We start from the raw sequence: 56,231 nt of genomic DNA on the forward strand, positions 1-56,231 counted from the left end.
AAAACATTAAAAGGAATATATAACTCTTTATTTATTCCATAAATACATATGAGATCAATCTCACCACTGTTGCCTGGCCAACACTCATTCAACAAAGTGCCCTACTTCCCACCCCTCCCGTAGCAGCTGTCGAGCCTTGGCGAGGCTGCGTATGCGGTGTGTCTGATGTACCGCATACGCAGCCTCGCCAAGGCTCGACAGCTGCTACGCATGGGCTATTTGTCACCTGCGCATCCAATGGCACAGAGACTGCATATTCCTTAAATGCATGATGGAGCATGCCGACTTATTCTTCTGAATATAAGACTGCCTTCTCTCCCCCGCCTTGTCCGGAGCCGTTCCATGAAGCCTTTCGCCAACCTATTCCTGGGCGCCTGCGCCCTTGCCTTCAGCCTGCAATCCCAGGCCGCTGAAACCGCACCCGCCGAAGTCCATCTGGACTACGCCTATTACTCCCCCGTCAGCCTGGTGCTCAAGCATTTCGGCTGGTTGGAACAGGCCTTACCCCAGACCAAGGTTGGCTGGGTGTTGAGCCAAGGCAGCAACCGCTCCCTGGAGTACCTCAACAGCGGCGGCGTCGATTTTGCGTCCTCGGCCAGTCTTTCTGCGGTGTTAAGCCGGGCCAATGGCAGCCCGATCAAATCGATTTACGTGTACAGCCGCGCAGAGTGGACTGCCCTCGTAGTACGCAAGGACTCGCCGTACCAAAGCGTCACCGACCTCAAGGGCAAAAAAATCGCCGCCACCAAGGGCACCGATCCGTACCTGTTTACCCTGCGCAGCCTGCAAAAGGCCGGGCTGACCAAGGACGATGTGGAGTTGGTGCACTTGCAGCACCCGGACGGTCGCACCGCGCTGGAGAAAGGCGATGTCGATGCCTGGGCCGGACTCGACCCACATATGGCGGCCAGCGAGATCCAGGCTGGTTCTCGCCTGCTGTATCGCAACAAGGATTTCAACAGTTACGGCGTAGTCAGTGTGACCGAGCGCTATGCCAAGGAACATCCGCAGACTATCGCCACGGTGCTGGGCGCCTATGAAAAAGCCCGGGACTGGTCGGTAAAACACCCCGATGAGTTGGCGAAACTGCTGGCCGACGAGTCCGGCCTGCCCCTGGAAGTGGCCAAGCTGCAACTGTCGCGCACTGACTTGAGCAGCCCATTGCTGACGGCCCAGGATATTGTTTCGTCGAAGGCGGCCGCACCGATCCTGGTGTCCGAGGAATTGGTCCGTCGCGGGGTAAATGTTGATCAGGTTATCGACCAGTTGATCGACAACCCATTCGGCCAGGCTCTGGCTCATCCATAAGGGAGCCAGCCATGACTAGCAAACTCAAATCCCTGTCCATCGACTTGCCCCTGGCCACACCATCGCCGACCAACCGCAGTGCCTGGCCGCGCCGACTCAAGGGCCTGGCATTACCAGTGCTGATCATCGTGCTGCTGGAGGTGATCGTGCGCATCGGCTGGCTGCCGTCCTACCAGATGCCTGCGCCCAGCGAGATCGCCGTCACCCTCACGGAACTCGCCGAAGGCGCCTTGTGGAAGCACATCAGCGCCAGCCTGTTACGGGTCGGGCTCGGGTTCGCCATCGGTGCCAGCCTGGCCCTGGTGTTTGCGGCCTGGGTTGGTTTGAGCCGTGAAGCCGAGGCCTACCTGGAACCCACCTTCGCAGGCCTGCGCTCGATCCCGAGCCTGGCCTGGGTGCCCTTGTTGTTGCTGTGGCTGGGGATCGATGAAACCTCGAAAATCGTCCTGATCGCCATCGGCGCATTCTTTCCGGTGTACCTCAATGGCGTGGCGGCAATTCGCGACATCGACCGCAAACTGGTGGAGGTCGGGCAGATGTATGGCTTCAATCGCCGCCGCCTGGTGCGACGGATTCTCTTGCCCGCTGCCCTGCCCGGCCTGTTTACCGGATTGCGCAGCGGCCTGAGCCTGGCCTGGATGTTCCTGGTGGCGGCCGAACTGATTGCCGCCACCAAAGGCTTGGGTTATCTGCTCAGCGACGGTCGGGAAACCTCACGACCAGACATCGTGCTGGCCGCGATCATCGTCCTCGCCCTACTGGGCAAGATCAGCGACGGCCTGCTGGCGGCCCTGGAAAAACGCTGCCTGGCCTGGCGTGACACCTTCAACGGCCAAGGCGCCGGAGACTGACCATGAGCGAACCACTACTGGATATTCGCGTGGAGCGTAAAAGCTTCGCCGGCACCACCGTATTGACCAATATCCACCTGACCTTGCAACCAAGGGAAACCGTGAGCCTGCTGGGCCCCAGTGGCTGTGGCAAAAGCACCTTGCTGCGGATCATCGCCGGTCTGGAAAAAGACTTTCAGGGCGAGCTACTTCGCGCTGGCGGTGAGGTGGCGTTCGTCTTTCAAGAACCGCGTTTGATGCCATGGCTGACCGTCGAACAGAACATCGGCTTCAGTGACGATCAGCACTATGACAAAGCCTGGGTTACGCAACTGATCGACGAAGTCGGCCTCAGCGGTTTCGCCCAAGCCTTGCCCAAGGCCCTGTCCGGCGGCATGGCCCAGCGCGTCGCCATCGCCCGCGGCCTTTACTCACGCCCCCACGTCCTGCTGCTGGACGAACCCTTCAGCGCAGTGGATGCCTTTACCCGCATGAAGCTGCAAGACCTGTTGCTGCAACTGGCCGATCACCACGCCATTGCCCTCTTGCTGGTGACACACGATGTGGACGAAGCGCTGTACCTGAGTGATCGGGTATTGGTGATGGATAACCGGCCCAGCAGCATTCGCCAGGAACTGACGGTGGAGTTGGCACATCCACGGGATAGACGCGACCCGCTGCTGGCCCGGCTCAAGGTGCTGAGCTTGACCGAGTTGCAGCGGGCACATGTGATTTAGCGGGCTGACAAAACACCTGTGGCGAGGGGGCTTGCCCCCGCTGGGTTGCGAAGCAGCCCTAAAACCTGCCATCTCGGTCTATCTGAAAAAACTCAGCGATCTTACTGGGGCCGCTTTGCAGCCCAACGGGGCAAGCCCCCTCGCCACAACACGCCCTTCGCCAAAACATTAAACGGTCAGAACCCCACCGTCGCTGACACCAGCCATGTGCGCGGCGTCGACAAGGTCAACCCCGGGGCGCTGTCGGATGAAGTGGCCGCCGAAGCCCAATACGTAGTGTTCAACACGTTCTCCACGGTGGCGCGCAGGGTGATCTGCTTATCGTCCAGTTTGAAGGCGTAGCGTGCGCCGAGGTCATAGCGGTTCCAGCTGTCGATCTTCTGTTCGTTGGCCGGGTCCAGGTACTGTGAACCGGTGTGAATGGCGCGTGCGGTGAGCGTCAGGCCGTGCAGGCGTTCGATGTCCCACTCGGCACCGAGGTTGATGTTGGAGATGGGCGAACCGGTGCCGCGCTTGCCGTCGGTCAGGCCCTGAGCCGTCTTGGTTTGCTCGCTGTCCAGCAACATCACGCCACCGAGCAAACGCACGTGCTCAACCGGCTCGCCGAATACACTCAACTCCACGCCCTGGTTACGCAATTCACCGTTGGGCTTGAAGTTGTTCTGTTCATCGATGCCATACGCCGGCTGCTTGATGCGGAACACACTGGCGGTCATGCCGAAGCTGCCCATGTCGTACTTGGCACCGACTTCCACCTGCTTGCTTTTGGTCGGTGGGAAGATCGCGTTTTCATTATTGACCCCGCTTGAGGGTGCCGTCTCGCCCTGGCTCAAACCTTCCATGTAGTTGCTGTAGAGCGAGAACTGATCGGTGATCTTCACCACCAGTCCCAACGCAGGCGACAGTGCTTGCTCGTCGTATTCCGGCTGGTCCTTCACCCCGTTGCTCCACGACGTCACCTCGACCTTTTGCAAACGCGCGCCCAAGGTCAACAGCACGCGATCGTCGAGAAAACTCAGGGTGTCGGCCAGCGCCAGGCTGGTGAAGCGGTCTTCGGTGTGGGTGCTGGTATCGAAGCGCACCGCCTTGCCGGGTTTAGGCAGTACAACCGGGTTGTAAAGGTTGCTTTTGCCTGGTGTATAGCGCTCGCCAGCGTTGTCGAAATCCATGTTGAAGCGGTTCAGGCTGACGTTGATCGTATGCCCTACCGGCCCGGTATTGAACCAGCTGCGAGCACCGACTGTGACGGTTTTGACCTCTTCATCACGGCGAAAACTGCGCGGTACAACCGTGAAATCACCGTTACTTTGGGTGCTCTGCACCCCATGGCGCAGGAAGTCATAGTTGCCTTTGCGCGCCCCCGCCGAGGCATAGACCATCAACGAGTCGTTGACATCAAATTCGCCGCGCACCGCGCCAAAGGTGTCCTTGGTATGGGCATAGGTCCAGGCCTGGGCGAAGTTGCGGCGGATGTCCTCGGCCTTGGGCATCACGCTACCCTTGGCGATCTCGACCCGTTCCTGAGGGGCATCGGCGGTGCGTTCCTGACGACCGAGGTCAAGGGACAGACGCACTCGCTCCTTGCGCAAATCCAGGCCGATTACCGCCATTTCCCGATCGACGCTCTGGTGGTCCCACTCGGTATCACCGGACTGTTTCACGCCGTTGAAACGCACGCCAAATTCCTGCTCGTCACCAAACCGCCGGCCAATGTCGACTGCGCCGCCAAACTGCCCGGCCGAGGCATAGCTGCCGGTAAATTCGGTGATCGGTACGTCGGTGGCGCGCTTGGGTTCGATATTGATAGTGCCGCCGACGCTGCCCCGTGGCGCAATGCCGCCGAGCAAGGAACCCGGGCCTTTGAGGATGTCGACGCGCTCAACCATTTCCATGTCGATGGCATAGGTCGGCAGCACGCCGTACAGGCCGCCGTAGGACACATCACTGTTGAACAGACTGAAACCACGCACGGAAAACTGCTCGAAACGCCCGCCTGCCGGGTTGGTGATACGCACCGAAGGATCGCTGGCGACCATCTCGCCGAGGGTCCGCGCCTGCAGGTTTTTCACGGCCTTGGCGGTATAGGACGTCTGGTTGAAGGGCGTGTCCAGGAAGTCGGCCTCGCCCAACATGCCCTGGGCGCCTTTGCGGGTGACTTGATCGCCGGCGTAGGTTTCAGCCACCGGCGTGTTGCCAACACCGAGAATCGACGTCGCGGGCAATTGGTAGGTACCGCTTTCCGGCGCCGGGATCAGGGTGTAGGCACGATCCCCCACCGCCTGTAATTGCAGGCCGGAACCCTGGAGCAACCGGGAAAACCCCTCTTCCACGGCAAACTCGCCCCAGATCCCGGCGCTGTTATGGCCGCTGACCAGGGCTGGGTCCACCGACAGATTGACGCCGGCCAACCCGGCAAACCGGGTCAAGGCAGTGCCCAGGTTGCCGGCCGGCACCTCATAGCTGCGTCGGGCCGCGTCCTCGGCCCAGCTCACAGCAACAAATAACGGGCTGGCACTCAGGCTCAGCAGCAGACTCAAGCGCCACAACGGGCGCAATGGCGATGGCGGGACGACGGGCATTGAAGAGGCTCTCTGTTTTCGTTCACTTGCCTTGGATGACAGGCGAGGTGAAAAAAAGGGACAGCCCTCAGGCACGTTTTTTACTCGGCATCAACGTCACCCAATAGCGCGTACGCGATTGCACTTGCAACGGCAGGGTCGAAGCCAGCAAGGCAAGAATGCGATCCGTGTCTTCCAGGCGAAAACTGCCGGTCACCCGCAACGGCTCAAGGGCCGGATCCCAGCGCAATACACCCGGGCGATAACGCTCAAGCTCACGCAGGAAGTCCCCCAATGGCTGGTCCTGCGCCGTCAGGACACCGTCCTGCCAGCCCAGTGTCTGCGTGTCGAACCGCGTCATCACCCCTAGGCCCGTGGTCAGCAGGTGCACTTGTTGCCCGGCTTGCACGATCGAGTCCTGCCCACGTAAATCGCGCACCTGCACCGTACCTTTGTAGACCGACACCCGGCACCCGGAGGACAGTTGGCGCACACAGACATCCGCTTCACCAACACTGACTTGCCCATAACGCGTCTGCACCCTCAACGCCGCGTCACCCGGCACCTTCAACGCCAGCTCACCTTCCACCAGCGTCAGCCGTCGTTGCGCCCAATCAACATCCACTGCACTGGCCGTATTGAGCTGCAGGCGACTGCCCTCTGCCAGTTGCACACGTTTACGCTCACCCGTGGCGGTGTGCAGGTCGGCGCGCCAAACATCGATCGGCAATTGCCGACTGAGCAACCACGCCGCCGGCACCACGGCCACCACACCCAGGGCGCGCTTGAGCACGGCACGTCGTCCCGGTTGCGGGCGGTCCAGGCTGGCCATGGCTAAGGCCTGGGGCAATTCGGCAAAGCGTTGGCGCAGTAATTGCGCCTTTTGCCACGCCTGTTCGTGACTGGAATGGCCGTCCCGCCATCGCTGCAAACCGGCATGATCGCGCTCGGTGGCACTGCCCGATTCAAGCAACGCTAACCACTGCGCGGCTGCGCGAGCGACCTCACGCACTTGCGTAGAAGGCTCTGTCACAGCTCCACCAGCAAGCAATGCTCATACGCGTGGGCCATGTAGCGTTTTACCGTACGCTCGGACACCTTGAGCCGCTCGGCAATCTCCCGATAAGCCAGGCCTTCCAGTTGGCTCCAGAGAAACGCCCGCCTGACCATCGGCGCCAGTCCATCGAGCAACTCATCCAGGGCCTGCAGGGTTTCCAACAGCAACCAACGCTGCTCGGGGGACGGCACACAGTCCTCAGGCAAGCGTGCCAAGGCATTCAGATAAGCCTGCTCCAGGCTGCGCCGTTGATGAAAATTGACCAGCAGACGCTTGCCAACCGTCACCAGGTAGGCTCGTGGTTCCTGTAATTGCGCGATCGGCTGGGCGCTGGCGAGTACCCGCAGAAAAGTATCCTGACTCAGGTCGGCCGCATCCCAGGCATTGCCCAACCGCCGCCGCAGCCAGCTTTCGAGCCAGCTGCGATGATCACGGTACAAGGTATGGAGACTGGACTCAGGGAGGTGCGTCGGCATTACAGCATCATTCATGGCAAACAGACCTGCGCGGCGCGAGTTAATCTCAAATGAGATTCATTCTATTTAATATCCCGCCGGCACACCATGTTCTTTTCAATGCCCTGCCCGTCAGTCGCCCTGTACTTCACCATCAAACACTTGCCCACGCCCCACCGCACTGCCCGGTTTGAGCACCGCGCCCGGCGCCAATACCCCATTGGCACCGACCCGGCACTGATCCCCCAATAGCGCGCCAAACTTGTCGCACCCGGTGCGCTGCAGAAGACCGTCGATGCGCACCAGCACCTCCTTGTCCACCCGTTCGTTGCGGTAGTTGGCGACGATACTGCCGGCCTCCAGATTGACCCCAACACCCAGCACCGAATCCCCGACAAAGTTGAAATGCGCCAGTTTGCTGCCCTTGAACACAAACGAGGTTTTCAACTCGGCACCGGGCCCGAAGATGCAACCTTCATCCACCCAGCAACCGCCCCGCAGATACGCACCGGCGGCAATAAAACAGTGAGCACCAATGATCAGCGGGCCCTTGAGTACGGCGCCGGTCTCCACTGTGGCTGAGCGATGGACGGCGATATCGTCCTGGATGTCGTAGTCGGCAGCGGGCAGCCCGGCCAACAGTTGCCGGACAATGGCGGGCGCCTGGGTTATCAGGTCCCACGGAGCCAGGTCGGCCCAGGGCGCCAGCGCCGAATCGGCAATATGCGGGATGTAATCAGTGAGTCGAATCAAGGTCGAGCCCTCTACGGATCAGAGAAGCCCGGAACGCTAGCATGTGGATTATTGAAAGGGTACCTGCCGCGCTTGATCAATACCTAATAAGCATCAAACCATACTCGTTCGATATTAGACGAGAGCAAAACCTAGGGAGGAAACTAGCGCCAACTATAAAAATACTTAAAGAGTATCAAGATGCCCACCCACTCCTCCTGGATCGTCCTGTCCATTACCGGCCTGTACATGCTCAGCCTGGCGCTGATCAGTTATGGCGTACGCCGCCATTCGCGCAGCGCCACCAACTACACCACCGGCGGCGGACATTTCCCGGCGTTTCTGATTGGCTTTCTGATGCTCTCCGAATTCATCGGTACCGCCGTGAGCATCGGCACCGCCCAGACCGGTTTCAAGGTAGGTATCTCGGCCGCCTGGAACCTGTTCGCCCTGGCCCTGGGTTTTGTGCTCTTCGCCTGGTTGCTGGCGCGCAAATACAAAGAGTTGGGAGACAACACCATCTCTGGCGTGCTCGCACGTAACTACGGCCAACGCACCCGCTTCGCGACCTCGATCATCACCATCTTTGCCCTGGAGATCGTCGCGGTATCTATCTATGCCAGTGGCGGCGCGGTATTGGCCAGCGTGATGCAAGTAGACCGGACCCTGGCGATTGTCATTGTCGGCGTGGTCTCGGTGCTGTACGTGAGCATTGGCGGCATGCGCTCGGTGATCTACACCAACTTCGTCCATGCCGCCTTGAAGTACCTGGGCGTGGGACTGGCCCTGTGGTTCGGCCTCAAACAAGTGGGTGGCATCGGCCAGTTGCAAGCGCAGTTGCCTGACAGAATGTTCGACTGGACCGCCATCGGTTGGGGCCAGATCATCGCCTGGATGATTGCCGGCATCGGCTCGATCTTCTCTACCCAGTACGTGATCCAGGCGGTGAACACCGTCAGTCATGCAGGCAAGGCTCAGCGAGCCTGTTTTTATGTGGCGATCCTGATGGTGCCGTTCGGCATCGGTGCCGCGTTGATCGGCATGTGCAGCGCCGTGCTGTTTCCCAACGTCGACTCGCTGCAAGCCTTCCCTACGCTGATCGCCAGCATGGACCAACTGACCGCTGGGCTTGTGGTCGCAGGGCTGGCCGGCTCGCTCTTCGGCACCATCTCGGCGGTGAGCATGGGCTCCGCCACGTTGCTGTTGCGGGACTTCTACGAGCCCTGGTTCAACCCGGAAAAAAGCGATGCCAAATCCCTGCGCTTCGTGCGCCTGGCAACCATTGCTGTCGGTCTGTTACCGATTGCCTTGGCGCTGACCTCGGACAAGGTGCTGATGATCGCCTTCCTCGGCAAGGCCCTACGCGCCTCCCTCGCCGTATTGGTATTGATGGTGTTTTATGCGCCGAAATTCGGCACCGCAACGGGCGCGTTCCTCAGCATCGTCGCCTCCCTGGTGGCGACGGTGGGCTGGTTCCTCGCCGGTAATCCGTGGGGCATTGATAACGCCTACATCGCACTGTTCACGCCGCTGATCATCATGGGCATCAGCCATGTGACACGACGCAAGACGCCGGCCGAGCCACTGGTGCAAGCCACGAGCTGATGTACGATAGCGCTCTACCAATAAGGAAATTGCCCAATGCTGCCGATTCGCACCCCATTGATTCTGCACCCTGGCCTCTCCACCCCAGGCCGGCGGATCTGGCTCAAACTGGAAAACCTGCAACCCTGTGGTTCGTTCAAGCTGCGCGGGATGAACACTCTGTGTGCCTATGCGGCGAGCCAGGGCAAGACCACGGTGGTCTGCCCTTCCGGTGGCAATGCCGGACTGGCGACGGCCTTTGCGGCACGTGGCCTGGGCTTGCAGGCGCGGATCGTGGTGCCGACCACCACACCTGAAGCGACCCGGGCCCGTATTCAACGCGCCGGTGCCGAAGTGATCGTGCACGGTGACCTTTGGGATGAGTCCAATCAGCTTGCCTTGAAATTGGCTGAAACTCCGGATGCCCTGTATGTACCGGCCTTCGATCATCCGCTGCTGTGGGAAGGCCATAGCCGCATGATCGACGAGGTTCTGGAGGACTGCCCTCACGTCGGCGCCATCGTCACCTCCGTGGGCGGTGGTGGACTGCTCGCGGGTGTGCTGACGGGGCTTGAACGTCATGGGCGTTATGACTGCAAGGTGATCGCGTGTGAAACGGCAGGCGCGGCGTCGTTTGCTGCCGCTGTGGAGGCTGGGCGGCCGGTGCGGTTGGCGAAGATTGATACGGTTGCCAAGTCCCTGGCAGCGACCCAGGTTGCGGCATGGCCGGTAGAGCATATCGTCAAATTTGCCCATCAGTGCGTGGTGCTCAGTGATGCCGAGGCGATGATGGGCGTTGCGCGTTACGCCGATGATTTGCGCCAATTGGTGGAGCCGGCATGTGGAGTGTCGTTGGCGGTGGCGTATCTGGATCACCCGGCGATTGCCGGGGTTGAGGATGTGGTGGTGATTGTGTGTGGTGGGGTGAGTATCAGTGCAGAAACGGTCGCGCAGTGGCAACAAAACGACTGACACACTTGGCCCCTGTGGCGAGGGGGCTTGTCCCCTCGCCACAGGTTTAGCGCTCGCCAGCATCCTGCAAAATAAGATCCGCGCCCTTCTCCGCCACCATCAGCACCGCTGCATGGGTATTCCCTGAGGTCACATTCGGGAAAATCGACGCATCGACAATCCGCAGCCCCTGCATCCCATGCACCTTCAAGCGTTTGTCCACCACCGACACCTGCGGGTCCGAGCCCATGGCGCAAGACCCGCACAGGTGGTAGATCGAACCGCTGTTCTCACGGAAGTACTGCAGCATCTGCTCGTCGCTTTCCACCGCCGCCCCCGGCAAGACTTCATCCACGGTAATGCCCTTGAGTGCCGGGGCCTGCATGATCTTGCGCATCAGCCGGCTGCCCTGGACAACCTCATCGATGTCCTTTTGAGTGGTCAGGTAATTGGGGTCGATCAACGCTGCATCCCGTGGATTTTTCGAGGCGATGCGAATGCTCCCACGGCTGGTAGGCCGGCATGGGTTGAAGCACAGCAGGAAGCCTGAATACGGCTCGGGCTTGAGGCTGGCCTTGTTGCTTTTCGGAATCTGGTACGACAACGGGTTGAAGTACAACTGCAGGTTGGGATGCGCCTGTTCTTCGTTCCCGCGAAAGAACCCGCCCGCCTGGTTGACGCTCATGGCCAACGCCCCCTTGCGGGTCAGCAGGTACTTGAGGCCCAGCTTCAACTGGCCGAACAACGAACTGAGTTCGTCGTTCAGGGTCGGGATATTGGCCTTGTAGTAGTAACTGGCACACAGGTGATCCTGCAGGTTCTGCCCCACCGCCGGCAGGTGTTTGACCAGCGGGATATCGTGTTCAGCCAGCAGTTGCTGATCGGCAACACCTGACAGTTGCAGGATCTTCGGCGTATCCACGGCGCCGGCACACAGGATCACTTCCTTGCGCGCGCTGAAGGTACGCACCACACCGTGCTGAGTAACCGCAATGCCGGTGGCGCGTTGCTGGTCGTCGAACAGCACCCGGTCCACCAGCGCGTAGTGCTCCAGGGTCAGGTTCGGCCGACTCAAGGCTGGATGCAGATGGGCAAAACTGCTGGAGCAACGCTCGCCGTTACGGGTGTTGACGTCATAGATGCCGGCACCTTCAAAGTTCGGCCCGTTGAAGTCGTCGCTATGGGCATAACCCAATTGCTCGCAGCCTTTGAGAAACACATCGCAAATGGCGTGGGTCTGGCCCTTCATGGGCGTGATGCTGATGGGGCCACTGCCGCCGTGGTACTGGGTGTCACCCAGCGGGTGACTCTCCAGTTTGCGAAAGTACGGCAGCACATCGTCAAAGCCCCAGCCGTCGTTGCCATTGGCGGCCCAGTCGTTGAAGTCATGGGCCTGGCCGCGCACGTAGATCATCGCGTTGATCGAGCCTGAGCCACCCTGCACCTTGCCGCGCGGGGCATAGATGGCGCGGTCGGCCAGTTGTTTTTGCGGCTGGCTGTAATACATCCAGTTGAAGGTCGGGTTGTAATACATCTTGGCGAAGCCGACCGGGATCTTGAACCACCAGGAGCTGTCCTTGCCGCCGGCCTCCAGCAGCAACACCGAATATTGCCCACTCGCGGACAAGCGGTTGGCGAGGATGCAACCTGCGGCGCCAGCGCCGGCGATGATGTAGTCGTAAGTCATGCACAGTTACCGCGTAAGTCGTTTTTACAGAACCCGCCCGTTGGAGAGCGGGACAGCTCATCAGCCCTTGGCGGGCGACGTGTCTTTGACGTCTGCCGGAGTCGGCGCCATTTGCAGGTGCAGGCGTTCGCCGGTGTAAGGGGAATGCCGGCGCACCACGTCCATGTTCAACTCAACGCCCAGCCCCGGCTCGGTGGACGGGATGATGTAGCCGTCCTCCCATTGCAACGGCTTGGTCAGCACTTGGGCATGGAAGCCGCCCCAGGTCATGATGCTTTCCTGGATCAGGAAGTTCGGCGTGCAAGTGGCCAACTGGAAACTCGCTGCGGCACCAATTGGGCCGTTGTACAGATGCGGCGCGATTTGCGCGTAGTAGGCCTCGGCCATGCTGGCGATTTTTTTCGCCTCCAGCAGGCCGCCGCAGCGGGCGACGTTCATCTGCAAAATCGACGCACCGCCCGCTTGCAGCAACTTGAAGAATTCGTACTTGGTGGTCAGGCGTTCGCCCGTGGCAATCGGAATGCTGGTCTTGGCCGCGACCTGGGCCATGGCCTCTTCCTGGCCCGGTGGCACCGGTTCTTCGAACCACAGCGGGTCGTATTTCTCCAGGCGCTTGGCCAGGCGAATCGCCGACGATGGCACCATCTGCCCGTGGGTGCCGAACAGCAGGTCGCACTTATCCCCTACCGCTTCGCGGATCTTGCGGCAGAAGGTTTCGCAACGCTCCAGCACTTCGAGGGAAATCTGGTGGCCGGAGTACGCGGTGTAGGGGCCGGCCGGGTCGAACTTCACGGCAGTGAAGCCTTTGTTCATGTTCTCGATGGCACATTCGGCGGCCAAGTCCGGGTCGTCGTAGTCGTACTCGCCCTTGCTGTTGACCGGGTACAGGTAGGTGTAGGAACGCAGGCGCTCGTTGACCTTGCCGCCGAGCAGCTCATACACCGGCTTGTTGGCGGCCTTGCCGATGATGTCCCAGCAGGCCATTTCCAGGCCGCTGACCACGCCCATCATCGTCAGGTCCGGACGCTGGGTGAACCCACTGGAATAGGCCTGGCGGAAGAAACGCTCAATATGGTGCGGGTCATGATTAAGCAGGTAGCGCTCAAACACGTCCTCGATGATCGGCAACATCGCCTTGGGGCCAAAGGTGGCAGCGTAGATCTCGCCGACGCCTTCAATGCCGCAATCGGTCTTGAGCTTGACGAACAGCCAGTACATGCCGCCGATGTGCGGTGGCGGTACGGCGACAATATGGGTTTCAAGGGCGACGATTTTCATCTCAGGCACCTGTCTGGTTGATTTTTTTACGATTGATTCGGGCGCGCAATGTAAGGGCCGCCAGGGTCCCGAGCACGCCGACAAAAGCGATGTAGCCGAAATACAGGTTGTAGCCGACCTGACCTGGGTACTTGTCCGTGAGGTAACCGTTGATCAGCGGGATAAACGTATCCGGCAGGTAACCCACCACTGAGACGATGCCGATAGCCAGGCCGGTGATGCGCAGTGGGATGTTGCAGCTGTCAAGGATCGCCCAGTACAGGCCGCGAATGGCGTAAGTCATCAGGCCGATAAAGATCACCGTACCGATCAACAGACCCAGGCTGCCTGCGGCCGGGAACACAATCAGACCCGCCATCGCCAGGGTCACCAGAATCAGCGCGACGATCAGTACCGAGATATTGGAAAACTTGTCCCCCAGCCATCCGCCGCCAATCCCACCGATGGGACGCATCCACAGCTTGATGGTGGTGATGGTGCCGGCCATCACGGCGGTCATGCCGCTGCCTTGCAGGTAATCGGAGAAGCTGTAGGTGGCCCAGAACATGTGATAACCGCAGAACACGATGGCGGTCACCAGCCACAGCTCGGGGATTTTTACCAGGGTGGCCAGGTCAGTCAGCAGGTTGAACTTGCCCTTCTCCACCGCTGCGGTTTGCGCCATGGACTTGGGGTCCTTGAGCAGCACCAGCACACAACCGATGGCGATACAGACGAACGAGTACAGGTACACCACGTGCTTGAAGCCTTCAGCTGCCGTCTGGCTACGCGTCTCGGTGGCGTAAGCGAACAACCCCAGCGCGACGGTTGCCAGCAAGGCTTCCACCAAGCCACGACCGCCGTCGAGGATGCCGAAAAAGCGCCCTTGCTCACTATGGTGGGCAATCATTTTCACCCGCTTGAGCACCGAGGCCCAGAAGGTCAGGCCGGTGGTCAGGCCCCAACATCCGAAGATAATCATCAGGCCGGTCATCGACGGAACGGTGGAATACCACAGGCCCAACGCGCCGGTAGCCACCAGGGAGAAAAAGATCAGGAAACGGGGTGGCAGCCGGTCCGCCAGCCAGCCGCTGGGCAGGTAACTCAACAGAAAGATCGTGCCCAGCATCGAGTACAGGTAACCCAATTCACTGTGGTTGATCTGGAACACGTCGAGCATGGTGGTCTGGTAGACCTGGCGCAGGTAGAGGATCGGGTAGATCGCCCCGGCGGCCAGCACCAGCAACATCAACTGAAAGTAGCGACTGGCTTTGTCGCTGTTGGCCGCAGGCGCGGCGTCGAAACCCTGAACAGCAGGCGCAGGCTTGGACATAGTGTTGACCTCGGGCAGCCCGCTGAACGGGTGCCCTGATAATTGTTTTTATGGGGTGCAGCGTGAGGCTTTTTTCAGGCGGTGGATCAGTACTTCATGACCACCAGTCGGGTCTGGGTGAACTCGAGCATGCCGTGCTTGCCGTCGTCGCCGCCCAGGCCCGAACGCTTCCAGCCGGCGTGATAACCCTGGTACGGGTCCGCCGGGGTGCGGTTGACGTACAACTCGCCGGCCTCAATGGCATTGGCGACTTTCATCGCCGTGCGGTAGTTCTCGGTGTAGAGCACCGACGACAGGCCGAACTGGTGGTCGTTGGCCAGGGCCAGGGCTTCGTCGATGTCGCGGTACTTGAGCACCGGCAGCACCGGGCCGAAGATTTCTTCCTGGATGATTTCCATGTCCTGGCGGCAACCGCTGAGCAGGGTTGGCGGATAGAAATGGCCTTTGCCCTCGGGCAGTACGCCGCCGGTTTCCAATACAGCACCGTCAGCGATGGCGCGCTGGACCATGGCATGGATGTTCTGTCGGGAGCTGGCGTTGACCAGTGGTCCCATCAGACCTGCGTCTATCGCGCGGTCACCGATGCTCACGGCGCTGATCTTGGCCTTGAGCAGGGCCAGGAACCGGTCATGCACGCTTTCCTGCACATACACCCGCTCAACGGATGTGCACACCTGACCACAGTGGGTCGTCTTAGAGGCGATGATATCGCTGGCGGCCTTTTCCAGGTCGGCGTCGGCTTCGATGATCGCCGGGGTCTTGCCGCCTAACTCCAGGGATGGTTTGGCGATATTGACCTTGCAATAATCAAGCACGATCCGCCCAGCATTGACGCTGCCGGTCAGGGTGATCAGGCCCACTGCCTTGTGGGTGCAGACGCTGGCGGCGGTGTCGTGGTCCATGGTCAGGATATTGATCACCCCGGCCGGGATCCCGGCTTTCACCACTGCCCGGGCGATGGCAAAGGCCGACAGCGGCGTGTTGTTGCTGGGACGCACCACCACCGTGTTGCCGGCAATCAGTGCCGGGGCGATCTTGCGCAGCAGGGTGTAGACCGGGTAGTTGAACGGGATCAGGCAGGCCACCACACCAATCGGTTCGCGCTGCAGGAACAGGTTCTCGTCCGGGGTATCGCTGGGGATGATTTCGCCTTCGATGCGCCGCGCCCATTCGGCGTGATAGCGGGTGATCTGCGCCGCATAACGGGCTTCGTTGCTGGCCTCATCAAGGCTTTTGCCAGATTCGCTGGCCAGGGCCGCGCCGATGGTTTCGGCGTCGGTTTCAAGGGCTACGGCCAAGGCTCGCAGGTGCTCGGCACGCTGGATGCTGGTGAGTTTGCCCCAGGTTTTCTGAGCGACGGCGGCAGCGTCAACGGCGGCGGTTGCCTCGTGCGCAGTGGCGGCCGAAACCTGGCCGATCAGCGCTTCAGTGGCCGGGTTGTAGACCGCGATCAACGCGCTGCTGGCAGGTTCGACAAAGTGACCGTTGAAAAAATTGCGCTCGATTTGCATGTGTTTCGCCCATCGTTGTTTTTATCCGAGTGGCCAGCAGTCTTGTCATCGGGCCACGGTTGAACAAACGATTTATTGAGCGGGCAAACATTCGAAAAACGCAGGTTAGTCCTTCAAGCGGCGGTAGACGGCTCCAACTGCCGCTGCGCCAACCAGATTTCTTCTTGCAACCACTGGCTGAACACCTGCAACTGCGGCATCTCGGTGTGTTCCGGGCGCGTCACCAGCCAGTAGGACTGGTGTCCTTCCACATGCACATTGAGCACCTGGGTCAATTGCCCGCTGGCCAGTTCCGAGGCGACCATGTGCCAGTCGGCAATGGTGATGCCCAACCCGTCGATGGCCGCCCGGATGGCCAGGTCCAGCAGGTCGAACTCATAACCGCCCTGGGTATCGACGCCAGTAATACGGGCGGCATCCAGCCAATGTTTCCAGGTCAAATAGCGCTGGTCTTCCTTGGCCAATACATGCAGCAGGGTCATGCGATTCAGATCAATGCCCTGCTCGTCGCCCCACTCCCGGGCATACAGGGTGGGCGCACACACGGCGATATGGCGCTCCTGGGTCAGTAGCGAGCTGTCCAGTCCATCCCATTCGCCATCGCCAAAACGAATCGCGCAATCGAGGGTACTGGTCTGCGCCAGGCTGTCTTGCAAGCGTGTAGTGATGCTCAGCTCCAACTCCGGGTGCTGCTCGCGCAAACGCCCCAGGCGCGGCATCAGCCAACGGCTGGTGAAGGTTGGCGGCGCGTTGATGTGCAGGCGGTTGGAATGGGTTTTCTGCTGGATGCTGCGCACCGTCAATTCGATCTTGTCGAACGACTGATGTAACGCCCGCAACAGCACACGGCCAGCGCTGGTCAGCTCAAGGTGATGATGACGCCGCTCCAACAGGTGCTCGCCCAGTTGCTCTTCCAACTGACGAACCTGGCGGCTGACCGCACTCTGCGTCACGTTCAGCAACTCAGCAGCACGGGTGAAGCTACCGGTACTGCCCGCCACTTCGAAAGCTTTGAGGGCGTTGAGACCGGGCATTTTGCGTTTCATGAAAAACACTCGAAAGCGGCTGACAAGGTATCAAGCATCCCATGAACGCCTGGGATTGTCCTACAAGCATTGTGCAGTAACATGCATTTGATGAAGGTTCAGGCGCAGTTTTTATCGTTTGTCGATCCTGCGCCAGATGACAAGACTGCCGGCATCTCTAATAAAAATAAACGAGAGTTGCCCCATGCCCTTCCCTGCTTCCCTGCGCCTGAAAACTTCCTGCGCCGCTCTGCTGTGCACCTTGGCGGCACCGGCCATGGCCATCCAGGTGACCGACAACCTCGATCTGGGCGGTGCCATTCGTGCCCGTTGGGACGTTGACCCGGACCGCGATATTCAGAAGTTCGGCCTCGACACCGTATTCCTCAACGCCAAGTACACCTCCGACACCTGGATCGGCGCCGCCCAGTACCGCTTCTATGGGCGCTCCTATCCCTATCAGTACACCAAGAACTACGGTGATATCCGCTTCGCCCAGCAAGCGTGGGTCGGCTACAAGTTCAACCCAAACCAGCAAGTCCAGATGGGCCTGAACCAGGTACCGTTCGGTTTGCAACCGCTCTTCGGCAGTACCTTCTACGAAACCCTGGGCAACGTCATTGGCCTGGAAGACGTGCAACAAATCGGCGCCAAGTACATCCAGCAAATCGGTGATTGGAATATCCAGGGCGGCTATTACCTGCGCCCGGCGTGGCAAGGCCAAGGCACCAGCCATGGCGTGACCTATTCCAGCGTGGTGTCCGAGGCCGACAGCTCGGTGGTCGACGGTAGCCATAACCAGGAGCGCAACACCGTGGTGCTGCGGGTGGCCAAGGCCTTGGAGCTGGGGACGTGGAAGTCCGAAGTGGGCATTTCGGGCCTGACGTCTACCCTGGAGAACAAGGACACCGACGAAAATGGCCGCCGTAACGCAATCGCCGTGCACTACGCCGGCAAGAACGGCCCGTGGGGTGTGCAATTGCAGGCGGCACGCCAGCAGATGTCACCGCGTAACCCTGGCACCTCGCAAGTGGTGACACTGGGCGGCTATGACGGCACCTACAACGTGGCCAGTCGCGGCAATCTGTACGTGGCGGACTTGAGCTACGACGTCGCTGGCAAGTACCTGTTCGATCAGATCAGTGGCGTGAAGCTGTACACCAACTACAGCGCCTTCGACAAATCTGCCGATGACTTCAAGACATCGCAGCGGCTGATCCTCGGGACATCGTTTTCCTTCAGCAAACTGTGGATTGCCACGGAATGGCTGATTGGCAAGAACGATCCATATATTGGTGGCAGCAGTTACGCCCAGAGCTTGGGGGCTGGGGGGAGTGATCAGTGGGAGAATCAGTTGTATATGAACGTTGGGTATTACTTCTAAACGTCGTATTTTTCAACTGACCCCATTGCAACTTCGAAAACCTGGCGTTCTGTAGCCGCTGTCGAGGCACGAGGCTGCGATGGGTGGCGCAGCCGCCCCTGGGGCGATCCTGCGGACCGCATCGCAGCCTCGTGCCTCGACAGCGGCTACATGGAGACGGGCCAGACACTACAAAAATAACAAGTATGGAGCCCCCCTTTCATGCGCCAACTGCCCTCCCTCAACATGCTCCGCGTCTTCGAAGAAGTCGCCCACCACCGCAGTTTCAGCCAAGCCGCCTTCGGCCTGAACGTCACCCAAGGTGCCGTCAGCCGCCAGATCAAACAACTGGAAGACTACCTCGGAGTCGCCCTGTTCATACGCACTTCCAGGGGCCTGGAACTGACCGAATCCGGCGCCGCTCTGTCGCCCCACCTGGGGCAAGCCTTTGACCATATCGAGCGCGCCTTGCAATCGGTTCGCGTGCCTAACCTGCGCCAACGCCTGCGCATCCTCGCGCCGCCGACCTGGGCCACACGCTGGCTGTCGGCGCACTTGCGTGAGTTCTGCCTGCGCTACCCGGACATCCGCCTCAGCGTGACTCAACAAAACAGCCACGACAGCCTGGCGGAGATCGACTGCCAGATTCGATTCGGCCTGACCGCCGCCAGTCACTGCGCGAGCCAACTGCTGGTGATGGAGCGGCACATCGCCGTGGCCAGCCCGGAGTTGTTCAGCGGTGATCAACCGCCCAACCTGCGGCAGTTTCCCTTGCTGCATATCCTGCACGATGGCAAGCGTTTGAAGGTCTGGGAGAACTGGCTGGCCGCTACCGGCCGCGAGGATATCGATGCGGACCAGGGCCTGGAATTCAGCACCCTGGATCAGGTGATCCACACCGCGTTGGCCGGCGGTGGCCTGGCGGTGATCGACCGGCAGATGATCGAGCGCGAACTGGCCAATGGCAGCCTGTTGCCGATCACCCCGGTGGAGGTGATCGGCCCTTACGGCTACTGGCTGGATGTCGCAGGTGACAAGCAGGGGTTATCCAAGGTGCGGTTGTTTACGCAATGGTTGAATCGGGTGAGCAATCCCTGAGGCAGTAGCATTAGCCTTGCACGCCTGGCTCAACGTCAGTGCCTTGGTCTCCGGCGCCCAGGCCCAGGAAATGATCGCCCCCAACACCAGGATCGCCGCCAGAATGCCCATGGTCGGGCTCAAGCCAATCCCGGCCACACTCACCGGCAACAGAAAGGTGCTGACCGCCGAACCCAGCCGGCTGACCGCCGTCGCCAGGCCGATACCACTGGCCCGTACTTCGGTAGGGAAGCTCTCCGCCGGGAACACCCCCACCAGGTTGCTGACCGCTGACAACACCAGGGTGAACACCCCGAACACCAACACCATCAGCCACGCCATGCTGCCCGGCAAAACTGCCAGCAGAAACAGCGCCGCCGCGAGGACGATGAACGAGTTGATCAGGAACCCGCGCCGCGAGAACTTCACGGTGCACCAGATGCCGATCAATGCGCCGACGATCAGCAGCAGGTTAAGCATCAGCTCGGTGCCAAAGCCTTCCGCCAGGCCCATCTTCTGCAGAATCGAGGGCAAGAAGGTGTAGATAGCGAAGTACGGCATGACGATGCACACAAAGAACAGGCAGTTGAACGCCGTGCGCTTGCGGTATTCACGGCTGAACAACACGCCATAGCCTGAACGGGTTTGCGCCGACGGTTCTTCGTCGAGCACTACGTTTTCCCCCAGGTGCTTTTTGACGATGGCCCGTGCCTCGGCGATGCGCCCACGATTGACCAGCCAGCGTGGCGATTCTGGAGTACCGATGCGCGCAATCAAGATCAGGCCTGCGGGAATCGCCGACGACGCCAGCATCCAGCGCCAGGCGTCATCACCCAGGTGGAGCATGGCGGTGCCGACAAAGGTGGCGGCGACATAACCGAAGGTCCAGATCACGCTGAATGAGCCGAGCAACACACCGCGATGCTTCTTCGGCGAAAACTCGGCGAGCATCGCGTGGCCGACACTGAAGTCGCCTCCCAGGCCAATGCCGATCAGTACACGACAAAGGAACAGCCCCATGGCCGTTTCCGCATAAAACTGCATCACCGACGCTGCTGTGATCAGCACAAAGCTGACCAGGAAAATTTTCTGCCGACCGAGGATGTCGGAGATCCAGCCAAAAAACAGGCTGCCCAAAAACAGTCCGATCAGCGCTGAAGCACCGATCAGGCCTTGCCAGAACGCGTCCAGTTGCATCTGCGGGCTGAGCAAGGTGAAGGCAATCCCGATCAACCCCAGGATATAGCCGTCAGTGAAGTGCGCGCCGAAGGTCAAGCCGGCGATTTTCAGGTGGAAGCGACCGATCGGCAGGTCGTCGATTTTGATCGTTTGAGCGGTCATGGTGTTCTCCATATTGTTGTTCTTGACGGAGTAACAGCGGGCGCGCTACCCCTGTGGGAGCGGCGGTGCGACGATTCGACTTGCCCGCGATAGCGGTGTGTCAGTCGCCGAATGTGCCAACTGGCACGCCCTCATCGCAGGCAAGCCAGCTCCCACATTGGATATGCTGCGTTTGGAAGACCGTATTTACAGGCCGCCCATCAGCAGGTATTTGATCTCCAGATAATCGTCCAGGCCGTACCTGGAACCTTCACGGCCCAACCCCGACTCCTTGATCCCGCCAAACGGTGCGACTTCGGTGGAGATGATCCCTTCGTTGATCCCCACCATTCCCGCTTCCAGGCCTTCGGCCATGCGCCAGACGCGGCCGATGTCGCGGCTGTAGAAGTAGGCCGACAAACCGAATGGCGTGTCATTGGCCCGCTGCAGCACTTCGGCTTCATCACTGAAGCGGAAACAGGCGGCTACCGGGCCGAAAGTTTCTTCCTGGGCGATCAGCATCTCGCCGCTGGCTTCAGTCAGGATGGTCGGTTCAAAGAAGGTCCCGCCCAAGGCATGGCGACGACCACCGCACAACAGTTTGGCGCCCTTCTCCAAGGCATCGCCGACATGGGCTTCGACCTTGGCCAGGGCTGCGGCGTTGATCAGCGGGCCTTGTTCGGTTTCGCCTTCCAGGGCTCTGCCGACGCGCATGGCTGCCACCGCTGCCGCGAGCTTTTCGGTAAAGGCGTCATACACGCTGTCCTGGATAAAGAAGCGGTTGACGCACACGCAGGTCTGCCCGGTGTTGCGAAACTTCGACGCCATGGCGCCTTTGACGGCTGCGTCCAGGTCGGCGTCGTCGAACACAATGAACGGTGCGTTGCCGCCCAGCTCCAGGGAGACTTTTTTCAGCGTGTCGGCGGCCTGACGCATCAGCAGTTTCCCAGTGCGAGTCGAGCCGGTGAAAGACAGCTTGCGCACCACGCTGGAGGCCTGCAATGCACCGCCGATGGCCACGGCGTCACCCGAGACGATGTTGAAGACACCAGCGGGAATCCCCGCCTGCTCGGCCAGCACCGCCAGGGCGAACGCCGACAACGGTGTCTCTTCCGAAGGTTTGAGAATCATCGTGCAACCCGCCGCCAGCGCCGGGCCGACCTTGCGGGTGACCATGGCCAGCGGGAAGTTCCACGGCGTGATGGCGGCGACCACGCCGATGGCTTCCTTGGTGACGATAATGCGTGCATCCGCTTTGTGGCTGGGAATCACATCACCGTAGGCACGCTTGGCTTCCTCGCCGAACCATTCCAGGAAGCTGGCGGCATACACCACCTCACCCATGGCTTCGGCCAACGGCTTGCCCTGTTCCAGGCTGAGCAGGTTGGCCAGCTCTTTCTGGTTGCTCAGCATCAACTCGCTCCAGCGTTTCAGACGCTGGCTGCGCTCCTTGGCCGTGAGTTTGCGCCAGGCCGGCAAGGCACGGTTGGCGGCCTCGATGGCCAGGTTGGTTTCTTCGGCACCGGCACGCTGCACCTCGGCAATCAGCTCAGCGTTGGCAGGATTGAGTACCGGGTACGTCGGGCCACCGGACGACCATTGACCATCGATAAAGTTGCCCTTGCGGATCAGCGGGTTCATGCCACGGCCTCAATCAGGTTAAAGCGGTCCAGGCCCGGACGGGCGCTGCGCAAAATGCGCTTGCCGGCGGTGTAATCGTTGATCACATCGCATGGCGTGTAATTGCGTTCCAGCTCATGCAGCTCTTCGCTATCCAGCCGGGTGTCGAGGGCCGCGAGAGCGCTGTCGAATTGCTCGGTGGTGTCGGCACCCACCAACATGCAATCGACACCGGCGTGATTGGCCACCCAGGCCTGGGCGACCTGCGCGTTGGACACGCCACGGGCACGGGCAACACGCTGCACCGAATGGGCGATATCGAACGACGCCTGGTCGCTGTACATCTGCTGGGTGAAGAAGTCGGTCTGGTTGCGGTTCGACTGCACATCACCGGTGAGCAAGCCTCGGGCCAGCGGGCTGAACACCGAGACGCCCAGGCCTTGGTCGCGGCAGAACGGGATCATCTCGCGCTCTTCTTCGCGGTAGGCGCAGTTCAGTTGCAGCTGCATGTTGATCGGCTTGACCCAGCCATTGCGCTCGCAAACCATGAGGACCTTCGCCAGTTGCCCGGCGAGCATGGTCGACACGCCGATATAGCGGGCCTTGCCGCAACGCACGATGTCGTTGAGGGCGCCCATGGTTTCTTCCACCGGGGTGTTCACGTCGAAGTAATGCAGCATGAACACATCGACGTAATCCATGCCCAGTCGTGACAACGAGGCGTCGATACTGTCCATGATGTGCTTGCGCGAATGACCGCTGGCGTTGATGCCGCTGCGGGTGCCGTAGCCGACCTTGGTGGTGACCACGATGTCTTCGCGGCGGGCCAGCCGCTTGAGAATACGCCCCACCACTTCCTCGCCGACGCCAGCAGAGTAGAAGTCCGCCAGGTCGATGAAGTTGACGCCATTGTCCAAAGCGTGGGCCACGATCGGCTCACTTTGCTTCTCATCGAAGATCCACGGTTTCCAGTCCGGGGTACCCATGTTCATGGTGCCCAGGCACAGGCGCGAGACTTGCAGGCCGGAGTTGCCCAAACGAATGTATTGCATGGGGTCATCCTCAGGCTTTTGGCGTGTAGAAAGGGTTGCTGATGTGCGCGACTGCATCGGCCAATTGGGCGGTGGCAGGCAGGCCGGTCAGAGCCGCGCGGATGGCCGTGCGGCAGGCGTTGTAGTTGTTGTGGTAGACCGCATCCAGGTCATCGCAGGCCGGGTTGACCCAGTTGGCCGTCACGATCGCCCATTCGTCTTCAGCCTCGGGCGGCAAAGTGCCGTCGAGTAAGGCTTCCAGCACCGCCTTGGCGATTCCGGCCTGGGACGCGCCCCAGGTGGCATTGCCATGCAGGTCACTGCCGATGGCGGCCTTGTTGACATACAGGGTCATGGGCTTGACCGGGATATTCGGCTGGGCGATCACCATAAAGGGGCAATGGCCCTGGCTTGGCGACGCCAGGCTGTTGGCAAACGCCTGGCCCGCCGGGCCGTTGCGCGGGCCGATCAGGATGTTGATGTGGGCAGCATTGACGCCGGGGCCTTCGAAGCCTTCGCCGATGTACAGGTCGAGTTCTTTCATATCGCAAACGCTCTTTTGTTATGAGGGAGCTGGTTGGCGATTTTTTAGCACTGGCCCAGGCCACGGCCGTAACCATTAAAAGTCATAGGGCTGTGAGTTTTCCTCATGGCCCTGCGACCATCGGTCCGGTCTTGTGCGTTGACCATCGTTGTTACACACCATATAGTGTGCCAACAAACACAAACCACCACTACATAGTGTGCAAGATCGCTAAAAATCGACCACACTATGCGCAGTATTTCAATGCCTTGAAGCCTGCAAACCGCACATTTTTGAGTGCGCGCGGAGAGTAAAACCGCCGCCGTCAGAACGAACCAGGAAGGAGTATTTCAATGCTGAGTTGGGATGAAGTCGACAAAGAAGACACCGGTGCAGCGGTGATCAAAGGCGCCAACGCCGGCCACGCCAGCGAAGCCAACATGGATCGCCTCGACGGTGCCGGTGCTGCCGCTGCCATCGAAGCGCGTAACGTGACCGCCAACGACTCGGCCGCGATCATTCGCGCCAAGGCCGCCCTGGACAAACTCGACGTCGCCGAAGGCCTCGCCGAGCTGGAAGGCTCCGCCGCCCGCGTCGCTGTCGACGAAAAGCGCATGATCAACTGCCGCGCCGACCTCAACCAACTCGTGCCATTCAAGTACGACTGGGCCTGGCAGAAATACCTCGACGGCTGCGCCAACCACTGGATGCCGCAAGAGGTCAACATGACCGCCGACATCGCCCTGTGGAAAAACCCAGAAGGCCTGACCGACGACGAACGTCGCATCGTCATGCGCAACCTCGGCTTCTTCTCCACCGCCGACTCGTTGGTCGCCAACAACCTGGTGCTGGCCGTTTACCGCCTGATCACCAACCCGGAGTGCCGCCAGTACATCCTGCGCCAGGCCTTCGAAGAAGCGATCCACACCCACGCCTACCAGTACTGCATCGAATCGCTGGCCATGGATGAAGGCGAGATCTTCAACATGTACCACGAGATCCCATCGGTCGCCAAAAAGGCAGCCTGGGGTCTGAAATACACCCGTTCGATCTCCGATCCGAAGTTCGAAACCGGCACTGTTGAGACCGATAAAGAGCTGCTGCGCAACCTGGTCGCTTACTACTGCGTCCTGGAAGGCATCTTCTTCTACTGCGGCTTCACCCAGATCCTCTCCATGGGCCGCCGCAACAAAATGACCGGTGTGGCCGAGCAGTTCCAATACATCCTGCGGGATGAGTCGATGCACCTGAACTTCGGTATCGACGTGATCAACCAGATCAAAATCGAAAACCCGCATTTGTGGGATGCCGAGATGAAGGAAGAAGCGACCCAGATGATCCTGCAAGGGACTCAGCTGGAGATTGAATATGCTCGCGATACCATGCCGCGTGGGGTGTTGGGGATGAATGCGGCAATGATGGAGGATTACCTCAAGTTCATCGCTAACCGTCGTCTGTCGCAGATTGGGTTGAAGGAAGAGTATCCAGGGACGACGAATCCGTTCCCTTGGATGAGCGAGATCATGGACTTGAAGAAAGAGAAGAACTTCTTTGAGACTCGGGTTATTGAGTATCAAACCGGCGGTGCGCTTAGCTGGGATTGATCTCATACGGCCCCATCAGGGGCCGTTTTGTTTTATGTACTGATGCTTTTCTATGCCAAATCAAACCATCAAGACGCCTTGCGTCGGCCTGTGCTCCACCGTTTACGGGGATCTGGTCTGCCGTGGGTGCAAGCGCTATCACCATGAAGTGATCCAGTGGAATGGCTACAGCGGTGAAGAGAAACACGCCGTGTGGCTGCGCCTCGAGCAATTGCTGGTACAGGTGATGACCAGCAAGCTGGAAGTGCTGGATCCCCAACGCCTGCGCCAGCAACTGGAAGATCGCAAGATTCGCTTTATGCCTCACCAGTCGCCGTACTGCTGGGCATATCAGCTGATCGCCCGGGGCGCGCGGGTGATGTCCAGGTTGGATGCTTATGGTTTGGCCTTGCTGCCGGAGTTTCGTGAACGGGAATTGACGGATCTGCGGCACGCGATTGACCGGGAGTTTTTCCTGCTGTCGGAGGCGCATTACGAGCGCTATATCGCGCCGGGGTTTCTCAGGGAGAATTTTGGCGCGCCTTTAATAGCCACGCTTTAAAGAGCGCCATAAACCAAATGTGGGAGCGGCGGTGCGACGATTCGACTTGCTCGCGAATGCGGCTGTAGCCGCTGTCGAGGCACGAGGCTGCGATGCGTGTCCGCAGGACCGCCCTTAGGGCCGCTTCGCAGCCCATCGCAGCCTCATTCTTCGGCAGCGGCTACAACTGCCTTCGCGGGCTTGCTCGCTCCCACATTTGGATCTTCGCCAGTCAGCAGCTCCAGGCTGCTCCCCGCTCTGTGTCCAACCCATACCGCTCAATCGCTTGCTGGCAAATCTGCCGATCCAGAACCCCCTGCTCCACCAACGCCGTCAGCGCCGCCAGCACAATGTGATAACGATCCACCTCAAAAAAGTCCCGCAACGCCGCCCGGGTATCGCTACGACCAAACCCATCGGTACCCAGTACCGTGTAGCTTGAATCCAGGTACGACCCAATCATCTGTGGCACCGCCCGCACGTAATCGGACACCGCAATTACCGGCGTGCCCATGGGCAAACACTCAGCCAGATGACTCTGGCGCTTCGGCTGTTGCGGATGCAGGCGGTTCCAACGCTCCACTTCCCGTGCCTCCCGGGCCAGCTCACTGAAACTGGTGACGCTGAACACTTCGCTCATCACCTGCCAATCGTCGGCCAACAACCGCGCAGCAGCCTGGGCTTCGCGTACCAAGGTGCCGGAACCGAGCAAACGCACCGTGGCCTTGTCCTGCCCGCTGAGGCGGTACATGCCCTTGATGATCGCCGCCTCGACACCTTCCGGCAGGCTCGGCTGCGGGTAGTTTTCGTTCATTAATGTCACGTAGTAGAACTCGTCGACGTCGTGCTCCAGCATCTGGCGCATGCCGTGGTCGAGGATCACCGCGAATTCACCCGCAAACGCCGGATCATAGGCGCGACAGTTGGGCACGGTGGCGGCGGTCAGATGACTGCTGCCATCCTGGTGCTGCAAACCTTCACCGCCCAAGGTGGTACGCCCGGCCGTAGCCCCCAGCAGGAAGCCCCGGGCGCGCTGGTCGGCGGCGGCCCAGATCAGGTCGCCCACCCGCTGGAAACCGAACATCGAGTAGTAGATATAGAACGGCAACATGCGCAGGCCATGCACCGAATAGCTGGTGGCCGCCGCAACCCAGGAGCTGATGGCGCTGGCTTCGCTGATGCCTTCTTCGAGGATTTGCCCGTCGGTGGCCTCGCGGTAACTGAGGATCGAGCCGATGTCTTCCGGCTCGTAGCGCTGGCCGACACTGGAATAGATACCAATCTGCTTGAACAGGTTGGCCATGCCGAAAGTGCGTGCCTCGTCAGCAACGATGGGCACGATGCGGGGCCCAAGGTCCTTGTCCTTGAGCAGGTTGCTGAGCATGCGCACAAAGGCCATGGTGGTGGACATTTCCTTGCCATCCGCCTGAGTGGCAAAGCCGCCGTACCCCGACACCGGCGGCACGCTCACCGGCATCGCCTGTTGGCCGCGACTCGGCACATAACCGCCCAGGTCCGCGCGGCGCTGATGCAGGTACCGCATCTCCAGGCTGTCTTCAGCCGGTTTGTAGAAGCTCAGGGATTCGGTCTGCTCATCCGACAGCGGCAACTGGAAGCGATTGCGGAAGGCGAGCAGTGAGTCACGGTCGAGCTTCTTCTGCTGGTGGGTGGTCATCTTGCCCTGCCCCGCTTCGCCCATGCCGAAGCCTTTCTTGGTCTGGGCCAGAATCACCGTCGGCTTGCCCTTGACCTGGCGGGCGGCGTGATAAGCGGCATGGATTTTCAGCATGTCATGGCCGCCGCGCTTGAGGCGGTCGATCTGCTCGTCACTCATGCCCTCGACCAGTTTGGCCAGGGCTTCACTTTGGCCAAAGAAGTGTTCGCGGTTGTAGGCACCGTCCTTGGCGGCGAAGGTCTGGAATTGGCCGTCTACCGTCTGGGACAGGGTGCGCACCAGGCTGCCTTCCGTGTCCTTGGCCAGCAAGGCGTCCCAGTCCGACCCCCAGACCACTTTGATCACGTTCCAGCCGGCGCCGGCAAACAAGGCTTCCAGTTCGTCGATGATCCGACCGTTGCCGCGCACCGGGCCGTCGAGCCGCTGCAGGTTGCAGTTGACCACCCAGGTCAGGTTATCCAGGCCTTCGCGGGCAGCCAGGGTCAGCGCCGACATGCTTTCCGGTTCATCCATCTCGCCGTCGCCGAACACGCCCCATACGTGACGGTCGGTGGTGTCCTGCAAGCCACGGTGCTGCAGGTAGCGCATAAAGCGCGCCTGGAAAATCGAGCTGATGGGGCCAATGCCCATGGAGCCGGTGGGAAACTGCCAGAAGTCGGGCATCAACCACGGATGCGGATAGCTGGACAACCCGCGCGCGCCCGCCTTGAGAGCGCCGAGCTCCTGGCGATAGTGGGCCAGGTCGGTTTCGCTCAAGCGCCCTTCAAGAAAAGCCCGGGCGTAGATGCCTGGCGCGGAATGCGGTTGGTAGAACACCAGATCGCCGCCGAAACGGTCATTGCGGGCGCGGAAGAAGTGATTGAAGCCCACCTCGAACAAGTCGGCGGCGCTGGCGTAGCTGGCGATATGGCCGCCCAGTTCGCCATAGGCCTGGTTGGCCCGCACTACCATGGCCAGGGCATTCCAGCGTACGACGGAGGCCAGACGCTCTTCGGTGGCCAAGTCGCCGGGGAAACGCGGTTGCTGGTCTGGGGCAATGCTATTGATATAAGGCGTGCCGTGACGTGGCTTCCAACCGATCGCGGGCGCACCGCCAGCGGCAGCCAGCATGTCGAGGATTTCCCTGGCGCGTTCGACGCCGGCATGGGACACCAGCGATTCCAGGGCGTCGCGCCATTCGGCCAGTTCTTCCTGATCCATCGCTGTCTGACTCACTGCACTCGCGAAACCGTTCATGGGCACCTCCGGGCTTTTTTCCAGTTTATGCCGGCACAGAAGGTTTTTTTGACTGTTGTAGCCCGAGCCAAGATCCTTTTTGAGCATAAATCACTGTCAATCCTGAAATTCAAAGCACGTTGTGCTTCGACACCCTGAAACCCGGCAATTGTGTTTAAAATGCCGCCCGCTCAACGACCGACGCTGCCCGATGAACCCAGACGCACTCGCCACCCTTAACGCCCATTTGCTCATCGCCCTGCACACTGCCCCTGCAGAAACCCGGCGCCTGTTCCACGGCCGTGGCCGCTGCTGGCCGGGCCTGGAACAACTGACGGTGGACTGGCTGCAAGGGGTGGTGTTGGTCTCACTGTTCAAAGAGCCCCAAGCGGCCGAACTCGAGGCCTTGAAACAGCAACTGATGCAGATAACCGCCGCGTCAGAATGGCAGCAGTCGGGCGCCCATACCCTGGCGCTGCAACATCGCTACCTGCCACAGAGCACCACCGAATGGTTGCTGGGGGAGCCGGTCGACGAGTTGACCATCACCGAAGGCGGCCTGCGTTACCTGATCGACTTGGGCAAAAAGCAGAACAGCGGGCTGTTTCTTGACATGCGCTATGGCCGCAACTGGGTCCGTGAGCAAGCTCAGGGCCTGCGGGTGCTGAACTTGTTCGCCTACACCTGCGGGTTTTCCGTGGCGGCTATCGAAGGCGGCGCCGACCACGTGGTCAACCTGGACATGGCCCGTGGCGCCCTCAGCCGGGGCCGTGACAATCATCGGCTCAATGGTCATGACTTGAGCAGGGTGACGTTTCTGGGCCACGACCTGTTCAAGTCCTGGGCCAAGGTCACCCATAGCGGCCCTTACGATCTGGTGATCATCGACCCGCCCTCCTTTCAGAAAGGCAGTTTCCTGCTGACCAAGGACTATCAGCGGGTGTTGCGCCGCCTGCCAGACCTGTTGAGCCCACAGGGCACCGTGCTGGCGTGCATGAACGATCCGGCCTTTGGTGAAGACTTCCTCATCGACGGTGTGACCCGCGAAGCCCCCGGCCTGCGCTTTGAGCAGCGCCTGGAAAACCCGCCGGAATTCCCCGACGTAGACCCTCAAAGTGGTTTAAAAGCGCTGGTGTTCCGCCAAGGCTGATGCCGAATCGCCGAACGCTTGCTACGCTAACCATTACGCCGGGAAGGTGAACCTTATCCCCCGTCACCCGGTCGATACATGCACCCTTTGGTCAGATTCGACGACGCATCATCCAACCGTCGGCTGTCCCGCTTCACCTTCTGGAGAACGCCTTAGTGATATCGACTCTACATGTAGCCAGACTCAAAGCATGGGGCGCCCATGGTTTTACCGCCACGGGTGTGGTCCTGGCGTTCCTGGCAACCCTGGCGTTGCTCGAGAACCAGCCCAAGGCTTGCCTGCTGTGGCTTGGCCTGGCACTGGTGGTGGACGGCGTCGACGGCTCGCTGGCGCGAAGGGTCAATGTGCAGACCGTACTGCCGAGCTTTGACGGTTCGGTGCTGGATCTGGTGATCGACTACCTGACCTATGTGTTTATTCCGGCGTTGTTTATCTATCGCTATGTCGGCTTGCCGGACTTCACCCACCTGTTCACCGTGTCGGTGATCCTGGTGTCGTCGCTGTTCTGTTTCTGCAACGTCAACATGAAGAGCAAGGACAACTACTTCCAGGGCTTCCCCGCCGCCTGGAACGTCGTAGCGCTGTGCGTCTACATCATCGCCCCGGCGCCGTGGGTCACGCTGCTGACGGTGATCGGTCTGGCGTTGTTGACCGTGACGCCGATGAAGTTCCTGCACCCATTCCGGGTCAAGCGCTTCATGCCGATCAACATCGCGGTGACCACGGTGTGGCTGCTGTGCAGCTTGTTGCTGGTGATGGACTACCCCTACACCAACCACCTGACCATGGGGCTGTGGTTGTTGATGTCGGCGTATTTTCTGGGGATTTGTATCTGGCGTACGGCGGTGGAGTGGCTGGATAAATCTCGCCATTGATCACCGCAAACGTGTAGTGACGAGCGTCTGTGGCGAGGGGGCTTGCCCCCGTTGGGCTGCGTAGCAGCCCTAAAAACAGACACTGAGTTTTATCTGAAAAAATGTAGTGGCCTTATTGGGGCTGCTTCGCAGCCCAACGGGGGCAAGCCCCCTCGCCACAATCAGATCTTAGAACGCCAACTTGTACCCGATCATCGCCAGCATCACCGCCAGGCACGGGCGCAGGATCCCGTCCGGCACTCGTCCGGTCATATGGCTGCCCACGTAGATCCCCGGCAGCGAGCCCATCAGCAAAAAGCCCAGCAAGTGCCAGTCCATATTGCCCATGCTCGCGTGCCCAAGGCCCGCCACCAAGGTCAGCGGTACGGCGTGGGCGATTTCTGTGCCCACCAGGCGTCGGGTGGCCAGGAATGGATACAAAATGAACAGCGCCACGGTGCCCAGGGCACCTGCACCGATGGAGGTCAGGGCCACCATCGTGCCGAGGATCGCGCCGGTGACCACCGTCAGGCCATTCAGGTTGCGCGGGTTCATATGGTAGTCATCGCCCGCATGGCGCTGGGCGAAGGCCAACAACTTTTTCTTGAACAGAATCGCCAGGGCCGTCAGCAGCAACACCACGCCCAACGCCTGCTTGATCACCGCGTTCATGGCGCTGGGGTCGGTATGCAGGTTCTTGAGAAACCACAGGGTCAGCAACACAGCCGGGACACTGCCCAGGGTCAGCCAGCCGGTGATTTTCCAGTCGATGTTCTTGTTCTTGCCATGCACCAGCACGCCACCGGACTTGGTGATGGCCGCATACAGCAGGTCGGTGCCCACGGCCGTCGCCGGGTTGATGCCGAACCACAGCAGGATCGGGGTCATCAAGGAGCCCCCGCCCACACCGGTCATGCCGACGATAAAACCCACAACCAGGCCAGCCACCACGAAACCAAAATTACCCACATCCATTACAACTACCTGCGGCCTTATAAATTTCTGGCCGCAGCATAGCGATTTTTCTTATAACTACTTATATCAATACGATCTGACTTTATTCCTTTTATACCAGTCGTTGACACCGATAGGCCTGGGTCTGATAGGGAAAGGCCACGGTGTCGCGTCCCTGCAATGCCGGGTGAGTGTGGATCAGGGTTTGCAGTTGTTCGGTCACCCGCGCCTGCTCGGCCGCAGGCAGGGCCGCGATGAAGCTGACGGACAGGAAACGATCCATGATCACTTCTTGAGGGCTGCCGACGTGGCTATACGGAAAGCAGGTCATTTCAAGGGCGGAAAAATATTGGCCGGTGAATGCCTTGCGCCACTCGCCGGTGTGAAAGCGCGGGGTATCGCCTTCGTAAGGGGTAATGATTTCGGTGATGGCAGCGACCCAGTCCACCGACTCATCCCGCACATTCCAGATCAGCCCCAGACGACCTTCGGGCTTCAGCACGCGGTGGATTTCCCGCAAGGCCGTCTCCGTGGCAAACCAGTGGAACGCCTGGGCACAGACCAACGCGTCGGCAGTTGCGGACTCAAGTGGGATGGCTTCGGCAGTACCAGACAGCAGGCGTACGTCCGGCAGCAGCTTGTGCAACTGTGCCCCCATGGCGTCCACGGGTTCGATCGCAATCAAGGTAGGCGCGACGGTGTTGAGCAAACGGGTGAACTTGCCAGTCCCGGCCCCCAGATCGATAACGGTCGACTGGGCATTGATCGCCAGCGCCTGCGTCAACCAGCCCGTCAGTTGCCGCGGATAATCCGGGCGGCCCTGGGCGTAGGTGGTGGCCTGGGTAGAGAAACCCTGTTGAGCAGACTTGTGAACACCGGACATCGTCAATCTCTCCTCTTGGTTGGCAGCAGGCACAGTGTAAGGTAATGAAATGTTACGGGCGGACCTTTTGCAGAGGCCCCATACAAACGGGGTCTGCATCTATGGGCACCCGCTATAGAATCGGCTGACCCCTTTACAGGCTGCAATCATGTCTGCTCGCCACACCGCTAAAAGCTTGTTGATCCTCGCCCTCGTGGTGGTCCTGACCGGCATCGGCGCCGGTCTGGGTGGCATGTTCCTGGCCTTGCTGCTCCACGGCATTCAGCACCTGGCCTACGGCTACAGCCTCGACAGCCTGATCAGCCACGAAACCTTTCTGCTCGGCGTTACCGCTGCATCGCCAGAACGTCGGGTGCTGGTATTGATGAGCTGCGGCCTGGTAGCGGGCGTGGGCTGGTGGCTGATTTATCGTTATGGCCGGCCACTGGTGAGCATCAAACAGGCCGTGTCGGCCCAGGCGCCGATCATGCCGCCCAAGACCACCCTCGCCCACGCGCTCTTGCAGATCATCACCGTAGCCCTGGGCTCGCCGCTGGGCCGTGAAGTGGCACCCCGGGAAGTCGGTGCCCTGGCCGCCAGTTGGTTGTCGCAACGGGCGCAACTGACACCCGACATGCATCGCTTGATCGTCGCCGGTGGCGCGGGCGCCGGGCTGGCAGCGGTGTACAACGTACCATTGGGTGGGGCGGTGTTCGTGCTGGAAGTGCTGGTGGGGGCCTTCAGTTGGCCGGCGGCGGTAATTGCCCTGACAACGTCGGCGATTGGCGCGGCAGTGGCCGGGATCGGCCTGGGCACCGAGTCGCAGTATGTCGTGCCGCATTTCACCCTCGACCCCGGCCTGATCACCTGGGCCATCGTCAGCGGCCCGGTGTTTGGCCTGGCCGCCTACGGTTTCACACGCCTGACCGGCGCGGCGCGGGCCAACGCCGCCCGAGGCTGGCGCCTGCCGGTGTTGTCGTTGATCAACTTCACGATTATCGGTGGCCTGGCGATTTTCCTGCCGCAGATCCTCGGCAATGGCAAAGGCCCGGCGCAATTGGGTTTCGACAGCGAACTGACCATCGGCCTGGCCGCTGTGCTCCTGCTGGTCAAGGTGTTGATCACTGCCAGCAGCCTGCGGGCCGGGGCCGAAGGTGGCTTGCTGACCCCCGCGCTGGCCAACGGCGCCTTGCTGGCGATTATCCTCGGCGGAGCATGGAGCCTGCTGTGGCCTGGTATACCGCTGGGCGCGTTCGCGATCATTGGCGCGGCGGCGTTCCTGGGCGCCAGCATGAGCATGCCGCTGACGGCGATTGTGCTGGTGGCGGAATTCACCCGCATCGAGCATGAGTTTCTGGTGCCGATCATCCTTGCGGTGGTGGGCTCTGTGTGTGTGAGCAAGCTGTGCCAACGGTGGGAAAAAAGCCGAAAAGAGGCTGGATTAAAACCGTTACAAGCGCCATCCTCCGCGCTTTAGGCCGCCCTGATCAGCGGCGCACGACGAACAAAGGACTATCCCATGCTCAACCAACCTCTCGCCCCCGCCGATTTCGAGTTCATCGAAGAAACCCTGTTGAAGTACGGCGTCGACCATTCGGTGCTGAACCTGGCTGAACTGGACGGCTACTTCACCGCCCTGGTTTCCAGCCCGGCACAGGTGGACGTCGCCGACTGGTTCCCGGCCATCTGGGGTGGGCAGAACCCAACCTGGGAAAGCCCTGAGGAGGCCAAGCGCTTCCTCGACCTGAGCGTGCGTCACATGAACGCCATCGCCACCCAACTGGCGACCAACGCCCAAAGCTTCAAGGCCCATTTTGAAGAAACCGAGCATCAGGACCAGCCGCTGACCCTGGCGGAAGAATGGTGCTTTGGTTATATCCGTGGGGTTGCCGTAGGCAACTGGCCTGAATTGCCGGCCGAACAAGCCGGGCAACTGGAAAAGATTTCCTGGTGTGCCGAGCAGGATAATTTCGAACTGCCGGCGGACCTGGATGTAGCACTGCATCAACAGCGTGTTGCCGCCATCGAACCGGCAGCACGGACGTTGCATGATTATTGGTTGGCCAAGCGTTAAGCAAAAAAATGTGGGAGCGTCCTCCCACATTTCTCATGGTTGGTAACCCTTACTCAGCGGTTACTTGAAGTCCACATCAAACGCCTGATAGAACGCGTTACCGGTATTGGCCACGATCCACATCAACACCAGCACATGACGGCCCTTCTTGCCCTTGGGCAGGGTCACCTGGTGTTCAACCTTGGCCTTCAGTTCCGCTGCATGTTGGTAGTACGGCACCTGAGTGTAAAAGTCCTCGAAGAACGGTTTGGCTTCCAGCTGCGCGCGGCTGATGCGTTGCTTGGGGTCCCAGCCGTCCTTGGTGATCAACCAACGATAACCACGGGTTGTATGCGCTGCGGTGTACGCCCACTGCACCTTGAACACCTGGCCGGCATCGACATTCAACAGCGGCCAGCTAAACGGAATGTTGAGCTTCTTGCTCATTTCCTCGTCGGTAAAGTTGATGCAGTCACGGGCATCGGTCTTGCCACCGCTGAGGATATGGCCGTCGGCTGGCGGTGTGACACTTTGATCGTCGGTGTCATAAGGCGCAGGAAACGGCCCGGCGGTGAGGGACGGAAAGTTCTTGCCACCTTCCATCTCGTTGACTTGCCAGTTTTCCAACAGGCCGCGTTCGACAGCCACCGAACCACGGCTGGCTGGGGTTACGACACGACCGTGTCGGAGTTCAGTTTGAGGTTTGTTCATTGCATTCACTCCTTGAGATTTGAGAACTCCCCGTCTTGGGAAGTGGCTCGAACTTACCCTACAAAATACTGGACATCCAACCAGTATTTTTTACTTCAACGATTCATTTCCCCCGACTTTGCTGGCTACCGGCTATTTTCCTACAGCACTCCAGCCGTTCGTCCTACCAGCCCATGTGCTATAGGGCTACGAGTACCGAAGACAACCGCGTATCTACCAGCGCCTTCAGCTCTCAAGGATCATCTCGAAGCCGCCATAAATCATGCGCTGCCCATCAAACGGCATCGGGTTGACCTCGGGTTTCATCCGCGGGTCCTCCATCACCTTGCGCATTCCGGCGTCACGCACCTGCCGGGACGGCCACAGAATCCAGGAAAACACCACGGTTTCATCGTCCTTGAGCTTGACCGCCATGGGCAGCGAAGTGACCTGGCCCTGGGGCACATCATCCCCCCAGCACTCGACAATCTTCAGGGCGCCGTGCTCCTTGAACACCACGGCGGCGGCCTTGGCGTGCTGGATAAACTGTTCGCGCTTGGCGGTGGGTACTGCGATAACACAACCGTCGACGTAAGACATGGTCACTCTCCTGATGGGAAGGAATGAACAGCCAAGGGTGAAACAGGCCGTTCTATGTGTAGTCGTTTCATGGGACACCAAATCGACAACCGTCCGGAAAACACCGACCAGTGGTGATCCCCGCTCGACAAGCACATCGTCTTTGGCCGATTATTCGTGTCCGCCAGCCGGCCACTCCCCGCCACCACGCCTTGAATCAGGAGCCTTGTACCTTGAGTTCGCAGAAAACCGTGACCGTTACACCGCCCAACTTCCCATTGAACGGCAAGGTAGCGCCCCCCGGCTCCAAATCCATTACCAACCGCGCCCTGCTGCTGGCCGCCCTGGCCAAGGGCACCAGCCGCCTGAGCGGCGCGCTGAAAAGCGATGACACCCGGCACATGTCGGTGGCCTTGCGGCAGATGGGTGTAATCATCGATGAGCCGGACGATGTGACCTTCGTTGTTACGGGCCAGGGCAAATTGCAGTTGCCGCCGCAGCCACTGTTCCTCGGTAATGCCGGGACGGCGATGCGTTTCCTGACCGCTGCAGTGGCCACGGTACAAGGCACGGTGATCCTCGATGGCGACGACTACATGCAAAAGCGCCCCATCGGCCCGCTGCTCGCGACCTTGAATCAGAACGGCATCCGGGTCGAAAGCCCGACCGGCTGCCCACCCGTGACCGTGCAGGGCACTGGCCACGTCCAGGCCAAGCGCTTCGAAATTGACGGTGGCCTGTCGAGCCAGTACGTTTCGGCACTGTTGATGCTGGCAGCCTGTGGTGAGGCGCCCATCGAAGTGGCGCTGACCGGCAAGGACATTGGCGCCCGCGGTTATGTAGACCTGACCCTGGACTGCATGCGTGCCTTCGGGGCGCAAATCGAAGTGGTCGACGACAGCACCTGGCGCGTGGCTCCGACCGGCTATACCGCCAATGACTACCTGATCGAACCGGATGCTTCCGCCGCCACTTACCTGTGGGCTGCCGAAGTGCTGACCGGCGGCAACATCGATCTGGGCATCGCCCCGCAGGACTTCACCCAGCCTGATGCCAAGGCCCAGGCCGTGATCGCCGAGTTCCCACACATGCCGGCCACGGTGATCGGTTCGCAGATGCAGGACGCCATCCCTACCCTCGCCGTGCTCGCGGCCTTCAACAACACGCCAGTGCGCTTCACGGAGCTGGCCAACCTGCGGGTCAAGGAGTGCGATCGGGTGCAGGCGCTGCATGACGGCCTGAACGAAATCCGTCCGGGCCTGGCGACTATTGAAGGTGATGACCTGCTGGTGGCCAGCGATCCAGCCCTGGCAGGCACATCGTGCAACGCACTGATCGACACCCACGCCGACCACCGCATCGCCATGTGCTTTGCGCTGGCAGGGTTGAAAGTGTCGGGAATCAAGATTCAGGATCCGGACTGCGTCGGCAAGACCTATCCTGAGTACTGGAAGATGCTCGGTAGCCTGGGCGTCAAGCTGAGCTACTGAGCCATCAACGCCGGTATGGGGAGGGAGTGCTCATGACAATTCGCCAACCCTGCCCACCCGGTGCCTGCGTGTGCGAGCGCGAACAACTGCTGGAAGCCCCCGGCGCAGACTTGCGCATCCTGCACCTGACCCGCCTGGAAGAAAAACGCCTGCTGGATCGCCTGGAAGATCTGAAAAGCCTGCCGGACCTGGAGCATATGCAGCAGTTGATGTACCAGCAATTGGGCCTGCGCGTGCACATCGCCCCCGGTCATACCGAAGTCAAAAGCATGCGCGGCCTCCAGATTGTCATCGACGAACTGCCGGGGCTGTGTCGCAAGACCCGACAGGCGATTCCGACGGCAATTCGCCGGGGGCTGGAGAAGCGGCCGGAAATTGCCTATCGGTTGCTGGATGCCCATGACTTGTTTCGGGACGGTTGAGCCGCAACTAACTCGACAACGCAACCTGCTGGTTCTGCGCCGCAAACATCCCCTGCCCCGTACGCCACGCCGCCTCCAGATGCACCTTCGGCTCGCGAATTTCCGACTCCAGCAGCAACTGCGAACTCACCACCTTTGCCCCGCAGTAATCGAAGATCCCGTGGTCAATCTGTGTGTTCATAGCCTTGTCATAGCCATGGCGCTCGAAAGTGCCTTCATCCGTCCCGCCTACCCCCAACAGGTGCACCTGCAGGCCGCCGAGCTTTTTAACCAGCCTGGTGGTTTGTATGTCGTATTCGATTGCCCAGCCATTGCTGAATACCCGGTCGATCCAGCCCTTGAGCAGGCCCGGCATCGACCACCAGTAGACCGGATACACCACTACCAGCGCATCGGCGCGGTCGATGCGGGCCTGTTCGGCCTTCACGTCGGCAGGCGGCATCGCCTGGCCACGATACACAGCGTGGTCGGCGGCGGTGTAGCGGGGATCGAAGCCTTCGGCGGCCAGGTCGGCGATTTCAAAGGTATGGCCCTTGGTGGCCAGACCCGCTGCGACTTGCCCAGCCAGGCCGTGGGTCAAGGAACGAGGATCGTGGTGAGCAACAACGATAATTGCATGCATGGCAAATGCTCCGGTGCTAAGCTGACATTAAGTTACGATTAGTAAGTTACTTTTGGTATATAAGCATGTCAAGCACCGAAACATCTGCGCCCCGCCGTCGCCTGTCCCGAGAAGATCGCCTGCGCCAGTTGCTGGACGTGGCCTGGCAATTGGTTCGTGAAGAAGGCACTGAAGCGCTGACCCTGGGACGAGTAGCCGAAATGGCGGGTGTCACCAAACCCGTGGTGTACGACCACTTCATCACCCGCGCCGGCTTGCTGGCGGCGCTGTATAAGGATTTTGACGAACGCCAGAACGCGTTGATGGACGCCGCGCTGGAGGCCAGCGAGGCGAGCCTTGAAGGCCGGGCGTGGGTGATTGCCTCCGCCTATGTCGACTGCGTACTGCTTCAGGGGCGCGAGATACCGGGGGTCATCGCCGCCCTGACGGGCGCGCCGGAGCTGGAAACCCTCAAGCGCGAATACGAGATGATTTTCCTGGCCAAGTGCCGTGATGTGCTCGCGCCGTTTGCAGCCTCGGGCGACATCACGCTGGCCAGTCTGAGGGCCATGCTGGGCGCGGCCGAGGCGCTGTCCCATGCGGCGGCCAGCGGTGAGATCAGCCCTGGCGACGCCCAGGAAGAACTGCTCGAGACCATCAAGGCGATGGTCAACCGTAGGCGGTCAGGTGAAATAAAGATCAACCCGTAGAAGCTGTCGAGCTTTGGCGAGGCAGCGATGGGCATAGGTATCTACACATTTTTTGAATCCCCTGAAAACCCTGTAGCCGCTGCCGAGGCACGAGGCTGCGATAAGGGCCGCAGGACCTTCAGCCGTTTAAGAAAGCGCCTGCGCGATCTGTATTTCAATATTTATATCAAGTGCCCACGGACGAACGCCTGGGCCTTGCGGGTCATCTGGTCGAAGTGGCGGTCACGCTGCTTCTCCGCATCGATCATTGCCCGCTTGCCATGCTTTTGCAGCAGGTAGGTGTGAATCTGCCGCACTTCCAGAGAGCTGTAGATCGACGCAACGTCCAGCAACCCCATCAAGCCATCGGTGCTGTAGTCGCGCGTGTTCATCAGCACCTGAGTGCCGCGTACGCCGCGAACCTGAAAGCCCAGGGACTCGAACACCGGCACTTTCTCCACCGCACACGTCAGCTCGGCATGGGGATAACGAGCGAGCATGTCCTGCATCATCGCCCGCGCCACACCCCGACGCCGATGGCTGGCCTGCACCGCCATATACGCCACGCCACACGCCTCTTGATCGTCCTTGACCGGCAGGTACAACAGAAAGCCTAAGACCTTGCCTGGATCCTGCTCATCCATCGCAACGATCAACTCGACGGCAATCCCTTTCGACCCACCCACCGCTTCCAGGTACAGGTGCACCTCATAGCCGATCGCGTATTGATAGACGTTGTACAGCAGGTTGCTCGGAGGGATCGCAACCATGCTGATGTCGGTCAGGTAGTCGACCACCATCTGCAAGATCTGGCTGTTGATCGGTTCGGGGCATGGGGTTTCGTAGTGGGTAAGGCTGAACATTCGAATTCCTGGTATTTCGCGTCAAGGCTGGGCGGATTGTACCTGTTGCAGCAACGTCTGGACGCAAAGGCTGCCATCGACCCTGAGGTGCGGTTGTTTCAGTTGCTTGAGCCACGCTTCATGCCGTGGCCGGCTGCGCCCTGCAAACGCTGCAGTTTCATAACCGGCGGCCCATGCCAGAAAAGCCTGATGCGCGGCATGCATATCGCCTCCCGGTAAAATGCGTGCGCCATAACGCTGGGCCTCACGAGCGTTCACACGCTCCAGACGAAGTGGCGTCGGGGTGTCGACAAACACCACCAGGTCAGCATCATCGATCAATTCATCGCCCCAACCGTCCAGTGAACCGCAAAGCACCCAAGCGCCTTGGGCCAACACCTGATTGAGCAACATGACGCGCTCTGCCGGCGGCCGTGATTGTGCATAAGGCGGATCGGTCGGGTACCAATAGTAATCGTCCACATCCACATGGGGCAGTTGAAGCGCCGAGGCCAACGCCCGACCCAAGGTGGTGACGCCAGCCCCCGAGGCGCCACTCAGGTAGATTCGTTTGCTCATCGCGCACATACCTCACGCAAACACCCCCGCAACCAGCGATGGCCCAGATCGGCGTCCAGCCGCGGATGCCAGAGCATCGAGATGGTGAACTCCGGCAGTGCAAACGGCAGCGCAAAACAGTGCAAGTCGCGGTGCAGGTTGGCGGTGTGCCGCTGCGGCACGCTGGCGATCAGATCGGTGTTGCGGGCCAGGGACAGCGCGGTGGAAAAACCGGCAACGATGGTCACCACGTCCCGCGTCAGGTTGAGCGCTTGCAGTGCCTCGTGAATCTGCCCTCGGTCATACCCGCGTCGAGACACGTAGATATGCTTGCCCGCCGCAAAGCGTCGCGGCGTGACCTCTCCCTCACTCAACGGATGGCCCCGGCGTACCACACCGATAAAGCGGTCGCGAAACAATGCCTGGGTCAGCACTTCGGGGCTGGCGCTGCTGTCGACGACACCGGTTTCCAGATCGACGCTGCCGTCACGCAGCGGCGTGCTGAACTTGTCGGGTTTGTGCATAAAGCGCAGGCGCACACCCGGCGCCTGTTCAGCGACAAGGGCGAGCAGCGCCGGGCCGAAGCTTTCGACAAAACCGTCGCTGGTACGCAAGGTGAAGGTGCGAACCAACTGCGTCAGATCAAGGGATTGCGCAGGACGTAATACCGCCTCGGCAGCCTGCACCAACTGGCTGACCTGCTCGCGTAACTCAAGGGCGCGCGGCGTCGGTACCAGGCCACGGCCGGCGCGTACCAACAACGGGTCGCCAGTGGTTTCGCGCAGCCGTGCCAGCGCCCGACTCATCGCCGATGGGCTCAGGCGCAAGCGCTGGGCCGCCCAGGCGACGCTGCCTTCGGCGAGCAACACATCCAGAGTGACCAGCAAGTTGAAGTCGGGCGTCGACATGGTTTTTCCCCTTTATGTGGCGAGGGGGCTTGCCCCCGTTGGGCTGCGAAGCGGCCCCAATAAAATCACCGCATATTTTCAGCACGATATTCGTAGCATCTTTTAGGACTGCTTCGCAGCCCAACGGGGGCAAGCCCCCTCGCCACAACAGCCACCTCACCAGGGAGCCGGTGTTTGTGCTTGAGCAATATAGGGCGTCAGGCGCACGTATAAAGTGCAAATGCTGCGCCTTCCGCCATGTTAGGCGACGGCGTAGATTTCTGACACCCGTCAGAACAAGGAACTTGCCGATGAACGCTCTAACACCCCGTGGTGCCCTCGCCAGTCTGTCGCTGTCCATGTTGCTGGCCTCTCTGGGCACCAGCATCGCCAACGTTGGCCTGCCCAACCTGGCCCAGGCTTTTGATGCGTCCTTTCAAGCGGTGCAATGGATCGTCCTTGCCTACTTGCTGGCAATCACCGCCGTGATCGTCAGTGTCGGGCGCCTGGGAGATATCGTAGGACGCAGCCGTCTGTTGCAGGCCGGGTTGCTGCTGTTCACCCTGGCGTCTGCGCTTTGCGCAATCGCACCGTCACTCGGGCTGCTGATCGCCGCTCGCGTCCTGCAAGGGCTGGGTGCGGCGATCATGATGGCGATGACCATGGCCTTGGTCGGCGAAACAGTGTCCAAGGATCGCGCCGGCCGCGCCATGGGGTTACTGGGCACAATGTCGGCCATCGGCACGGCATTGGGGCCGAGTGTGGGCGGAGTACTCATCGTCGGGTTTGGCTGGCAGGCGCTGTTCTTCGTCACCGTGCCCCTCGGTGCCCTGGCCTTCGCCCTCGCCCGCCGCTATCTGACCCTTGAGGGCAATCAGCAAACGTCGACGCACACAGGCCTCAACTGGCTGGCGACGTTACGCAATCCGCCCCTCAGAGCCGGGCTGGCCATGACCGCACTGGTCTCTGCGGTGATGATGGCGACGCTGGTGGTCGGGCCTTTTTACCTCTCCCGAGGCGTAGGGCTTGACCCAACGTGGATGGGCCTCGCGATGGCGGTGGGCCCCTGCGTTTCTGCGCTGACGGGGGTACCCGCGGGCCACCTGACAGACCGTTTCGGCAGCCACACCATGGCCGTCATCGGGTTGCTCGCCATGGTCACCGGCTGCCTGTTGCTGTCGTTGGTGCCAGCGTACTTGGGCGTTGTCGGGTATATCGCCCCTCTCATCGTACTCACCCTCGGCTATGCCCAGTTTCAGGCGGCCAATAACACTTCAGTGATGAGTGACGTAGCAATGGATCGACGCGGGGTGATTGCAGGCTTGCTGAATCTGTCGCGCAACCTGGGGCTGATCACCGGCGCATCAGCATTGGGCGCGGTGTTTGCGTTTGTCTCGGGTGACCTCGCAATGGCCTCGTCCGAGGCGATCGGCAACGGGATGCGCGCCACCTTTACCGTCGCGTTGGGGTTGATCGGTGTCGCCCTGCTCCTCGCCTGGCGAAGCCATCGTGTTCCCGAATACGTTGCTTGATCACCGCGGCCCAAAAAACACCAAGGCCGCTGGTGGTGGTTTTCGCCCTGTGCGACCAGGGCCGCAAACACTCGGCATTCAAGAACTGACCGAAAAAATTCGGTCAACGGGTGCATGGATGCCCCTTCATCGCGCATCATGGGCACTTTCAAGCTCAAGGGAAACGTCCATGCGCGTTCTGTCATTGATGATGGGTCTTACGACGCTGGCCGCCGGTATGGTGTTTTGCGTCACCGCGTCGGCGAGCGAAGAAAGCCAATTGGTGGACTCGATCAACCAATACCGCAACCAGGTGCAGCGCTGTGGCAATCAGGGTTCTCAGGAGTTACCGCCCCTGGCCACCGATGCGCGGCTGGTGCTGCCGGTCAACAGCGTCGGCGACCTGCAACAGGCATTGGCGCGGGCTGCGTATCCGATGGTGAACGTCCAGGCCATCAGCCTCTCAGGCCCCAAAAATGCCGAGGCCGCCATGAAAGCGGTGAAAGAAAGCTTTTGCCGCGTGGTGCTGGACCCGCAGTTCGTCGATATCGGCGTCAGCAGCAATGGCCAGGACTGGCGCATCGTCCTCGCCCGCCCCTTGCTCACCAGCGGCCTGGGCGAATCGCAAACCGAAGGCAAGCAAGTCCTGGCCATGATCAACGCCGCCCGCGGACAAGCGCGCCAGTGTGGCAACCAGTCCTTTGCCGCCACCACGCCCCTGGCCTGGAACGAAACACTCGCCACCGCCGCTGCCGGCCACTCGCAGAAAATGGCCAACGGCAACTTCTTCGATCACCTTGATCACGAAGGCCGTACTCCCGGTGATCGGGCTGAGCTTGCAGGCTACATCGCCCAACAGATCGGCGAAAACATTGCCGCCGGCCTGGACACACCGCGCAAGGTGGTCGACGGCTGGCTCGCCAGCCCCGGGCATTGTGCCAACTTGATGAACCCGCAATTTCGCGACATGGGCGCAGCCTACGCGATGGACCCGAAGAGCGATGCCGGGATTTATTGGACAGGGATGTTTGGCACACAGTAGCGGCCGGTGAAACACCAAAGGGGCGATGCGCCCCTTAGCAAACCTGCTGAACTGACCGCGCTACGGTGCTACCGCCACCTGGTTGCGGCCCAGGGCTTTGGCGCGATACAACGCCTTGTCCGCGGTGTTCATCAGATGGTGCAAGTCTTGCCCCACCGTCAGGGTTGAGGCCATGCCGAGGCTGGCCGTCAGCCCGAGCACAGGCTCAGTAATCAACCCGGCGATGGCCTTGATCAACTGCTCGGCAATGTCTCGCGCAACCTCGACCGAGGTGTCCGGCAACAACACGGCAAACTCTTCACCCCCCACCCGGCCAGAGACATCCGACTGGCGAAAGGACGCACTGATCACCCCGCCGATCTGACGTAACACCTCATCCCCCGTCTGATGACCGTAGGTATCGTTGATGTCCTTGAAGTGATCCATGTCCAACATCAAGGCACACAGTGGCTGCTGGTTATCCTTGCACTGGTCGTACAGGCGTTGGGCGTGTTCAAAAAACGCCCGGCGATTCATCAGGCCGGTGAGCTCATCGGTCTGTGCGGCGCGAGCGGAAAGGTTGTGGGCATGCTCCATTTGTCGGGTCAGGCGAAACGCCTTTTCCAGGGCATCGGACAATTTGCGCGTCGCCCCCGCCACGAATGAAGAAAACACCAGCACCGCCAGAGCCATGCCCACCTGCATCGATGAGGGCTGAAACAGCAACCATATCGTGCAGGGCAACAACACCAGGCCGATGGAGGCCCACGTCATATAACGGTAAGCCGAGTAACACGACACCGCGCTGACCGACATCCCGACGGTAAACAGCATGACCAGCGCCTGGGACAAGCGATCATCGGTGGGAATAAGCGCCAATGCACCGAGCCCCCAGATCCCTGCGGAGAGTGTCAGCGAGACCCAGTATCGGCGCTCCCAGCGTTCTGGCGTGCGGTCACTTTGAGGGCAGCGAAACCAGGTCATGAACACCAGGATCCGCAACAGTGTCGAGCCCGCCAGCAGTATCAGCCAGACCAGAATGATGGTGTGATCAAACCGGTCCCAACACAGCCAACACAACATGGCAGCTGCCATATAACTGCCGAAAACGGCAGAGAATGACTGGCGAAACAACTGGTGCAAGCGGTCCGTTCGTACCTGCGCTTCTATGAAGCAATCCGGGGCCTGGCCATTCATATAATCCGCCTGCTCTTGCTGCTGCGACAAAGTCGATAGTGTGGCACCTAGCCATCACTGTAAACAACAGAATCCAGCGTGGTAGAGGCTCTAAAGGAGCCTGGTAAAAACCAACGTATCGCAGTGTGTCCAAAGACCATTGCGATACACAGGCTTTAACCCGACAACATTTTTGAAACAGACCATATACAGCACCACGTTCAACTGTGAGTCAGGCAAACAACCCGCCCGAGGAGACTCACATGAACGCTCAGTTGAACCGCAAACCCGGCCTCAAGTGCCGCCATCTGCTTGGCACATCACTCCTGGCCTTCACGCTGCTGCAATTGGGTGCCTCGGGCATCGCCAACGCACACACCCACCAGGTTCCGGCAGCAACCGCCAGCGCCGCTACCCATACCTCGTTCGGCCCACTCAAGCACATCAACGCCGGCCTGCTGAACGTAGCCTACGCCGAAGTCGGCCCGGCCGATGGCCCGGTGGTCATTCTGTTGCATGGCTGGCCCTACGATATCGATAGCTACGCCGAGGTAGCGCCGCTGCTGGCGGCCAAGGGTTATCGAGTGCTTATTCCCTACGCACGCGGCTACGGCGACACCCGTTTCCTCTCTGACAAAACCCCACGCAACGGCCAACCCGCCGCGTTGGCCAGTGATGTCATCGATTTCATGGACGCTCTCAAGATCAAGCAGGCCGTGCTCGGGGGCTACGATTGGGGTGCACGTTCGGCGGATATCGTCTCGGCCCTGTGGCCTGAGCGGGTCAAGGCGCTGGTCTCGGTCAGCGGTTACCTGATCGGCAACCAAGAGGCTGGCAAAAACCCATTACCGCCCAAAGCGGAGTTGCAGTGGTGGTACCAGTTCTACTTCGCCACTGAACGCGGCCGCGCCGGCTACGAAAAGAACACCCACGATTTTGCCAAATTGATCTGGCAGTTGGCGTCACCCAAATGGGCGTTCGACGATGCTACTTTCGACCGCAGCGCCAAAGGCCTGGAGAACCCCGACCAGGTCGCCATCACCGTATTCAACTACCGCTGGCGGTTGGGCCTGGTCCAGGGCGAAAGCCAATACGAGCCCCTGGAACAGAAACTGGCCAAGGCACCGTCCATCAACGTGCCGACCATCACCCTTGAAGGCGACGCCAATGGTGCACCGCACCCCGCCCCTGAGGATTACGCCAAGCGCTTCACCGGCAAGTACGAATTCCGGCTGATCAACGGCGGTATCGGCCACAACCTCCCGCAGGAAGCGCCGCAGGCGTTCGCCAAGGCGGTGATGGATGCTGATCGTCTTTGAGCGTGTGAGGCCCGGGTGGCCGAGAGAAAGGCCAGTGGTCACTGATGGATCGGACCACTGGCTGTGCCTGAGGGTTATCAGGCCGGAACACCCAGGATCATAGGCAAAGCCGCCCAGGGTCAGGAGACTGCAGCCTCGCTTGCGGACGAAGCAGCCCCGTAATAGCGCCAGCAGCAATGATCCCGGTGCCCCGGCACGATCACACAACCGCCAAGGCTCAGGAGCAGGACGCCAGCAACAAGCAACGAGAGACGACGTGACATGGTGATTTCCTCATGGGTGCAGTAGGCGTTGATTGGCAACGGTTAACCCTTGAACGCAACCACTCCGGGCAATCCGTCGCAGCTGTCAAAACTTTCATCAAGCCCCGGCAAACCCTCGGCAATACTTCCCTTACGCCGCCCCCGAGAAAAAATTTCACAGGCTCGCGACGGATTTCCCGGGCACCCGCCGTTCAACCCATCAGCAGCGTTTACGTTCATCTGCCGCCTGAAGGAGTTGTCATGAGACTTGCACGACCTCTGCGTTTTGCTTTGCTGATCCCCTTGGCCTTGGCCGCCCTTGCCAGCACACCGGTCTTCGCCCGGACCGAAGTCATCATCCGCGAGGCGCCGCCGCCCATGCGCGTCGAAATGGTTCCCGTAGGCCGCCCTGGCTACGCCTGGGATCGCGGGCACTGGCGCTGGGAAGGTCGTGGCTACGCCTGGATGCCCGGGCACTGGCAACCGGTGATGCGTAACGCCCGCTGGGTACCGGGCCACTGGGATGCCCGTGGCCCCAACTGGCACTGGAGCGAAGGGCGCTGGAATCGCTGAATCAAATCGCCTGATTAACCGCCCCATAGCCACCGGACCGAGACTTGCCTATTGAAAGAGACTGATCCGGACGTTGAGTTGCTGGCCCGCATCGGTCACCAGGACCCGGCGGCCGTCAATGAAATGGTGTCGCGCAAGCTGCCCCGTTTGTTGGCGCTCGCCAGTCGGATCCTGGGGGATGCCGATGAGGCCAAGGATGTCGCGCAAGAGACCTTCCTGCGCATCTGGCGCCAGGCGGCAAACTGGCGCAGCGGCGAAGCGCGTTTTGATACCTGGGTGCACCGGGTGGCGCTCAACCTGTGCCGTGACCACTTGCGTCGGCGCAAGGAACGCCCGCTGAACGAAAACGAGGACATGAACGAGGTGGTCGACAGCACCCCCGCGCCCGACGAACAACTGGAAGCGGCGGCTCGTAGCGAGCAAATGGCCGCGGCGTTGGCGTCCCTGCCCGACCGCCAGCGTGAGGCCATCGTGTTGCAGTATTACCAGGAGCTGTCGAACATCGAAGCCGCCGCCCTGATGAGCATCAGCGTCGAGGCATTGGAAAGCCTGCTGTCGCGGGCCCGACGCAATTTGCGCAGTTACCTTGCCGAGACACCCGGGCACGCCCGCCCAGGAAGGGGAACATGATGACACCCGAACGCTTTACCCACCTCGCCGAGGCCTATGGCGCGGACCTGAACCGCTGGCCCGCCGCCGAGCAGCCCGACGCTCAGGCCCTGCTGTGCAGTGGCGATGCCTGCGCACTCGAGGCCCTGCAGCAGGCACACCAGCTCGACAGCCTGCTGGACAGCCATCAATTGGCGCCGATGGACCTGGCGCTGGCGCGGCGTATCCGCCTGTCTGCGCCCGTCGCCAGGCCGGCCGCATTCTGGACCCGCTACGCCGGCTGGTTATCCCCCGCCGGCGTGATCGGCGTGGGCATAGCCGGCGTTGCCGTCGGCATGTTGGTGGCCTCCTTGAGCCTGCCAGCTCCCAGGTTGACCCCGGACGTGCTGCCCAGCGTCTTCGACCAGAGCGACGCCGAGATTGTCTTCACCGTGAACGCAGAGGAAGCCGAGCAATGACCCCGCCACCCAAATACCTGAAGCCGCTGCTGGTTGTGTCGGTCCTGCTCAATGTGTTCTTGATTGGCGGGGTCGGTGGCGGCCTGTATCACTGGCTGGCCAACACCCGGCCCGTCGAGGCCGTGGTGAACCAGCACGGCCTGCGCCAGGCGATGGTGCAATTGCCGCCGGAGCGGCGGCGCGAGCTGCGCCAGCTATTGCGTCAGAATCGTGCAGACAGCCAACCCCTGATCATGGCGGGGCGTGAGGCGCGCCTGGATGTGATCAAACAACTGGAGGCGCCGACACTGGATCGCGCAGCGCTGCTGGTCGACCTGGGTAAGGCTCGGGAAGCCGATACGGCACTGCGACTATTGGTCGACAACACCCTGGCCAATTTCGCCAACACGCTGCCACGGGATGAGCGCCAGAAACTGGTGCAATCGTTGTATTCACATGGCCAGGCCAAAGGCAAAGCGGCAAAAAATGAGTGAGATCAGCGACGGATTTGGCAGGCGGCGGCGTTTAACGGTCACAGGCCCGCCAATCCGGTGATGGCCCAGCCCTACCCAGGAACCGAGCCATGTCGAGAATACTCAAGGCCACGTTGGTCGCAACGCTGATGGCGGCCACCTTGTCCGGCTGCATCGTCGAACCGGTTCATCCGCGCCGGCCACCGCCGCTGGTTGAAGTGGTGCCCGTCGCACCAGCACCGAACTATCACTGGGTCGCCGGGCACTATCGCTGGGGTGGCGGACAGTGGTTGTGGGTGCCGGGGCATTGGCGGTATTGAGCTGTAGCCCATCACGGAGGCGGCACGCGGGATTGTCTTGCGCTCGCCTCCTCTCTTATGCTCGGAAGGACCTGCCACCCCTGTTATGACCCAGCAAGGAATGCACATGAACTTCTTCAAGAAGCTGCTCATATCGTTGAAAAAGCCTGCCACCCAAGCTGCCTCACAACCTGACGCCACCTTCAATCCGCTTGCCTCCCGCAACCCGACCGATGCCGAAGCGGCCAATCAGGCAGCCCGGGAAGCCAGCGCCGCGTGCCTGGACCGTCACTGGACATCCGTCGGCACCGTCGAGGCGGATGTCCTGGCCTACCTCATCAGCCCGAGCTTTTCCGGTGGCCCTCACTGGCCCTCGACGCGTCAGGCCTATCGGGTGATTCGCCGTGGCGACAGCATAATCCTCGCCACCGAAGGCCTGTCAGATCCGTTCGATGATGCCGAAGGGTTGGGTAATGGCTTCGAGATGGAGTTGTTCCTCGAAACCTCGGATATACCCGAGCACGCCCGAGGCCCCTTGGGCGAGGTCGACCCTTTCAAGCGCAGTTGGGCATTCGAGCTGATAGAACACGTGGCCAAAACAGTGGCTGGCGCGGGCGGCATTACCCAACAGCTTGAACAGCACGGCGCGCTATCCCTGGAACTGCCCGGGTTCAGCCTTTCCCATCATATGAGTGACCAACTGCCCAAACACTTCGTGACCGATAACGATGCCGTTGGCGTCCTCCTGGGAGCCCCTGAACCGGACCTCCCGACCCGACTGGATGACATGCCACTGTCCCCGGTCAGCCTGGTTCCGGTGGTATTGATCACCGCATCAGAACTTGAGTACGTCCGCTCAGGCGGGCGCCAGGCCCGCGAAGATCTGGTGAGCCGCTTGAAGGATGCTGGCGTCGGGCATATGAGTAGCCTTCATCGTGACAGCGTTGTGTGACGCCTGTCAGTTTATGCGCCACGTCAACTGGCCCGCTTCCTCCCATGTGCAATACTGAAAAACGATCCGCACCCTTACCTTGCCCTCAGGCAGGATTCAGTAACAGCCCGGCGAGTGCACCTAAGGTCGTAACCTGACAGATCGTTAGCATTGGAGTGTTGAATGAGCGTTAGGTCGATTCATGAAGCCGAAACCAGCATTGCTCCCAACATGGGCTTGAATGATGTCCTTGAAGCCCTTCCCGAGGCCATCTACACCACTGACGCCAAGGGCCTGATCACCTTTTTCAACAGCGCGGCGGCGTCCTTGTGGGGTGTCAGTCCTCACTTGGGAAAAAGTGAGTTCTGCGGCTCCTGGAAGCTCTTCTGGCCAGACGGTCGCCCGTTGCCCCATCACGAATGCCCGATGGCGACGGCGTTAAAGGAACAGCGTCCGTTAAGAGGGCTGGAGATCGTGGCAGAACGCCCGGATGGCGAGCGTACTCGATTGCTGGCCTACCCCTCGCCCATTTTCGCGGCCACTGGGGCGTTGATCGGTGCCGTTAACATGCTGATCGATCTCAGCGATCAAACCCTCGCCGATGAATCCGCGTTACGCCATAACGCAATTGTCGAATCATCCGACGACGCAATCGTTGCCAAAGACCTGAACGGCACCATCATCAATTGGAACCAGGGAGCGCAGCGACTCTTTGGCTACACCGCCGAGGAAGCCATCGGCAAACCGGTAGCCATGCTGATTCCACTGGATCGAACAAACGAAGAGCCCGATATCCTGCAGCGCATACGCAAAGGCGAACGCATCGAGCATTATGAAACGGTCAGGCGTCGCAAGGACGGCAGTCTTGTCGAGATTTCGCTCTCCGTTTCACCAATAAGAAACACCGAGGGCCGGATTATCGGCGCTGCCAAAATTGCTCGCGATATCACCGAACAACGTAAGGCCGAAGCGCAAAAAAATCTGCTACTTCGGGAGATGGATCATCGGGTGAAAAATCTGTTCGCACTGGCCAATGGCGTGATCTCACTCAGTGTTCGCTCGACAACGACCTCCGCCGAGCTCGCCTCTGTGGTAACCGCGCGGATGAACGCATTGGCAAAAGCCCACGCCTTGACCCTGTCCACCGATGGCGGCCGCGACCAACCCACCACACTTCATACGCTGATTCAAACCATCATCGCCCCTTACGATGACGGGAATGACCACAACTCATCGCGGGCTTTCGTGACAGGCCCGAATATCTCCATTGCCGGCAGCGCCGTCACCAGCTTCGCGTTGTTATTGCATGAGTTTGCAACCAACGCGGCAAAGTATGGCGCCCTCTCTTCAGGCGAAGGACGGCTGGAAATTACTTCCCACGTAGCTGGGGACACGTTCACCCTGGTGTGGAACGAAACCAACGGTCCTGCCATCGAGCAAGCACCCACCAGCATGGGTTTCGGAACGCTGCTGGCAAAAGCCACGGTAAAAGGCCAGCTTCAAGGGGAGATTACCTATGACTGGAGGCAGGACGGTCTCTCCATCACGCTGGTATTTTTACTCGGGAGCGCCTTTATCAGCCTAACCAGCAGCCTCTGAGCTGCGTTGAGGCCGTACTGGCGTTAACAAAAAACAACAAGAAGTGAATTATTTAGTATCTCTTTGTATCTGACCTTACAGAGCGCATGCCATCGTAACAATGGCATCGAAACAGCGCACAACTCGCCTGCTCCAGCACCATTCACGGGTAAGCGGCTTGTACAGGACGGATCAGCTACAGAGTAACCAGGATGAAATCACGTAAAAAAAGCGCCAGCCCCATTGGGTTGAAAGACATCACCATTGTCGACGACGCCAAGATGCGCAAAGCGATCACCGCCGCTGCACTGGGCAACGCAATGGAATGGTTCGACTTTGGTGTGTATGGCTTTGTCGCCTATGTGCTCGGCAAGGTGTTCTTCCCCGGTGCTGACCCCAGCGTGCAGATGATCGCCGCATTGGCCACCTTCTCGGTCCCCTTTCTGATCCGTCCTCTGGGCGGCCTGTTCTTCGGGAGGTTGGGCGATAAATATGGTCGACAGAAAGTCCTGGCGGCGACCATCGTGATCATGTCCCTCAGCACCTTCGCCATCGGGTTGATTCCCTCTTATGCCTCGATCGGCATCTGGGCGCCGATCCTGCTACTGCTGGCCAAAATGGCCCAAGGTTTCTCAGTGGGCGGCGAATACACCGGCGCCTCGATCTTCGTCGCCGAGTATGCTCCGGACCGCAAGCGCGGCTTCCTCGGCAGTTGGCTGGACTTCGGCTCAATCGCCGGTTTCGTCCTTGGCGCCGGTGTGGTGGTGCTGATTTCCTCCATCGTCGGTGAAGAAAAATTCCTCGAATGGGGCTGGCGCCTGCCGTTCTTCCTCGCCCTCCCCTTGGGCATGATTGGACTCTACTTGCGTCACGCCCTCGAAGAGACTCCCGCCTTCCAGCAGCATGTGGAAAAGCTCGAACAAGGTGATCGTGAAGGCTTGGCGGAAGGCCCCAAGGTGTCCTTCAAGGAAGTGGCAACTAAGCACTGGCGCAGCCTGATTACTTGCGTCGGCGTGGTAGCTGCAACCAATGTCACCTATTACATGCTGCTGACCTACATGCCGAGCTACCTGTCGCACAACTTGCACTACAGCGAAAATCGCGGCGTGTTGATCATCATCGCAATCATGGTCGGCATGTTGTTTGTCCAGCCCCTGATCGGTTTTTTCAGCGACAAGGTTGGGCGCCGTCCTTTCATCATTGGCGGCAGCATCGGCCTGTTCATCCTCGCCATTCCGGCCTTCATGCTGATCAACAGCGGCAAGATCGGCCTGATCTTCGGCGGATTACTGATACTGGCTGTCGTGCTCAACTTCTTCATCGGTGTGATGGCCTCCACCCTGCCGGCCATGTTCCCCACGCATATCCGCTACAGCGCTCTGGCCGGGGCCTTCAACATCTCAGTACTGATCGCGGGCCTGACCCCGACTGTCGTGGCCTGGCTGGTAGAGAGCACTAACAACCTGTACATGCCGGCCTACTACCTGATGGTGTTCGCCGTGGTGGGCCTGCTCACGGGCATCACGATGAAAGAAACCGCCAACAAACCCCTGCGCGGTGCGGCCCCGGCGGCTTCCGACATTGAGGAAGCGCGGGAACTGTTGCAGGAGCATCACGACAATATCGAACAGAAGATCGAAGACATCGACACCCAGATCGCCGAGTTGGAAGCCAAGCGCGAAAACCTGGCGCAACAACATCCGCGTATCGACTAGCGAGGTGGCGCCGGCCCGCCGCGTCTTGTTGGCCGTGACGGGCAGGTCTTCTGGGCTTGAGGACACGTTGAAAAACCTCTGGTCCGGAACAACCCGCTGAGTATCCGACCGGGTCCAGGAGTTCACGATGGACCCAATAACCTCAAATGCGTAACGTTACCCCATCGGCCTTCGAATCCCGGATGCCGCAGCGTTTGGCATCATCCTTATCGTGTTTCTCTCTGGGCACTATCACCTGAGCAAAAAGGGAGTTTTCATCATGACCGACGATACAAAAACAAAAGGGCCAGCGTCGTACTTCCCCTCAATAGAAAAAAAGTATGGACAGCCAATCACCCACTGGCTGGATCTGCTCAAAACCGTCAGCACCAAGAAGCATATGGAAATGGTGGCCTTGCTTAAAACTGAGCATGGTATGGGCCATGGCCACGCCAACGCGTTAGTTGCGTACTATTTGGCTTGCGCTAAAAGCGACTGACAATACAAACTCATCCCTTATTCTCATCAGTGCTGGCGCGGGTACGTCAGGCGTTTTTGGGTCACCGCGCCAAGCCTTATGAGGGTCAATCTTAACTATCTCGGCGAGTTGCTTTCCGTCGTCAAGCCTGCACAATTGCCGGGTTTTTCATGACAGGAAGTCCCCATGCAACGGATAGTAATTCTAGGCAACTCCGGCAGCGGCAAATCTACCCTCGCCCGCGCCCTCGGCGAGCGTTTGGCCCTGCCTGTGGTGCACCTGGACACACTGTTCTGGGAGCCTGGCTGGGTCGAACCTGACGCTGAACAGTTCCGCACGCGCGTGCGCAAAGCGGTCGCACCGGATGCCTGGGTTTGTGAAGGTAACTATGCCCGGCGTACGTTCGACCTACGCCTGCCCCGCGCCGACCTAATCATCTGGCTCGATACGCCGCGGCTCACCTGCTTCACCCGGGTGCTCAAGCGCAGCGTCATGAACCGTCCTCGCCCAGACCTTGCAGCAGGCTGTACAGAAAAGCTCGACCGGGAGTTCTTGACCTTCTTGAAGTTCGTTTGGAATTTCGACCGTGGCTACCGTCCGGGTATCGAAGCTGTGCGCCTGGCCATAGGCCCGCAGATTCCTACGCTGCACTTGCGGTGTAGCGGGCAGATTGCTGAATTTCTCGAGAGTTTGTCCGCCACGCCAGCGACCTGCCACGAATAGCCATTCGGGTTTGCCAACCCGGCCTGACGAAAACAGCCCGGCTCGTCCGCTGGGCCTTGAGGCCATTTCTTCCAGCTTTCTGAGTCGCCCCCTCGTTTCATCGACACAGGACTGGCTGCTTTGGGTCGTTAGCCGCCAGTCTGTGAAGCCCCCTCAAACGAGGTGACCCGGTTCAGCGCAGAGAACTGTAGATAGAGCTTGTGTGGGCGGCTGAGGAGTTGATTATCGCGGATCAATCCTTTTCGGGGTTTCCCATTCTTCTATGGGACTCTATGGAGAGTGTCGTCCCGTTCACAACTCTTCAATTGTCTTCATTCATGCCCCTTCTGAATATTCAGATTTTCTCGTGTGAGATAGACGCTGGTACCAGCAGCGCATAAGATTTGTCGCAACAACATTCTCATTGCTGCTTGAAAACCCAATCCCAACACAACAAAAAATCGGATGGATGAATGGAAGTTTCGATCGGAACCCTTCTCAGCGCTTCGGCTACCCGATATGGCGATAAAACCACCCAGGTTGCCAACGGGCGTAACTATTCATGCATGAGGACATTGAGAAAAACGCTTGTAACTTTGGCGATATGCCTCGCGGCGATGGATGCATCGGCCCAAGCACAACCTGTGGTGCAATTCATCGCCACGGGCGGGACGATAGCCATGAAGATCGACCCGGTGACCAAAGGCGTCGTCCCCGCGATTTCGGGAGATGACCTGATGCAGACGGTGCCGGATGCCGGCAAATACGCGATCGTCGAAGTCAACAACTTCTCGAACATGTCGGCCAACTATGTCGAAGCGAAGTGGTGGACACGTCTCACTAAGGCCGTTGATGATGCGCTCGCGCGTCCCGAGGTCGCCGGCGTCGTCATCGCGCACGGCACCGATACGATGGAGGAAACGGCTTACTGGCTGGACCTGACCGTCAAGTCCGACAAACCGGTGATCCTGATCGGTGCGCAGCGTAATGCATCCTCGCCCGACTTCGATGGTCCGCGAAACCTGCTCAATGCCATCCGCATTGCTACCACGGCGCAAGCCCGCGGCAAGGGCGTAATGTTGGCGATGAACAACCAGATCAATGCGGCGCGCAGCGTCACCAAGACTCACACAGGAGATGTCGAGACCTTCAAGTCTGGTGACTTCGGCTTTCTTGGCGAGGTCTGGGAGGACAAGGTCATCTTCACTAACGCACCGCTGCGCCGCCAGCATATCGACATCGGTACCGCAGAGATGCCGCGCGTAGAGATTCTAGCCATGTTCGGTGGGGCCGATGGATCGCTGCTGCGCTATGCCGTCGACCAGGGTGCCAAAGGCATCGTGGTGCAAGCTGTTGGCATGGGCAACATGAACGTCTCTATGTTCGAGGCGGTCAAGTACGCCCTTTCGAAGAACGTACCGGTGGTGGTTGCGACCCGAGTGCCCAACGGCCGCACGATGCCGGTCTATGGGTTTGTTGGCGGCGGCAAGACCAGCTACGAAGCAGGTGCAGTGATGGCCGGCGATCTGAGCCCTCAAAAGGCCCGCCTGCTTCTCATGCTCTTGTTGCAGAGCGGTATCAGCG

Annotated in this window: 53 protein-coding genes and 1 pseudogene (2 of these 54 running past the window's edge); 30 read left to right on the forward strand and 24 right to left on the reverse strand. The window is 60.2% G+C overall.

All coding sequences use genetic code 11. From position 1 onward, the window contains the following. Positions 1–342 precede the first annotated feature (342 nt). Genes HKK55_RS12180 through HKK55_RS12190 form a run of 3 tightly spaced genes read left to right on the forward strand, consistent with a single transcriptional unit; the run spans position 343 to position 2,875 of the window. Entirely contained in the window at positions 343–1,308 is a 966-nt protein-coding gene (locus HKK55_RS12180; protein ID WP_169354907.1) for an aliphatic sulfonate ABC transporter substrate-binding protein, read from the forward strand. 11 nt (positions 1,309–1,319) lie between these two features. After that, entirely contained in the window at positions 1,320–2,159 is an 840-nt protein-coding gene (locus tag HKK55_RS12185; protein WP_169354908.1) for an ABC transporter permease, read from the forward strand. 2 nt (positions 2,160–2,161) lie between these two features. Next, positions 2,162–2,875 (forward strand): ABC transporter ATP-binding protein, encoded by a 714-nt coding sequence (locus HKK55_RS12190; RefSeq protein WP_169354909.1) that lies wholly within the window; start codon positions 2,162–2,164, stop codon positions 2,873–2,875. A 176-nt stretch (positions 2,876–3,051) separates the two neighbouring features. Here the strand turns inward: HKK55_RS12190 and HKK55_RS12195 are convergent, their stop codons facing one another. The 4 genes from HKK55_RS12195 to HKK55_RS12210 all read right to left on the reverse strand — a co-directional run bounded on the left by HKK55_RS12195 (position 3,052) and on the right by HKK55_RS12210 (position 7,698). After that, positions 3,052–5,454, reverse strand: a complete 2,403-nt coding sequence (locus tag HKK55_RS12195) for a TonB-dependent receptor (protein WP_169354910.1) — start codon at positions 5,452–5,454, stop codon at positions 3,052–3,054. Between the two features lie 67 nt (positions 5,455–5,521). Further along, positions 5,522–6,466, reverse strand: a complete 945-nt coding sequence (locus tag HKK55_RS12200) for a FecR domain-containing protein (RefSeq protein ID WP_237151344.1) — start codon at positions 6,464–6,466, stop codon at positions 5,522–5,524. After that, on the reverse strand, positions 6,463–6,981 hold the full coding sequence (locus HKK55_RS12205) for a sigma-70 family RNA polymerase sigma factor (RefSeq protein WP_169354911.1): 519 nt from the start codon (positions 6,979–6,981) through the stop codon (positions 6,463–6,465). The genes HKK55_RS12200 and HKK55_RS12205 overlap by 4 nt, the downstream gene beginning before the upstream one ends. Before the next feature lie 96 nt (positions 6,982–7,077). Beyond that, positions 7,078–7,698, reverse strand: a complete 621-nt coding sequence (locus HKK55_RS12210) for an LpxA family transferase (RefSeq protein WP_169354912.1) — start codon at positions 7,696–7,698, stop codon at positions 7,078–7,080. A gap of 180 nt (positions 7,699–7,878) precedes the next feature. On the opposite strand from HKK55_RS12210, the gene HKK55_RS12215 reads away from it, so the two are divergent. Continuing rightward, positions 7,879–9,282, forward strand: coding sequence for a sodium:solute symporter family protein (locus HKK55_RS12215; RefSeq protein ID WP_169354913.1), 1,404 nt, complete (start codon positions 7,879–7,881; stop codon positions 9,280–9,282). Positions 9,283–9,318: 36 nt separating this feature from the next. Further along, positions 9,319–10,233, forward strand: a complete 915-nt coding sequence (locus HKK55_RS12220; RefSeq protein ID WP_169354914.1) for a pyridoxal-phosphate dependent enzyme — start codon at positions 9,319–9,321, stop codon at positions 10,231–10,233. 46 nt (positions 10,234–10,279) lie between these two features. Here HKK55_RS12220 and HKK55_RS12225 read toward each other — a convergent pair whose 3' ends face one another. The 5 genes from HKK55_RS12225 to HKK55_RS12245 all read right to left on the reverse strand — a co-directional run bounded on the left by HKK55_RS12225 (position 10,280) and on the right by HKK55_RS12245 (position 17,046). After that, entirely contained in the window at positions 10,280–11,899 is a 1,620-nt protein-coding gene (locus HKK55_RS12225; protein WP_169354915.1) for a GMC family oxidoreductase, read from the reverse strand. A 60-nt stretch (positions 11,900–11,959) separates the two neighbouring features. Continuing rightward, a complete protein-coding gene (locus HKK55_RS12230) occupies positions 11,960–13,177 on the reverse strand; it encodes a mandelate racemase/muconate lactonizing enzyme family protein (RefSeq protein ID WP_169354916.1) in 1,218 nt (405 codons plus the stop codon). Between the two features lies 1 nt (position 13,178). Beyond that, positions 13,179–14,489 carry a nitrate/nitrite transporter gene (locus HKK55_RS12235; protein ID WP_169354917.1) on the reverse strand — a complete coding sequence of 437 codons (1,311 nt, stop codon included), beginning with the start codon at positions 14,487–14,489 and terminating at the stop codon, positions 13,179–13,181. 86 nt (positions 14,490–14,575) lie between these two features. Further along, positions 14,576–16,000 carry an aldehyde dehydrogenase gene (gene aldA, locus HKK55_RS12240; RefSeq protein WP_169354918.1) on the reverse strand — a complete coding sequence of 475 codons (1,425 nt, stop codon included), beginning with the start codon at positions 15,998–16,000 and terminating at the stop codon, positions 14,576–14,578. Positions 16,001–16,113: 113 nt separating this feature from the next. Further along, positions 16,114–17,046, reverse strand: coding sequence for a LysR substrate-binding domain-containing protein (locus HKK55_RS12245; RefSeq protein ID WP_169354919.1), 933 nt, complete (start codon positions 17,044–17,046; stop codon positions 16,114–16,116). A gap of 184 nt (positions 17,047–17,230) precedes the next feature. Between HKK55_RS12245 and HKK55_RS12250 the strand changes: the two genes are divergently transcribed. Both HKK55_RS12250 and HKK55_RS12255 read left to right on the forward strand, forming a co-directional pair. After that, on the forward strand, positions 17,231–18,409 hold the full coding sequence (locus HKK55_RS12250) for a hypothetical protein (protein ID WP_169354920.1): 1,179 nt from the start codon (positions 17,231–17,233) through the stop codon (positions 18,407–18,409). Positions 18,410–18,610: 201 nt separating this feature from the next. Next, positions 18,611–19,486 carry a LysR substrate-binding domain-containing protein gene (locus HKK55_RS12255; protein ID WP_169354921.1) on the forward strand — a complete coding sequence of 292 codons (876 nt, stop codon included), beginning with the start codon at positions 18,611–18,613 and terminating at the stop codon, positions 19,484–19,486. On the opposite strand, the gene HKK55_RS12260 is transcribed toward HKK55_RS12255, so the two are convergent. The 4 genes from HKK55_RS12260 to fae all read right to left on the reverse strand — a co-directional run bounded on the left by HKK55_RS12260 (position 19,433) and on the right by fae (position 23,980). After that, complete coding sequence (locus tag HKK55_RS12260) at positions 19,433–20,806, reverse strand: MFS transporter (RefSeq protein WP_169354922.1); 1,374 nt, start codon at positions 20,804–20,806, stop codon at positions 19,433–19,435. The two genes, HKK55_RS12255 and HKK55_RS12260, sit on opposite strands and share 54 nt — an antisense overlap. Positions 20,807–20,992: 186 nt before the next feature. Beyond that, entirely contained in the window at positions 20,993–22,426 is a 1,434-nt protein-coding gene (locus tag HKK55_RS12265) for an NAD-dependent succinate-semialdehyde dehydrogenase (RefSeq protein WP_169354923.1), read from the reverse strand. Next, positions 22,423–23,457, reverse strand: a complete 1,035-nt coding sequence (locus tag HKK55_RS12270) for an aldo/keto reductase (RefSeq protein WP_169354924.1) — start codon at positions 23,455–23,457, stop codon at positions 22,423–22,425. The genes HKK55_RS12265 and HKK55_RS12270 overlap by 4 nt, the downstream gene beginning before the upstream one ends. A 10-nt stretch (positions 23,458–23,467) precedes the next feature. Next, complete coding sequence (gene fae / locus HKK55_RS12275; protein ID WP_169354925.1) at positions 23,468–23,980, reverse strand: formaldehyde-activating enzyme; 513 nt, start codon at positions 23,978–23,980, stop codon at positions 23,468–23,470. Between the two features lie 332 nt (positions 23,981–24,312). On the opposite strand from fae, the gene HKK55_RS12280 reads away from it, so the two are divergent. Both HKK55_RS12280 and HKK55_RS12285 read left to right on the forward strand, forming a co-directional pair. Further along, a complete protein-coding gene (locus HKK55_RS12280) occupies positions 24,313–25,563 on the forward strand; it encodes a ribonucleotide-diphosphate reductase subunit beta (RefSeq protein ID WP_169354926.1) in 1,251 nt (416 codons plus the stop codon). A 52-nt stretch (positions 25,564–25,615) separates the two neighbouring features. Continuing rightward, positions 25,616–26,104: a DUF1289 domain-containing protein gene (locus HKK55_RS12285; RefSeq protein ID WP_169354927.1), complete on the forward strand. Its 489-nt coding sequence runs from the start codon at positions 25,616–25,618 to the stop codon at positions 26,102–26,104. 211 nt (positions 26,105–26,315) lie between these two features. Here the strand turns inward: HKK55_RS12285 and mdeB are convergent, their stop codons facing one another. Next, positions 26,316–28,994: an alpha-ketoglutarate dehydrogenase gene (gene mdeB, locus HKK55_RS12290; protein ID WP_169354928.1), complete on the reverse strand. Its 2,679-nt coding sequence runs from the start codon at positions 28,992–28,994 to the stop codon at positions 26,316–26,318. Positions 28,995–29,184: 190 nt separating this feature from the next. On the opposite strand from mdeB, the gene HKK55_RS12295 reads away from it, so the two are divergent. Both HKK55_RS12295 and pcsA read left to right on the forward strand, forming a co-directional pair. Further along, entirely contained in the window at positions 29,185–30,123 is a 939-nt protein-coding gene (locus HKK55_RS12295; protein ID WP_169354929.1) for a class I SAM-dependent methyltransferase, read from the forward strand. Positions 30,124–30,278: 155 nt separating this feature from the next. Next, positions 30,279–30,998 carry a phosphatidylcholine synthase gene (gene pcsA / locus HKK55_RS12300; protein WP_169354930.1) on the forward strand — a complete coding sequence of 240 codons (720 nt, stop codon included), beginning with the start codon at positions 30,279–30,281 and terminating at the stop codon, positions 30,996–30,998. 168 nt (positions 30,999–31,166) lie between these two features. Here the strand turns inward: pcsA and HKK55_RS12305 are convergent, their stop codons facing one another. Both HKK55_RS12305 and HKK55_RS12310 read right to left on the reverse strand, forming a co-directional pair. Further along, positions 31,167–31,952: a sulfite exporter TauE/SafE family protein gene (locus tag HKK55_RS12305; protein ID WP_169354931.1), complete on the reverse strand. Its 786-nt coding sequence runs from the start codon at positions 31,950–31,952 to the stop codon at positions 31,167–31,169. Between the two features lie 91 nt (positions 31,953–32,043). Next, positions 32,044–32,814, reverse strand: a complete 771-nt coding sequence (locus HKK55_RS12310; RefSeq protein WP_169354932.1) for a class I SAM-dependent methyltransferase — start codon at positions 32,812–32,814, stop codon at positions 32,044–32,046. 148 nt (positions 32,815–32,962) lie between these two features. On the opposite strand from HKK55_RS12310, the gene HKK55_RS12315 reads away from it, so the two are divergent. Together HKK55_RS12315 and HKK55_RS12320 are read left to right on the forward strand one after the other, a co-directional pair. Next, complete coding sequence (locus tag HKK55_RS12315) at positions 32,963–34,270, forward strand: chloride channel protein (RefSeq protein ID WP_169354933.1); 1,308 nt, start codon at positions 32,963–32,965, stop codon at positions 34,268–34,270. 42 nt (positions 34,271–34,312) lie between these two features. Next, the gene (locus tag HKK55_RS12320; RefSeq protein WP_169354934.1) at positions 34,313–34,867 is read left to right on the forward strand and encodes a UPF0149 family protein; all 555 of its coding nucleotides are present in this window, start codon (positions 34,313–34,315) and stop codon (positions 34,865–34,867) included. A gap of 60 nt (positions 34,868–34,927) precedes the next feature. Here HKK55_RS12320 and HKK55_RS12325 read toward each other — a convergent pair whose 3' ends face one another. Then, positions 34,928–35,557 (reverse strand): lytic polysaccharide monooxygenase auxiliary activity family 9 protein, encoded by a 630-nt coding sequence (locus tag HKK55_RS12325; RefSeq protein ID WP_169354935.1) that lies wholly within the window; start codon positions 35,555–35,557, stop codon positions 34,928–34,930. A 225-nt stretch (positions 35,558–35,782) separates the two neighbouring features. After that, entirely contained in the window at positions 35,783–36,136 is a 354-nt protein-coding gene (locus tag HKK55_RS12330; RefSeq protein WP_155585171.1) for a DUF1428 domain-containing protein, read from the reverse strand. Between the two features lie 212 nt (positions 36,137–36,348). Here HKK55_RS12330 and HKK55_RS12335 point away from each other — a divergent pair, with 212 nt between their 5' ends. Both HKK55_RS12335 and HKK55_RS12340 read left to right on the forward strand, forming a co-directional pair. Beyond that, a complete protein-coding gene (locus HKK55_RS12335) occupies positions 36,349–37,605 on the forward strand; it encodes a 3-phosphoshikimate 1-carboxyvinyltransferase (protein WP_169354936.1) in 1,257 nt (418 codons plus the stop codon). Positions 37,606–37,637: 32 nt separating this feature from the next. After that, positions 37,638–38,027 (forward strand): hypothetical protein, encoded by a 390-nt coding sequence (locus tag HKK55_RS12340; protein ID WP_169354937.1) that lies wholly within the window; start codon positions 37,638–37,640, stop codon positions 38,025–38,027. A gap of 7 nt (positions 38,028–38,034) precedes the next feature. On the opposite strand, the gene HKK55_RS12345 is transcribed toward HKK55_RS12340, so the two are convergent. Beyond that, complete coding sequence (locus tag HKK55_RS12345) at positions 38,035–38,649, reverse strand: NAD(P)H-dependent oxidoreductase (RefSeq protein ID WP_169354938.1); 615 nt, start codon at positions 38,647–38,649, stop codon at positions 38,035–38,037. A gap of 65 nt (positions 38,650–38,714) precedes the next feature. Here HKK55_RS12345 and HKK55_RS12350 point away from each other — a divergent pair, with 65 nt between their 5' ends. After that, on the forward strand, positions 38,715–39,338 hold the full coding sequence (locus HKK55_RS12350) for a TetR/AcrR family transcriptional regulator (protein ID WP_169354939.1): 624 nt from the start codon (positions 38,715–38,717) through the stop codon (positions 39,336–39,338). A 161-nt stretch (positions 39,339–39,499) separates the two neighbouring features. Here the strand turns inward: HKK55_RS12350 and HKK55_RS12355 are convergent, their stop codons facing one another. Genes HKK55_RS12355 through HKK55_RS12365 form a run of 3 tightly spaced genes read right to left on the reverse strand, consistent with a single transcriptional unit; the run spans position 39,500 to position 41,625 of the window. After that, the gene (locus HKK55_RS12355) at positions 39,500–40,180 is read right to left on the reverse strand and encodes a GNAT family N-acetyltransferase (RefSeq protein ID WP_169354940.1); all 681 of its coding nucleotides are present in this window, start codon (positions 40,178–40,180) and stop codon (positions 39,500–39,502) included. Between the two features lie 21 nt (positions 40,181–40,201). Continuing rightward, a complete protein-coding gene (locus HKK55_RS12360) occupies positions 40,202–40,738 on the reverse strand; it encodes an adenylate kinase (RefSeq protein ID WP_169354941.1) in 537 nt (178 codons plus the stop codon). Continuing rightward, a complete protein-coding gene (locus HKK55_RS12365) occupies positions 40,735–41,625 on the reverse strand; it encodes a LysR family transcriptional regulator (RefSeq protein ID WP_169354942.1) in 891 nt (296 codons plus the stop codon). The genes HKK55_RS12360 and HKK55_RS12365 overlap by 4 nt, the downstream gene beginning before the upstream one ends. Positions 41,626–41,915: 290 nt before the next feature. Between HKK55_RS12365 and HKK55_RS12370 the strand changes: the two genes are divergently transcribed. Further along, a complete protein-coding gene (locus HKK55_RS12370; RefSeq protein ID WP_169354943.1) occupies positions 41,916–43,136 on the forward strand; it encodes an MFS transporter in 1,221 nt (406 codons plus the stop codon). A gap of 169 nt (positions 43,137–43,305) precedes the next feature. After that, positions 43,306–44,157: a CAP domain-containing protein gene (locus HKK55_RS12375; protein WP_169354944.1), complete on the forward strand. Its 852-nt coding sequence runs from the start codon at positions 43,306–43,308 to the stop codon at positions 44,155–44,157. Between the two features lie 60 nt (positions 44,158–44,217). On the opposite strand, the gene HKK55_RS12380 is transcribed toward HKK55_RS12375, so the two are convergent. Then, positions 44,218–45,333 (reverse strand): GGDEF domain-containing protein, encoded by a 1,116-nt coding sequence (locus tag HKK55_RS12380; protein ID WP_169354945.1) that lies wholly within the window; start codon positions 45,331–45,333, stop codon positions 44,218–44,220. 242 nt (positions 45,334–45,575) lie between these two features. On the opposite strand from HKK55_RS12380, the gene HKK55_RS12385 reads away from it, so the two are divergent. From HKK55_RS12385 to HKK55_RS12440, 12 genes are all read left to right on the forward strand, one after another. Beyond that, positions 45,576–46,631: an alpha/beta fold hydrolase gene (locus HKK55_RS12385; RefSeq protein ID WP_169354946.1), complete on the forward strand. Its 1,056-nt coding sequence runs from the start codon at positions 45,576–45,578 to the stop codon at positions 46,629–46,631. Positions 46,632–47,134: 503 nt separating this feature from the next. Then, the gene (locus tag HKK55_RS12390; RefSeq protein WP_169354947.1) at positions 47,135–47,446 is read left to right on the forward strand and encodes a YXWGXW repeat-containing protein; all 312 of its coding nucleotides are present in this window, start codon (positions 47,135–47,137) and stop codon (positions 47,444–47,446) included. A gap of 51 nt (positions 47,447–47,497) precedes the next feature. Continuing rightward, entirely contained in the window at positions 47,498–48,076 is a 579-nt protein-coding gene (locus tag HKK55_RS12395) for an RNA polymerase sigma factor (RefSeq protein WP_169354948.1), read from the forward strand. Further along, a complete protein-coding gene (locus tag HKK55_RS12400) occupies positions 48,076–48,513 on the forward strand; it encodes a hypothetical protein (protein ID WP_169357842.1) in 438 nt (145 codons plus the stop codon). The genes HKK55_RS12395 and HKK55_RS12400 overlap by 1 nt, the downstream gene beginning before the upstream one ends. After that, positions 48,510–48,986, forward strand: a complete 477-nt coding sequence (locus HKK55_RS12405; RefSeq protein ID WP_169354949.1) for a periplasmic heavy metal sensor — start codon at positions 48,510–48,512, stop codon at positions 48,984–48,986. Before HKK55_RS12400 ends, HKK55_RS12405 begins: the two co-directional genes overlap by 4 nt. An 89-nt stretch (positions 48,987–49,075) precedes the next feature. Further along, on the forward strand, positions 49,076–49,285 hold the full coding sequence (locus tag HKK55_RS12410) for a YXWGXW repeat-containing protein (protein ID WP_155585190.1): 210 nt from the start codon (positions 49,076–49,078) through the stop codon (positions 49,283–49,285). A 106-nt stretch (positions 49,286–49,391) separates the two neighbouring features. Next, positions 49,392–50,216 carry a suppressor of fused domain protein gene (locus HKK55_RS12415; protein ID WP_169354950.1) on the forward strand — a complete coding sequence of 275 codons (825 nt, stop codon included), beginning with the start codon at positions 49,392–49,394 and terminating at the stop codon, positions 50,214–50,216. A gap of 162 nt (positions 50,217–50,378) precedes the next feature. Next, on the forward strand, positions 50,379–51,794 hold the full coding sequence (locus tag HKK55_RS12420; protein WP_169354951.1) for a PAS domain S-box protein: 1,416 nt from the start codon (positions 50,379–50,381) through the stop codon (positions 51,792–51,794). Between the two features lie 191 nt (positions 51,795–51,985). Next, positions 51,986–53,488, forward strand: coding sequence for a glycine betaine/L-proline transporter ProP (gene proP / locus HKK55_RS12425; protein ID WP_169354952.1), 1,503 nt, complete (start codon positions 51,986–51,988; stop codon positions 53,486–53,488). A gap of 259 nt (positions 53,489–53,747) precedes the next feature. Beyond that, positions 53,748–53,966 carry a DUF4287 domain-containing protein gene (locus HKK55_RS12430; RefSeq protein WP_169354953.1) on the forward strand — a complete coding sequence of 73 codons (219 nt, stop codon included), beginning with the start codon at positions 53,748–53,750 and terminating at the stop codon, positions 53,964–53,966. A gap of 165 nt (positions 53,967–54,131) precedes the next feature. Next, a complete protein-coding gene (locus HKK55_RS12435; protein ID WP_169354954.1) occupies positions 54,132–54,668 on the forward strand; it encodes an AAA family ATPase in 537 nt (178 codons plus the stop codon). Positions 54,669–55,120: 452 nt separating this feature from the next. Beyond that, positions 55,121–56,231, forward strand: the 5' portion of a protein-coding gene (locus tag HKK55_RS12440) for an asparaginase (RefSeq protein ID WP_237151345.1). Its footprint extends 35 nt past the window's final position; only the first 1,111 of its 1,146 coding nucleotides appear in the window; the start codon lies at positions 55,121–55,123; its stop codon lies off the right edge, out of view. Further along, a pseudogene (locus HKK55_RS29290) lies at positions 56,226–56,231 on the reverse strand (hypothetical protein) (its annotated part continues 239 nt past the right edge of the window); the annotation flags it as partial. The gene HKK55_RS12440 and the pseudogene HKK55_RS29290 overlap by 41 nt on opposite strands.

Origin of the sequence: Pseudomonas sp. ADAK18 (genome assembly GCF_012935695.1) — a bacterium.
Lineage (GTDB): Bacteria > Pseudomonadota > Gammaproteobacteria > Pseudomonadales > Pseudomonadaceae > Aquipseudomonas.

What these genes read in the sequence shown, in the direction of transcription:
- HKK55_RS12180 (WP_169354907.1), top strand. Translation starts at nt 343, where the DNA reads ATGAAGCCTTTCGCCAACCTATTCCTGGGCGCCTGCGCCCTTGCCTTC.
- HKK55_RS12185 (WP_169354908.1), top strand. Translation starts at nt 1,320, where the DNA reads ATGACTAGCAAACTCAAATCCCTGTCCATCGACTTGCCCCTGGCCACA.
- HKK55_RS12190 (WP_169354909.1), top strand. Translation starts at nt 2,162, where the DNA reads ATGAGCGAACCACTACTGGATATTCGCGTGGAGCGTAAAAGCTTCGCC.
- HKK55_RS12195 (WP_169354910.1), bottom strand. Translation starts at nt 5,454, where the DNA reads ATGCCCGTCGTCCCGCCATCGCCATTGCGCCCGTTGTGGCGCTTGAGT.
- HKK55_RS12205 (WP_169354911.1), bottom strand. Translation starts at nt 6,981, where the DNA reads ATGAATGATGCTGTAATGCCGACGCACCTCCCTGAGTCCAGTCTCCAT.
- HKK55_RS12215 (WP_169354913.1), top strand. Translation starts at nt 7,879, where the DNA reads ATGCCCACCCACTCCTCCTGGATCGTCCTGTCCATTACCGGCCTGTAC.
- HKK55_RS12220 (WP_169354914.1), top strand. Translation starts at nt 9,319, where the DNA reads ATGCTGCCGATTCGCACCCCATTGATTCTGCACCCTGGCCTCTCCACC.
- HKK55_RS12225 (WP_169354915.1), bottom strand. Translation starts at nt 11,899, where the DNA reads ATGACTTACGACTACATCATCGCCGGCGCTGGCGCCGCAGGTTGCATC.
- HKK55_RS12230 (WP_169354916.1), bottom strand. Translation starts at nt 13,177, where the DNA reads ATGAAAATCGTCGCCCTTGAAACCCATATTGTCGCCGTACCGCCACCG.
- HKK55_RS12235 (WP_169354917.1), bottom strand. Translation starts at nt 14,489, where the DNA reads ATGTCCAAGCCTGCGCCTGCTGTTCAGGGTTTCGACGCCGCGCCTGCG.
- aldA (WP_169354918.1), bottom strand. Translation starts at nt 16,000, where the DNA reads ATGCAAATCGAGCGCAATTTTTTCAACGGTCACTTTGTCGAACCTGCC.
- HKK55_RS12245 (WP_169354919.1), bottom strand. Translation starts at nt 17,046, where the DNA reads ATGAAACGCAAAATGCCCGGTCTCAACGCCCTCAAAGCTTTCGAAGTG.
- HKK55_RS12250 (WP_169354920.1), top strand. Translation starts at nt 17,231, where the DNA reads ATGCCCTTCCCTGCTTCCCTGCGCCTGAAAACTTCCTGCGCCGCTCTG.
- HKK55_RS12255 (WP_169354921.1), top strand. Translation starts at nt 18,611, where the DNA reads ATGCGCCAACTGCCCTCCCTCAACATGCTCCGCGTCTTCGAAGAAGTC.
- HKK55_RS12260 (WP_169354922.1), bottom strand. Translation starts at nt 20,806, where the DNA reads ATGACCGCTCAAACGATCAAAATCGACGACCTGCCGATCGGTCGCTTC.
- HKK55_RS12265 (WP_169354923.1), bottom strand. Translation starts at nt 22,426, where the DNA reads ATGAACCCGCTGATCCGCAAGGGCAACTTTATCGATGGTCAATGGTCG.
- HKK55_RS12270 (WP_169354924.1), bottom strand. Translation starts at nt 23,457, where the DNA reads ATGCAATACATTCGTTTGGGCAACTCCGGCCTGCAAGTCTCGCGCCTG.
- fae (WP_169354925.1), bottom strand. Translation starts at nt 23,980, where the DNA reads ATGAAAGAACTCGACCTGTACATCGGCGAAGGCTTCGAAGGCCCCGGC.
- HKK55_RS12280 (WP_169354926.1), top strand. Translation starts at nt 24,313, where the DNA reads ATGCTGAGTTGGGATGAAGTCGACAAAGAAGACACCGGTGCAGCGGTG.
- HKK55_RS12285 (WP_169354927.1), top strand. Translation starts at nt 25,616, where the DNA reads ATGCCAAATCAAACCATCAAGACGCCTTGCGTCGGCCTGTGCTCCACC.
- mdeB (WP_169354928.1), bottom strand. Translation starts at nt 28,994, where the DNA reads ATGAACGGTTTCGCGAGTGCAGTGAGTCAGACAGCGATGGATCAGGAA.
- HKK55_RS12295 (WP_169354929.1), top strand. Translation starts at nt 29,185, where the DNA reads ATGAACCCAGACGCACTCGCCACCCTTAACGCCCATTTGCTCATCGCC.
- HKK55_RS12305 (WP_169354931.1), bottom strand. Translation starts at nt 31,952, where the DNA reads ATGGATGTGGGTAATTTTGGTTTCGTGGTGGCTGGCCTGGTTGTGGGT.
- HKK55_RS12310 (WP_169354932.1), bottom strand. Translation starts at nt 32,814, where the DNA reads ATGTCCGGTGTTCACAAGTCTGCTCAACAGGGTTTCTCTACCCAGGCC.
- HKK55_RS12315 (WP_169354933.1), top strand. Translation starts at nt 32,963, where the DNA reads ATGTCTGCTCGCCACACCGCTAAAAGCTTGTTGATCCTCGCCCTCGTG.
- HKK55_RS12320 (WP_169354934.1), top strand. Translation starts at nt 34,313, where the DNA reads ATGCTCAACCAACCTCTCGCCCCCGCCGATTTCGAGTTCATCGAAGAA.
- HKK55_RS12325 (WP_169354935.1), bottom strand. Translation starts at nt 35,557, where the DNA reads ATGAACAAACCTCAAACTGAACTCCGACACGGTCGTGTCGTAACCCCA.
- HKK55_RS12330 (WP_155585171.1), bottom strand. Translation starts at nt 36,136, where the DNA reads ATGTCTTACGTCGACGGTTGTGTTATCGCAGTACCCACCGCCAAGCGC.
- HKK55_RS12340 (WP_169354937.1), top strand. Translation starts at nt 37,638, where the DNA reads ATGACAATTCGCCAACCCTGCCCACCCGGTGCCTGCGTGTGCGAGCGC.
- HKK55_RS12345 (WP_169354938.1), bottom strand. Translation starts at nt 38,649, where the DNA reads ATGCATGCAATTATCGTTGTTGCTCACCACGATCCTCGTTCCTTGACC.
- HKK55_RS12350 (WP_169354939.1), top strand. Translation starts at nt 38,715, where the DNA reads ATGTCAAGCACCGAAACATCTGCGCCCCGCCGTCGCCTGTCCCGAGAA.
- HKK55_RS12355 (WP_169354940.1), bottom strand. Translation starts at nt 40,180, where the DNA reads ATGTTCAGCCTTACCCACTACGAAACCCCATGCCCCGAACCGATCAAC.
- HKK55_RS12360 (WP_169354941.1), bottom strand. Translation starts at nt 40,738, where the DNA reads ATGAGCAAACGAATCTACCTGAGTGGCGCCTCGGGGGCTGGCGTCACC.
- HKK55_RS12365 (WP_169354942.1), bottom strand. Translation starts at nt 41,625, where the DNA reads ATGTCGACGCCCGACTTCAACTTGCTGGTCACTCTGGATGTGTTGCTC.
- HKK55_RS12370 (WP_169354943.1), top strand. Translation starts at nt 41,916, where the DNA reads ATGAACGCTCTAACACCCCGTGGTGCCCTCGCCAGTCTGTCGCTGTCC.
- HKK55_RS12375 (WP_169354944.1), top strand. Translation starts at nt 43,306, where the DNA reads ATGCGCGTTCTGTCATTGATGATGGGTCTTACGACGCTGGCCGCCGGT.
- HKK55_RS12380 (WP_169354945.1), bottom strand. Translation starts at nt 45,333, where the DNA reads ATGAATGGCCAGGCCCCGGATTGCTTCATAGAAGCGCAGGTACGAACG.
- HKK55_RS12385 (WP_169354946.1), top strand. Translation starts at nt 45,576, where the DNA reads ATGAACGCTCAGTTGAACCGCAAACCCGGCCTCAAGTGCCGCCATCTG.
- HKK55_RS12390 (WP_169354947.1), top strand. Translation starts at nt 47,135, where the DNA reads ATGAGACTTGCACGACCTCTGCGTTTTGCTTTGCTGATCCCCTTGGCC.
- HKK55_RS12400 (WP_169357842.1), top strand. Translation starts at nt 48,076, where the DNA reads ATGACACCCGAACGCTTTACCCACCTCGCCGAGGCCTATGGCGCGGAC.
- HKK55_RS12405 (WP_169354949.1), top strand. Translation starts at nt 48,510, where the DNA reads ATGACCCCGCCACCCAAATACCTGAAGCCGCTGCTGGTTGTGTCGGTC.
- HKK55_RS12410 (WP_155585190.1), top strand. Translation starts at nt 49,076, where the DNA reads ATGTCGAGAATACTCAAGGCCACGTTGGTCGCAACGCTGATGGCGGCC.
- HKK55_RS12415 (WP_169354950.1), top strand. Translation starts at nt 49,392, where the DNA reads ATGAACTTCTTCAAGAAGCTGCTCATATCGTTGAAAAAGCCTGCCACC.
- HKK55_RS12420 (WP_169354951.1), top strand. Translation starts at nt 50,379, where the DNA reads ATGAGCGTTAGGTCGATTCATGAAGCCGAAACCAGCATTGCTCCCAAC.
- proP (WP_169354952.1), top strand. Translation starts at nt 51,986, where the DNA reads ATGAAATCACGTAAAAAAAGCGCCAGCCCCATTGGGTTGAAAGACATC.
- HKK55_RS12430 (WP_169354953.1), top strand. Translation starts at nt 53,748, where the DNA reads ATGACCGACGATACAAAAACAAAAGGGCCAGCGTCGTACTTCCCCTCA.
- HKK55_RS12435 (WP_169354954.1), top strand. Translation starts at nt 54,132, where the DNA reads ATGCAACGGATAGTAATTCTAGGCAACTCCGGCAGCGGCAAATCTACC.